General features: G+C 67.0%; 52 protein-coding genes and 3 pseudogenes. 23 read left to right on the forward strand and 32 right to left on the reverse strand.

Features of this window, described 5'->3' with window-relative positions; all coding sequences use genetic code 11:
- Positions 1-842: 842 nt before the first annotated feature.
- From LCL61_RS17730 to LCL61_RS17750, 5 genes are all read right to left on the reverse strand, one after another.
- A complete protein-coding gene (locus LCL61_RS17730) occupies positions 843-1856 on the reverse strand; it encodes an aldose 1-epimerase family protein (RefSeq protein ID WP_340687838.1) in 1014 nt (337 codons plus the stop codon).
- A 25-nt stretch (positions 1857-1881) separates the two neighbouring features.
- Complete coding sequence (locus LCL61_RS17735; RefSeq protein ID WP_340687839.1) at positions 1882-3372, reverse strand: FAD-binding oxidoreductase; 1491 nt, start codon at positions 3370-3372, stop codon at positions 1882-1884.
- 113 nt (positions 3373-3485) lie between these two features.
- Positions 3486-4520, reverse strand: coding sequence for a ketoacyl-ACP synthase III family protein (locus LCL61_RS17740; RefSeq protein WP_340687840.1), 1035 nt, complete (start codon positions 4518-4520; stop codon positions 3486-3488).
- Positions 4511-9460, reverse strand: a complete 4950-nt coding sequence (locus LCL61_RS17745) for a beta-ketoacyl synthase N-terminal-like domain-containing protein (protein WP_340687841.1) — start codon at positions 9458-9460, stop codon at positions 4511-4513. The genes LCL61_RS17740 and LCL61_RS17745 overlap by 10 nt, the downstream gene beginning before the upstream one ends.
- Positions 9461-9652: 192 nt before the next feature.
- Positions 9653-10741 (reverse strand): nucleotide disphospho-sugar-binding domain-containing protein, encoded by a 1089-nt coding sequence (locus tag LCL61_RS17750; protein ID WP_340687842.1) that lies wholly within the window; start codon positions 10739-10741, stop codon positions 9653-9655.
- Between the two features lie 205 nt (positions 10742-10946).
- Between LCL61_RS17750 and LCL61_RS17755 the strand changes: the two genes are divergently transcribed.
- Positions 10947-11804 (forward strand): alpha/beta hydrolase, encoded by an 858-nt coding sequence (locus LCL61_RS17755; protein ID WP_340687843.1) that lies wholly within the window; start codon positions 10947-10949, stop codon positions 11802-11804.
- Between the two features lie 5 nt (positions 11805-11809).
- On the opposite strand, the gene LCL61_RS17760 is transcribed toward LCL61_RS17755, so the two are convergent.
- The 6 genes from LCL61_RS17760 to LCL61_RS17785 all read right to left on the reverse strand — a co-directional run bounded on the left by LCL61_RS17760 (position 11810) and on the right by LCL61_RS17785 (position 19566).
- Positions 11810-12808 (reverse strand): helix-turn-helix transcriptional regulator, encoded by a 999-nt coding sequence (locus LCL61_RS17760; protein WP_340687844.1) that lies wholly within the window; start codon positions 12806-12808, stop codon positions 11810-11812.
- Positions 12805-13638, reverse strand: a complete 834-nt coding sequence (locus LCL61_RS17765; RefSeq protein ID WP_340687845.1) for a thiopeptide-type bacteriocin biosynthesis protein — start codon at positions 13636-13638, stop codon at positions 12805-12807. The genes LCL61_RS17760 and LCL61_RS17765 overlap by 4 nt, the downstream gene beginning before the upstream one ends.
- Positions 13635-14153 carry a hypothetical protein gene (locus LCL61_RS17770; protein ID WP_340687846.1) on the reverse strand — a complete coding sequence of 173 codons (519 nt, stop codon included), beginning with the start codon at positions 14151-14153 and terminating at the stop codon, positions 13635-13637. The genes LCL61_RS17765 and LCL61_RS17770 overlap by 4 nt, the downstream gene beginning before the upstream one ends.
- Positions 14150-15493: a hypothetical protein gene (locus LCL61_RS17775; protein WP_340687847.1), complete on the reverse strand. Its 1344-nt coding sequence runs from the start codon at positions 15491-15493 to the stop codon at positions 14150-14152. The genes LCL61_RS17770 and LCL61_RS17775 overlap by 4 nt, the downstream gene beginning before the upstream one ends.
- An 8-nt stretch (positions 15494-15501) precedes the next feature.
- Positions 15502-16854: a YcaO-like family protein gene (locus tag LCL61_RS17780; RefSeq protein ID WP_340687848.1), complete on the reverse strand. Its 1353-nt coding sequence runs from the start codon at positions 16852-16854 to the stop codon at positions 15502-15504.
- Positions 16855-17142: 288 nt separating this feature from the next.
- Positions 17143-19566, reverse strand: coding sequence for an ATP-binding protein (locus tag LCL61_RS17785; RefSeq protein ID WP_340687849.1), 2424 nt, complete (start codon positions 19564-19566; stop codon positions 17143-17145).
- 565 nt (positions 19567-20131) lie between these two features.
- Between LCL61_RS17785 and LCL61_RS17790 the strand changes: the two genes are divergently transcribed.
- Positions 20132-20278, forward strand: coding sequence for a hypothetical protein (locus tag LCL61_RS17790; RefSeq protein WP_340687850.1), 147 nt, complete (start codon positions 20132-20134; stop codon positions 20276-20278).
- Positions 20279-20438: 160 nt separating this feature from the next.
- Here LCL61_RS17790 and LCL61_RS42605 read toward each other — a convergent pair.
- Positions 20439-20558 (reverse strand): annotated as a pseudogene (locus tag LCL61_RS42605) (LuxR C-terminal-related transcriptional regulator); the annotation flags it as partial.
- Between the two features lie 33 nt (positions 20559-20591).
- Here LCL61_RS42605 and LCL61_RS17795 point away from each other — a divergent pair.
- From LCL61_RS17795 to LCL61_RS17810, 4 genes are all read left to right on the forward strand, one after another.
- Complete coding sequence (locus LCL61_RS17795) at positions 20592-20915, forward strand: hypothetical protein (protein WP_340687851.1); 324 nt, start codon at positions 20592-20594, stop codon at positions 20913-20915.
- Between the two features lie 153 nt (positions 20916-21068).
- Positions 21069-21968 carry a cation diffusion facilitator family transporter gene (locus tag LCL61_RS17800; protein WP_340687852.1) on the forward strand — a complete coding sequence of 300 codons (900 nt, stop codon included), beginning with the start codon at positions 21069-21071 and terminating at the stop codon, positions 21966-21968.
- On the forward strand, positions 21965-22390 hold the full coding sequence (locus LCL61_RS17805; protein WP_340687853.1) for an SRPBCC family protein: 426 nt from the start codon (positions 21965-21967) through the stop codon (positions 22388-22390). Before LCL61_RS17800 ends, LCL61_RS17805 begins: the two co-directional genes overlap by 4 nt.
- Positions 22391-22504: 114 nt before the next feature.
- A complete protein-coding gene (locus tag LCL61_RS17810) occupies positions 22505-22777 on the forward strand; it encodes a GlsB/YeaQ/YmgE family stress response membrane protein (protein ID WP_072030217.1) in 273 nt (90 codons plus the stop codon).
- A gap of 7 nt (positions 22778-22784) precedes the next feature.
- On the opposite strand, the pseudogene LCL61_RS17815 reads toward LCL61_RS17810, so the two are convergent.
- Positions 22785-23051: pseudogene (locus tag LCL61_RS17815) on the reverse strand (neutral zinc metallopeptidase); the annotation flags it as partial.
- Positions 23052-23127: 76 nt separating this feature from the next.
- On the opposite strand from LCL61_RS17815, the gene LCL61_RS17820 reads away from it, so the two are divergent.
- Both LCL61_RS17820 and LCL61_RS17825 read left to right on the forward strand, forming a co-directional pair.
- On the forward strand, positions 23128-23289 hold the full coding sequence (locus LCL61_RS17820; RefSeq protein WP_340687854.1) for a hypothetical protein: 162 nt from the start codon (positions 23128-23130) through the stop codon (positions 23287-23289).
- Positions 23290-23351: 62 nt separating this feature from the next.
- On the forward strand, positions 23352-23600 hold the full coding sequence (locus LCL61_RS17825; protein WP_340687855.1) for a transcriptional regulator: 249 nt from the start codon (positions 23352-23354) through the stop codon (positions 23598-23600).
- Positions 23601-23769: 169 nt separating this feature from the next.
- Here the strand turns inward: LCL61_RS17825 and fxsT are convergent, their stop codons facing one another.
- Together fxsT and LCL61_RS17835 are read right to left on the reverse strand one after the other, a co-directional pair.
- A complete protein-coding gene (gene fxsT, locus LCL61_RS17830) occupies positions 23770-26334 on the reverse strand; it encodes an FxSxx-COOH system tetratricopeptide repeat protein (protein ID WP_340687856.1) in 2565 nt (854 codons plus the stop codon).
- Positions 26335-26614: 280 nt separating this feature from the next.
- The gene (locus LCL61_RS17835; RefSeq protein ID WP_340687857.1) at positions 26615-26815 is read right to left on the reverse strand and encodes a hypothetical protein; all 201 of its coding nucleotides are present in this window, start codon (positions 26813-26815) and stop codon (positions 26615-26617) included.
- Positions 26816-27294: 479 nt separating this feature from the next.
- On the opposite strand from LCL61_RS17835, the gene LCL61_RS17840 reads away from it, so the two are divergent.
- The 5 genes from LCL61_RS17840 to LCL61_RS17860 all read left to right on the forward strand — a co-directional run bounded on the left by LCL61_RS17840 (position 27295) and on the right by LCL61_RS17860 (position 29930).
- Complete coding sequence (locus LCL61_RS17840; RefSeq protein WP_340687858.1) at positions 27295-27684, forward strand: hypothetical protein; 390 nt, start codon at positions 27295-27297, stop codon at positions 27682-27684.
- A gap of 86 nt (positions 27685-27770) precedes the next feature.
- Positions 27771-28322, forward strand: a complete 552-nt coding sequence (locus LCL61_RS17845; protein ID WP_340687859.1) for an SRPBCC family protein — start codon at positions 27771-27773, stop codon at positions 28320-28322.
- 227 nt (positions 28323-28549) lie between these two features.
- Entirely contained in the window at positions 28550-28864 is a 315-nt protein-coding gene (locus tag LCL61_RS17850; protein ID WP_340687860.1) for a DUF4440 domain-containing protein, read from the forward strand.
- 114 nt (positions 28865-28978) lie between these two features.
- Entirely contained in the window at positions 28979-29350 is a 372-nt protein-coding gene (locus LCL61_RS17855; RefSeq protein WP_340687861.1) for a potassium channel family protein, read from the forward strand.
- 16 nt (positions 29351-29366) lie between these two features.
- The gene (locus LCL61_RS17860; RefSeq protein WP_340687862.1) at positions 29367-29930 is read left to right on the forward strand and encodes an NAD-binding protein; all 564 of its coding nucleotides are present in this window, start codon (positions 29367-29369) and stop codon (positions 29928-29930) included.
- A 4-nt stretch (positions 29931-29934) separates the two neighbouring features.
- Here the strand turns inward: LCL61_RS17860 and LCL61_RS17865 are convergent, their stop codons facing one another.
- From LCL61_RS17865 to LCL61_RS17875, 3 genes are all read right to left on the reverse strand, one after another.
- Positions 29935-30150, reverse strand: coding sequence for a hypothetical protein (locus tag LCL61_RS17865; RefSeq protein WP_340687863.1), 216 nt, complete (start codon positions 30148-30150; stop codon positions 29935-29937).
- Between the two features lie 237 nt (positions 30151-30387).
- Positions 30388-31776 (reverse strand): HAMP domain-containing sensor histidine kinase, encoded by a 1389-nt coding sequence (locus LCL61_RS17870; protein WP_340687864.1) that lies wholly within the window; start codon positions 31774-31776, stop codon positions 30388-30390.
- Positions 31773-32417 carry a winged helix-turn-helix domain-containing protein gene (locus LCL61_RS17875; protein WP_425342051.1) on the reverse strand — a complete coding sequence of 215 codons (645 nt, stop codon included), beginning with the start codon at positions 32415-32417 and terminating at the stop codon, positions 31773-31775. The genes LCL61_RS17870 and LCL61_RS17875 overlap by 4 nt, the downstream gene beginning before the upstream one ends.
- Positions 32418-32576: 159 nt before the next feature.
- On the opposite strand from LCL61_RS17875, the gene LCL61_RS17880 reads away from it, so the two are divergent.
- Positions 32577-33044, forward strand: coding sequence for a hypothetical protein (locus LCL61_RS17880; protein ID WP_340687866.1), 468 nt, complete (start codon positions 32577-32579; stop codon positions 33042-33044).
- Between the two features lie 98 nt (positions 33045-33142).
- A complete protein-coding gene (locus LCL61_RS17885; RefSeq protein WP_340687867.1) occupies positions 33143-33697 on the forward strand; it encodes a hypothetical protein in 555 nt (184 codons plus the stop codon).
- Between the two features lie 258 nt (positions 33698-33955).
- On the opposite strand, the gene LCL61_RS17890 is transcribed toward LCL61_RS17885, so the two are convergent.
- Positions 33956-34636 carry a helix-turn-helix domain-containing protein gene (locus LCL61_RS17890; protein ID WP_340687868.1) on the reverse strand — a complete coding sequence of 227 codons (681 nt, stop codon included), beginning with the start codon at positions 34634-34636 and terminating at the stop codon, positions 33956-33958.
- Complete coding sequence (locus LCL61_RS17895; RefSeq protein WP_340687869.1) at positions 34636-34851, reverse strand: hypothetical protein; 216 nt, start codon at positions 34849-34851, stop codon at positions 34636-34638. Before LCL61_RS17895 ends, LCL61_RS17890 begins: the two co-directional genes overlap by 1 nt.
- 332 nt (positions 34852-35183) lie before the next feature.
- Here LCL61_RS17895 and LCL61_RS17900 point away from each other — a divergent pair, with 332 nt between their 5' ends.
- Complete coding sequence (locus LCL61_RS17900; protein WP_340687870.1) at positions 35184-35648, forward strand: SPW repeat domain-containing protein; 465 nt, start codon at positions 35184-35186, stop codon at positions 35646-35648.
- A gap of 346 nt (positions 35649-35994) precedes the next feature.
- Here LCL61_RS17900 and LCL61_RS17905 read toward each other — a convergent pair whose 3' ends face one another.
- Entirely contained in the window at positions 35995-36831 is an 837-nt protein-coding gene (locus LCL61_RS17905; protein WP_340687871.1) for a serine peptidase, read from the reverse strand.
- Complete coding sequence (locus LCL61_RS17910) at positions 36831-40160, reverse strand: AAA family ATPase (RefSeq protein WP_340687872.1); 3330 nt, start codon at positions 40158-40160, stop codon at positions 36831-36833. Before LCL61_RS17910 ends, LCL61_RS17905 begins: the two co-directional genes overlap by 1 nt.
- Positions 40161-40343: 183 nt before the next feature.
- Between LCL61_RS17910 and LCL61_RS17915 the strand changes: the two genes are divergently transcribed.
- The 6 genes and pseudogenes from LCL61_RS17915 to LCL61_RS17940 all read left to right on the forward strand — a co-directional run bounded on the left by LCL61_RS17915 (position 40344) and on the right by LCL61_RS17940 (position 44009).
- Positions 40344-40664, forward strand: a complete 321-nt coding sequence (locus LCL61_RS17915; RefSeq protein WP_340687873.1) for a hypothetical protein — start codon at positions 40344-40346, stop codon at positions 40662-40664.
- Positions 40636-41094, forward strand: a complete 459-nt coding sequence (locus LCL61_RS17920; RefSeq protein ID WP_340687874.1) for an SGNH hydrolase domain-containing protein — start codon at positions 40636-40638, stop codon at positions 41092-41094. The genes LCL61_RS17915 and LCL61_RS17920 overlap by 29 nt, the downstream gene beginning before the upstream one ends.
- Before the next feature lie 42 nt (positions 41095-41136).
- Positions 41137-41382, forward strand: a pseudogene (locus LCL61_RS17925) (hypothetical protein); the annotation flags it as partial.
- A 200-nt stretch (positions 41383-41582) separates the two neighbouring features.
- Entirely contained in the window at positions 41583-42194 is a 612-nt protein-coding gene (locus LCL61_RS17930) for a TetR/AcrR family transcriptional regulator (protein WP_340687875.1), read from the forward strand.
- A complete protein-coding gene (locus tag LCL61_RS17935) occupies positions 42191-43459 on the forward strand; it encodes a glycosyltransferase (protein WP_340687876.1) in 1269 nt (422 codons plus the stop codon). Before LCL61_RS17930 ends, LCL61_RS17935 begins: the two co-directional genes overlap by 4 nt.
- 13 nt (positions 43460-43472) lie before the next feature.
- A complete protein-coding gene (locus LCL61_RS17940; protein WP_340687877.1) occupies positions 43473-44009 on the forward strand; it encodes a DUF6653 family protein in 537 nt (178 codons plus the stop codon).
- Here LCL61_RS17940 and LCL61_RS17945 read toward each other — a convergent pair.
- The 6 genes from LCL61_RS17945 to LCL61_RS17970 form a co-directional block, all read right to left on the reverse strand.
- A complete protein-coding gene (locus tag LCL61_RS17945; RefSeq protein ID WP_340687878.1) occupies positions 43960-46401 on the reverse strand; it encodes a PEP/pyruvate-binding domain-containing protein in 2442 nt (813 codons plus the stop codon). The genes LCL61_RS17940 and LCL61_RS17945 overlap by 50 nt on opposite strands.
- Before the next feature lie 22 nt (positions 46402-46423).
- Entirely contained in the window at positions 46424-46918 is a 495-nt protein-coding gene (locus tag LCL61_RS17950) for a hypothetical protein (protein WP_340687879.1), read from the reverse strand.
- A 189-nt stretch (positions 46919-47107) separates the two neighbouring features.
- Positions 47108-47338 carry a hypothetical protein gene (locus LCL61_RS17955; protein WP_340687880.1) on the reverse strand — a complete coding sequence of 77 codons (231 nt, stop codon included), beginning with the start codon at positions 47336-47338 and terminating at the stop codon, positions 47108-47110.
- Positions 47338-48564 carry a sodium:proton antiporter gene (locus LCL61_RS17960; protein WP_340687881.1) on the reverse strand — a complete coding sequence of 409 codons (1227 nt, stop codon included), beginning with the start codon at positions 48562-48564 and terminating at the stop codon, positions 47338-47340. Before LCL61_RS17960 ends, LCL61_RS17955 begins: the two co-directional genes overlap by 1 nt.
- A gap of 123 nt (positions 48565-48687) precedes the next feature.
- Complete coding sequence (locus LCL61_RS17965; RefSeq protein ID WP_340687882.1) at positions 48688-49899, reverse strand: cation:proton antiporter; 1212 nt, start codon at positions 49897-49899, stop codon at positions 48688-48690.
- 2 nt (positions 49900-49901) lie between these two features.
- The gene (locus LCL61_RS17970; RefSeq protein WP_340687883.1) at positions 49902-50381 is read right to left on the reverse strand and encodes a cation:proton antiporter regulatory subunit; all 480 of its coding nucleotides are present in this window, start codon (positions 50379-50381) and stop codon (positions 49902-49904) included.
- A 348-nt stretch (positions 50382-50729) separates the two neighbouring features.
- On the opposite strand from LCL61_RS17970, the gene LCL61_RS17975 reads away from it, so the two are divergent.
- A complete protein-coding gene (locus LCL61_RS17975) occupies positions 50730-51242 on the forward strand; it encodes an anthrone oxygenase family protein (protein ID WP_340687884.1) in 513 nt (170 codons plus the stop codon).
- Between the two features lie 368 nt (positions 51243-51610).
- Here LCL61_RS17975 and LCL61_RS17980 read toward each other — a convergent pair whose 3' ends face one another.
- From LCL61_RS17980 to LCL61_RS17995, 4 genes are all read right to left on the reverse strand, one after another.
- Positions 51611-53008, reverse strand: a complete 1398-nt coding sequence (locus LCL61_RS17980) for an aldehyde dehydrogenase family protein (protein ID WP_340687885.1) — start codon at positions 53006-53008, stop codon at positions 51611-51613.
- Positions 53009-53100: 92 nt separating this feature from the next.
- Positions 53101-54180, reverse strand: coding sequence for a hypothetical protein (locus tag LCL61_RS17985; RefSeq protein WP_340687886.1), 1080 nt, complete (start codon positions 54178-54180; stop codon positions 53101-53103).
- 1348 nt (positions 54181-55528) lie between these two features.
- Positions 55529-55657 (reverse strand): hypothetical protein, encoded by a 129-nt coding sequence (locus tag LCL61_RS42610; protein WP_425342012.1) that lies wholly within the window; start codon positions 55655-55657, stop codon positions 55529-55531.
- A gap of 69 nt (positions 55658-55726) precedes the next feature.
- Entirely contained in the window at positions 55727-57448 is a 1722-nt protein-coding gene (locus LCL61_RS17995) for an MFS transporter (protein ID WP_340687887.1), read from the reverse strand.
- Between the last annotated feature and the right edge of the window lie 18 nt (positions 57449-57466).

Raw genomic sequence — 57466 nt, forward strand, 5'->3', positions numbered from 1 at the left:
TGAAATGCGAAAGAGATTCGGATCTGATCACTCAGTGTCACTACGTTGTGGTCATTGAACATCTCGCTGCACCGTTGGAGGGAGGAAGAATCACCTGAAAGACAGAAATTTCGGTAACTTCTGCAGGTGCTGTTTCGGCTTTGCGCGAAGTCGTGCAGGAAGGTGCATTCGCGTACTCGAACGGCAGGAAGCTGCATGGATCCGGGTCATGTGTCCATCTGGAGGTTGAATCGCTCAGGGGGCCCGGGGGAGCGGAGAGTCGATAACGCCGCCTGCCTTTCGCCGCGCCCTGGCTCGTCCGGCGCGGCCAGTTCGAGCGCCGAGCGCTCCGATTCCGGCAGCCGGTCCGACGAGCCGCACGCGTGCGCTCGTGAAGGCCTCCTTGTCTACTCTGGAGGTCAGATCCCGGCAAGGTCGCATAGCCGCTGGTCAGGTGAGCCGAGAGCGGCGATTCGGGCCCCTGGCAGCGGGAGTGGGTTCATCAACGATGCCCCTACGCTTCCCTGCTGTCCATAAGGACACCATGCGAGACAAGGTGGCCGATTTGGGTACTTTGCGCGGTTTCGCCAAGGGGGTCGTGAGTGGCAAGTCGTGTTCTAACGCTACTTACCACTCACGACCCAGCTCGCAACCTGACCCTCAAGGTAGTGAAGGGGCCCTTCACGACGCCGCCGACGTGGTTCTTGGTGTGTCTCATGGTCAAGGCGTGTCGCGAAAGCCACTTTCGCGACGTGTGATGTCCTGAAAGTGGCTTTCGCGACACGCCTGCGGCACACGAAGGCCCCTGTCCTCGGACCAGCCAAGGAAAGGGGCCTTCGCGTGTGCCGCTGCCCGAGCGTGGGTCAGAGCGAATTCGTGCGCACGCCCCAGGTGCTTCGGAAGGTCTGGCCTGGGTTGAGGACGATCAGGTTCTCGCCGCTGTTGAAGGAGTTCCCGGGGCTGGTGACCGGTTCGATGGCGATGGCCTGGCGGGCGGGCCTGCCTTCGGCGTAGTCGTCGGAATAGACCAGGAGGTACTTGTTCTTGTCGTCGGCCCAGAGCTGGATCTTGTGTCCGTCGGGTGTTTCGAGTTCGGCCAGTGTGCTTTCGGCCGAGGTGCGGATGAGGTCGGTGTAGGCGAGGTCGAGCTTCGCGGGGCCGATGAGGGTGGGGGTGCGGAAGTCGTTCGCGGTTCCGGCGACGGCCGACCGGCCGGTCGGGATGCCGTTGTCGTCGTTGATCAGGTAGGTCGACGCGGCCACGGTCAGTTTCGCGTCTTCGATCTTCGGGGCGGTTTTGAAGTACGGGTGGTACCCGCTGCCGAACGGGGCGGGCCTGTCACCGGCGTTGGTGGCGGTGAGCGTGACCCGGAGCCCGGCTTTTTCGAGCAGATACTCGGTCTGGAATTTGAGGAGGAAGGGGTAGCCGTATTGCGGGTACAGCACGGAACCGAGCCTCAGGAGGTTGCCGCTCTGCTTGACGAGCGTCCACGGCAGGAAGGCCGCGAGCCCGTGGATGGCGCAGCCGCTCCAGTGTTCGGTGATCGGGGTTTCGTAGTCGATCCCGTCGAATCTGTACTTGCCGCCGGCGATCCGGTCCGACCAGGGCAGCAGGATCTTGCCCATGTGGCTGTCGCCCATGCCGGTGTCCGGGTGGCCCGCCAGGACGGCGCGACCGCCCACGGTCCACGACCGCAACTCGGCGCCCACCTCGGCGACCACCAGGCTCTGCTTCCCGGACGTGATGCGGTACTGGCGACCGGTGGGCAGGATCGTTCCGGTCTCCGCCGCGGCGACGGCAGGTGCCCCGCCGATCGCCAGCGCGGCGGTGGTTCCGGCCGCGGCGGTGAGCGCCGCGCGACGGGAGAAGGTACCCATGGTTCTGTCACTCCGATTTCTTGGGTCAGCCGCGAAGCACTGATTGCGGGAAGTCGAATACCTTGCCCGGGTCGTAGGCCGAGACGATCCGGCGCAACCGCGTTTTGTTGGCTCCCCAGTACGAGGTGGCCCAGTCGGTCTGCATCGGGTTGATGTAGTTGACGTAGGAACCGGTGCCGATGACTCGGGTCAGAGCCTGTTGCGCCTGCGTGAGGACCTCGCCCTGGTCGGTCTCGCTCCAGCCGTAGATCTGCATCGACGCGTTGGCGCCGCGATGCGGGTACGCGGTGTCACGGGCGCCGACGCTGTCGACCTCGCCGCCGACCCCGTCGAACAGGAGCACCATGTCGCTGTGGCCGCTCAGTATCTCGACGACGCGGTCGGCATCGGCGGCTTTCAGGGTGTGCGGCACCATCCGTGACGCGGCGTGGAAGCTCTCCCGCTCGACCGTCCCACCGGGCTTGGTGTTGAGGTGGCAGGTCTTGGCTTCGTCGCAGCCGGCGTAGTGCAGCATGGCGTCGAGGTAGGACTTCCTGGTGGTGGTGCGTTCGGTGGGCGCGACGCCCACCTCCGCGATAAGCGAGGCCAGCTGGGTGTCCAACGCGGCGTCGGTGCCGATCCAGGCGCCTTCGATCGATGCGGTCGGCTGCTTGCGGGCTTCGACCGAACAAGTCGAAGTGAGTCCCTTGGGCGCGGCGGCTTGCCAGGCCGACCATGAGGCAAGGACCTTCGCGGTGTGTTCGGCAGGGAACTCGAGATTGAAGATCACTGGGGACGGTGCGGGAACCGTGCTGAAGGTGAACTCGGTGACGATGCCCGCGTGGCCACCACCGCCGCCGCGCAAGGCCCAGAACAGATCCGCGTCCCGGTGGGAGTCCACTTTGTGCACCGAACCGTCGGCGAGCACGACCGTCGCGGCCTTCAGCCTGTCGCAGGTCAGGCCGTAGGCGCGGGTGAGCGGGCCGATACCGCCGCCGAGGGTGAGGCCGGCGATGCCGACCGAGGCACAGGTTCCGCCCGGCAGCGCCCGGCCGCGCGCGGCCAGCGCGGTGTACACCTCCATGAGACGCGCGCCCGAGCCCACCACCGCGGTGCCGTCGTCGCGGACCGAGATCTTGTCGAGCGCGGTGACGTCGACGACCACACCGGAATCGGGCGTCGAGAATCCGGCGTAGTTGTGCCCGCCCGAGCGGGCCGCGAGTGGTGCCCCGCGGCCACCGGCCCGCCGTACACACTCGATGACGTCGTCGCGGTCGTCGACCAGTGCGATCGCGGCCGGTCTGCGTGCGGACAGCGCCAGGTTCCATGGTCGCGCCGCGAGTTCGTACCCGGTATCGCCGGGCCGCAGCAACCGCCCCGACATCGCCTTGCCGAGCCCGTCGAGGTCGATGCCGCCCGCACGCTCGCGGCCACCGGTCGCGAACGCGCTGCCGCCCGCACCGGTGAGCAACGCGGTACCTGTCAAAGCGGCGGTCGTGGTCAGAAACCTGCGCCTGCTGAATCCCGCTTCCGTCACGGTTCTCCCTCCGGTGCTGCGGCAGTCTGGCTGGATCAGTATTTATCCGGAAAAGGCGCTTTTCCACGCAAGAATTGACTCTTGCCGGTGATTCTGCGCAGGAGCCGGGACAGTCACACCGTCCACTCAGGAATTTCCGATACCTGTACCACCGCGGCGGAAAGAACCAGACCCGGTGCCTGGCCGAGAAGAAGCATATGGTCGCCCGGATTCAGCTCGCCCGCCGTGAGGAGGTGTTCGAGGGCAAGGAACTGGTCGGCGGCACCGCAATGGCCGATGCGCCGTCCGAACTCCCAGGTCGATTTCGTCATGTCCAAACCGAGCGGGGCCATCACCCGCTGCTCGACGACTTCCCGGGAATGCGTTTCGAAAGCGACTTTGGCCACGTCCTTGATCCCGATGCCCGCTTCCGACACCGCGGTCTCGACGAGCTCGAGCATGACCGCCGGAATCCGCCTGAGAACGCCGACCCCGCCGGGAGGGTTGGTGCGGTAGTGCTCGTAGCGCGCGGGGAAGTCCTGGGGACGGCGGGTGGTCACGGTCGGTGGGAAAAGCGGTTCCCCGCTGCGATGCAGTTCCTCGCCCTCGGGTAGACATATCGAGGTGACCGACAGCAGCCGGGCGAAGCCGGGGTTCTTCGTCAGCACCACGGCCACGGCGGCGTCACCGCCGATCATGCCCGAGGAGACCCGCCACCGGTCGATCATCGGGGTGCCGTAGTTGTCGGCCGTCACCAGAAGCGCGCTTTCCCGGTCCGGCACCGCGCGCAGGTAGCAGGTCGCGAGCTCCAGCGCGTCGAACATGCCGTTGCACCCTTGCCGGACCGACATCGCGGGCACGCGTCCGCCGACGAGGTGGCGTTGCAGGTATGCCTGCGGCGGCCAGCCGTCGGGTCCCTGATGCCAGGTGTTGGTGTAGAGCAACAGGGAGAGCTCGGTCGGCTCGACGAGGGCGCGTTTGACCGCCGACTGGGCGGCCTCCAGCGCCATGTCCGGCGCGGGGCGTTCACCCGCGACGGCCACCCCGAGGAATTCGTGCGCCTCGGCTTCCAGCGCCGGGTACAACCCTTCCGCGACGGCGCGTTCCACCGGGAACACCGGAGGGACGACCGAGCCGATCCCGCTCAGGTGGACGTCCCTCACGCGCATGGCGTTTCTCCCCTAGGGACGGCGGAAGTTGCCAGCAGCTCCGCGATGTGGTCCGCGATCGCGGACACCGTCGGCGTCTGCCACAGCAGGGTGGACGGGAGTTTGCAGCCGAACCGCTTCTCCAGGCGCCGCCGCACCATGACGGTCAGGATCGAGTCCATGCCCTGATCCGCGAGAGAGCCTGTGGGCGCGAGATCCTCGGGGGCGAGTTTCATCTCTTTCGCGATCAGCGAACGGATTTCGTCGGGAAGGGTGGCGGGCGCCTCCTGAGGATCGTCAGGTTCGCCGACGGCGGCCGTGAGTTCCGGCCGGTCGTCCCGGAACACCGGGTAGACCCCGGGCCCGCGACGGTCCGCCAGGTCCCAAGCCGCGACGACCACGGACGCGGCGAAGTCGTGCCCGGACACGACATCGAGACACACCGCGTGTTCCCCGGCCTCCGCGCGCTGGAGCACCACCGCGTCCAGCAAGGCGCAGGCCGCTCCGTCCAGCTCCGATCCGGGCTGGTTCAGCAGCTGATCGCCGGAGGAGAAGACGGTGAAGAAATCCAAGGTGCCCGGCGGGAAGAGGTCGTGAAGTGCCTGCGTGCCGCCGATACGCGACCTCCCGCCCGGAACACCGGGTTCGGTGATGCTGAGCACGCCCCGGACGGGAGGGAGCCCGGAGCTGTCCGGATCGGTCAGCCCGGCGGTGACGACGCGCACCGTGACACCCCGCGCTTCCAACGCCAGCAGAGCCTCGGCGTCCGAGGTGGACTCCCACCGGGATCGCGGATGGAACTCCTCCGGCGTAAGGAAAAGAAGGCGTTTCGCGCCCAGGTCCACCAGACGATCCGCGGCCGCGAAGCCGAGTTCGCCGAGACCACCGCTGATCAGATAAGTGCCTTCCGGACGGCACGGCGTCCCCGGACGGTCCGGCTGAGCCGCCACCCGGGACGCCCGGGCCACGAACGGACGGCCATCCCGCACCGCGATCACGGCCTCGCCCGGCGCCGCTCCGATCAGGCCGAGCACGGTCTTCGCGGTTCCCTCCGCGTCGGGATCGTCCACATCGACGACCGCGCCCCACGATTCCGGCCGGGTTCCCACAAGGGTGCGGCCGAAACCGGTGACGGCCGCGGCGGCCGGACGTTGAGGCGGCTCGACGCCCGTTCCCGTCCGCACCGCGCCCGTCGTGAGGCACCACAGTCTGCCGATCCGACCCGAGGTGATCGTGGCGAACGACCGGAGGAAGTCCTCGGCCTCGTCCGAGGTGGCTGTCGGCAGGACCAGGCAGACGTCGACGCCGGAGAGGTCGCCCCCCTCCGCGAGGTCGTCGAGCAGCCGGCATTCGCGTCCCGCCGCGCGGGCATGCGCGACCAGCCGCCCGGCCAGTTCGTCGTGCGTGCCGACGATCACCAGGGCTCGGTCCGGGGCCACCACCGGTTCGTACGGTCGCCAGACGATCTCGTGCACCAGTGCGCGGGGATCGGCGGAGACGGCGTCCTCGGCGCCGATGGTCGCGTACCGCAGGCCGCTCAACCGGGCGATCACCAGACCCTCGGGCGTCGTGACCGTGACGTCCACCGCGTCCGGAGCGTCCGCGCGCACCGCGATGTCGATCACCGCCGATTCGGGCGGCTCGCCCTGGACCGTGACCTCGTCCACCCCGACGGCCATCCGCAGCATGGGATCCCCCGGATAGGCGACCGGTGCGAGCGTCATGACCGCGTCCAGCAACGGTGCCCAGGTGGTGGACTGTCCTAACGAGACAGTTCCCCGCAGTGCGCCGCTGCCGCGCAGGAGCTCCCGCACCGTCCAGTCGAAACCCGTGGACGGCACTCCCACGGCGCTGAGCCGGTCGTGAACGAGGGTGGGAGACACCGGCTCGAGGGAAACGTCCGGTGTGTGCGGGCCGGAAAGTTCGCCCGGGCCGGCGACGGTCGCGTAGGTGTGGACGTCCCATCCCTGTCCGGAGCCGGTGCCCGCGGCGCGGGAGGCGATCCGGAGGGTGTCGCCGTCCAGGACGACCTGGATGTTCCTGAGCTCGGCGGTCATCAGCGGGCTGCGCATGACGATCTTCCGCAGCGTCGGCGGTGGGGACCCCGGTGCGGCGGCCGCGAAGAATGTCGTGAGGAACACCGCGGCGGGAACGATCTCTACGCCGTTGATGCTGTGGCTCCCCGGATAGGGTCGGTTCCCATCGTCGAGATCGCTCTGCCACATCCGGACGGCGCTGCCCGCGACCGGTGTCTCCGCGCCGAGCAGGGTGTGGTCGTCCGGGTCGTGCGTATGGGCGGAACCCTCGCCACCGAGCCGAGGCCGCCACCAGAGCGACCGGTGCCGCCACGGGTTCGCGGGGGCCGCCACCAGCTCACCCTCCGGATACAGCCGGGACCAGTCGACGTCGAGGCCGTGGCAGTACAGCGAGCCGAGCGCGGTCAGGAGGCTGCGTTCCTCGGATTGGCCGCGGCGCAGGGTTCCGCCGACGAAGACCTCTTCGATCCCATGGTGGGAAAGGGTTTCGCTGATCGAGTGCGTCACCACCGGATGCGGCGAGATCTCCAGGAAGGCCCGATGGCCGTCCTCGGCCGCCGCGGCGACGGCACTGGCGAGCCGCACCGGCTCGCGCAGGTTGACGGACCAGTAGGTCCCGTCGAACGTGGGGTGCGCGCGCGGATCGGCTAAAGCGGTGCTGTAAAGCGGAATCTCCGCCGACGCCGGACGCAGCTCGGCGACGGCTCCGGCCAGTTCCGTCGCGAGCGGGTCCATCCTGGGGCTGTGGAACGCCACGTCCGAGGCGACCCGCCGGACGACCAGCCCCGCCTCCTGGAACTCCTGGATCGCGGCCTCGACCGCACCGGGCTCACCGGAGACCACAGTGGACACCGGCGAGGACTGGATGCCCGCGACGATCCCGGGACGACCGGCGAGCCGTCGCTCCACCTCGGCGAACGGGAGGCCGACCATGGCCATCGCGCCCTTGCCCGCCTCCTGGCGCAGCACGCTCGAACGACGGCAGCTCAGCTTGGCGCCTGCATCGAGGTCGAGTGCGCCCGCGCAGACGGCGGCGGCGATCTCGCCGACCGAATGCCCGATCACCGCGGCCGGAACGAGCCCGCGATCACGCCACACCGCGGCCAAGCCGACCTGCATGGCGAAGATCATCGACTGGATGCGGCAAACGTCGTCGAGGGTGCCGTCCTCCAGAACCTGCCGCGGGGTGAACCCGAGCTCGTCCGCGAACACCGGCGCCAGCTCGTCGAGCACGGCGGCGAAGGCCGGAGAGGTCGCCAGCAGTTCGCGGCCCATACCGGCCCACTGCGAACCGTGCCCGGAGAACACCCACACCAGGCCGGTCTCGCGGTCAGGCAGGGGGCTACCGGTGACGACGGCGTCCACCGGTTCGTCCTGGACCAGATCGTACAGCCGTCCGATCAGCTCGCTACGGTTCGAAGCGGTGACGGTCGCGCGGTGCCCGAGATGAGACCGCCGCAGCGCCAGCGTGTGCGCGAGCGAGTCGAGCGAGACCTCGTCGCCCTGTTTCGACAGCCAGTCCGCGAGGTCGCCCGCCCGGCGGCCGAGCGCCTCCTCCGACGCGGCGGACAGCGCGAACAACCGTTCGCGCGGGCCGTCGGCCTGGTGGTCCGCCGGTGTGCCCGGCGCTTCCTCCAGCACGATGTGCGCGACCGTGCCGCCGTAACCGAACCCCGAAACACCCGCTCGCCGCGGCTCGTCCGCCGACGGCCACGGCACGCGTTCGGTCACGAGCCGCAGACCGTTGTCGTGCCACGGGACAGCCGGGTTCGGACCGGACGCCATCGGCGTGGCGGGGATCTCCGCCTTGCCGAGCGCGAGCACGGTCTTGATCACGCCCGCGACGCCGGCGGCGCCTTCCAGATGGCCGATGTTGGCCTTCACCGAACCGATGAAGCAGCCGTCGTCCGCGCGGTCCACGCCGTACACCGCGCTGATCGCCTCGGCCTCCAGGGGATCGCCCAGCAGGGTGCCCGTTCCGTGCGCCTCGACGAACCCGACCGTCCGCGGGTCGACACCGGCGTCCCCGCAGGCCCGCACCATGACGTGTTCCTGAGCGACCGGATTGGGCGCCATGATCCCGCTGGTGTAGCCGTCCTGGCTCACCGCGCTGCCGCGGACGAGTGCCAGCACCTGGTCTCCGTCGCGCCGGGCGTCGGAGAGACGCTTGAGGACTAGGACACCGCAGCCTTCTCCGCGTCCATACCCGTCGGCGGTGGCGTCGAACGCCTTCGACCGGCCGTCGGCCGCGAGCGCGCCCGCGAGGTTGAGAGTCACCGTTTCGCCCGGTGAGACCAGGAGGTTCACCCCCGCCACGAGCGCCAGGCCGCTTTCGGCCGAACGCAGACTCTGGCAGGCCAGGTGCAACGCGACCAAGGACGCCGAGCAAGCCGTGTCGACGACGAGGCTCGGCCCCCGGAGGTCCAGCACGTGCGACAGCCGGTTCGCCACCGCGCACCGGGCCGCTCCGATGCCGCTCCACGCGTCCATGTGCACGATGTCTTCGAGCAGAAGCCGCCGATAATCGTCGGTGCACGAACCGACGAACACGCCGGTCTCACTGCCGGCGAGGGAATACGGCGGGATCCCCGCGTGCTCCAGTGCCTGCCAGGCCACTTCGAGCAGGATCCGCTGCTGCGGATCCATGAGCTCCGCCTCGCGCGGGGTGATCCCGAAGAAATCGGCATCGAACCCGTCGATCCGGGACAGGAAGTTCCCCCTTCCGACGGTGTCGCGCAGCACCGAGGCGTGCCGATGACCCAATTCCGCGTAGGACCGCCACCGATCGGCGGGGACGTCGGAACTGGTCTCGACCCCCGCCAGCAGCAAATCCCAAAAAGCGTCCGGGCTTTCGGCTTCCCCCGGGAATCGGCAGCCGATCCCGATCACGGCGACCGGTTCGGTTCCTGGTGCGTCGACGCTCACTACACGGTCCCTTCGGGCAGCATTGTAGGACGGCATTTTCTGGTAATTGATGAAATTTATGCAGAGTTTGTGCGGGCGTGGCGGGACTGTATAGGTTTGGGACGTCAGATGTCCCAAAGATCACTCAGTCACTGACCTGCGCCGAAATCAGGGCGGCGCATGTCAGTTTGCCTTGCCTATCTTCGTGTCGGCTCAAACGGACTGCATCTCGAGTCGTCGGGCCAGCCCGATCGCCGCCTCCGCGGGGCTGGGGCGACCGGCGTTCTCCTCGGCGAGCGCGGTGGCCGCCTCCCGCCAGTGCGGTTCGGTCAGCAGCGCGTGTACCTGATCGGCCACCGTCTCGAGATCCCCGGCGACGCCGGCGCCGGTCAGCGCGAGCTGAGCGGCGTTGAACCGCTGATCGACGACCGCGGGCAGGATCACCTGCGGCACTCCGGCGGCGAGCGCGGTCATCGTCGAGCCTGCCCCGCCCTGATGGACGATGGCCTGACAGCTCGCCAGCACCACGTGCAGGGCGATCTGGCTGTCGGCCAACCGGACATGGTCAGGCGGGGTCCCGAATCGCGGGCGGGTCTTGGGGTCGATGGCGACCACGACCTCGAAACCGGACGCGGCCAGCGCCTCCGCGACACGCGGTGCGCGGAAGAGTTCGCCGCCGTCCACTTCGGACATCAGGGTCCCCCAGGTGACACACACCCGTGGCCGCGGCAATCGCGGCCACAGCCACCCCGGATGATCCGCGGGGCCGTTGTAGGGAACGAAACGGATCGGCTGACGAGGGACGTCGCCCGGTGCGGGAACCTGCATCGCCCACGGGCAGGGGTCGACGATCAGGTCCGGGGTGTCGGGAAGCCGATCGATCCCGAACCGGCGTACCAGATCTCCGGTGACGACCTCCTCGGCGACCGGCATGATCGCCGAGAAGTCGGGGCCCCACAGGTGTTTGACGGCCGGGATGCCCAGAACCCGCGCCGCGATCGGGGCGGCCAGGTTCAGCGGATCGTGCACCAGCAACTGCGGACGCCAGTCGCGGGCGAACGTGACGAGGTCGTCGACCATCATGTCCGCGCAGCCCGCGATCGCGCCATCGACCGTGACGGACTCGCCCGCTGATTCGGCTTTTCTGTTGATTCCGACGGTGAAGAGATCGACGAAATCCGGGTCGTCGCCGACCTCGACCGCTGTGAGGCCGGAGCCGGTGATGGCGGACGCCAGCGACGGATGGCCGGCGACGCGGACCTCGTGTCCGGCCGCGCGGAGACCCCACGCGAACGGAACCATCGGAAAATAGTGAGATCGCCATCCCCAAGTGCTGATCAAAACGCGCATGAAACGACCATATCAGCGAATTGATACCTCAATCGTGCAGCATCATGCACTACGTGGATGGTGCCCGTGCAAACAATTCTTTCCCATCACCGCTGCGCGAGGGTTTACCGTTTATTCGCACCACGACGAGTTCGAGACGCAGGAGGGAGCCGGCAAGGTGGAAGAGCCGTGGGATACGGAGCGGGCGGGCACGGTGGACGTTCCCGGGGCTCGGTTGAGCTATCAGGTGCGCGGAAGCGGGCCGGTGCTGCTTCTGATTCCCGGCGGACCGGCGGGCGCGTCGATGTACGACGACATCGCGCCGCTGCTCGCGAAGTACCACACCGTGATCACCTATGACCCACGCGGTCTGTCCGAGTCCACAGTGGATGACCTTGGCCGGGACATCACGGTCGAGACCCAGGCCGACGACGCGCGCCGGCTGCTGCGCACGGTCACCCACGAGCCCGCTTTCGTGTTCGCCACCAGTGGAGGCTGCGCCACCGCACTCGAATTGACCGCGACGGATCCGGAACGGGTGCGGACCCTGATCGCGCACGAACCGTCGATCGCCGAACTGCTGCCCGGTCACGAGGAGCGCCGCGCGTACAACGCCGACATCTACGAGACCGCCGGAACCGCCGGTGTGAGCGCGGCCTTGGGCAAATTCCTGCCGTCCGCGGGTTTCGACGTGCCAGAGTCCCCGGATCCGGACGAACTCGTCGCGACCGTGGCGATGCGGGACCATCTGGAGGAGTTCTTCACCCCGGCGAACCTCAAGGTCTTCTTCGGCCCCATGTGGCGCCCACTGGCCGGCTACGTCCCGGATCTGGACGCGCTGCGCGCCACCCGGGGCCGGGTGGTGGTCGGTGTCGGCACCACGTCGGAAGGCCAATTCGCGTATCGGACCGCGCTCTTGCTCGCCGGACGCCTGGGCCTGCGGCCCGTGGTGTTTCCCGGTGATCACGGCGGGATGCTGGGAATGCCCGAGGAGTTCGCCGCGTGTTTGCTGGACGTCCTCGCCTTGCCCGGCTGAAGGGCTCAGCGAGGAGCTTCGGTGCACGGGTCCAGCCAGCCGTTCCGCTCGGCCAGCACGCCGGCCTCGAGCCGGCTGCGCGCGCCCAGCGTCTTGAGGATGTCGGCGATGTGCTTACGCGTGGTCCGGAGCCCGAGACCGAGATGGCGGGCGATGTTCTCGTCCTTCTTGCCCATCGCGAGCAAGCCGACGATTTCCCGGTGTACCCCGGCGGGCGGCGGAATCCGCGCGTGCAGAGGCACCGAAAACGACCACAGGGAGTCCAACAGCGTTTTGACCACCGTGTGGGCGGCCGGATGCCGATAGACGAAGAACCGCCGTGTGGGGGAGGACGGGGCTGTGGACGGCAGCGCCAGCGCGCCGACCGAAGAGCCCACCGCTACGGCCGTGAGGGGGATCTGAGGGCAGCTCCGGACCTGGATGGCCCGGTGTTCGGCGAACGGCGGGCGAAGGGTGTTCCCGTGCGGTATCACAAGACGCGTCTGGCGGCCGGGCGGGATCAGCGCCGGACTGAGCAAGCTGCCCACCCAACAATCGGCGAAGCCCGGACCCGGACCTCCCGAACACGCCACGACGTCCTGAGGACCTGTTCGGAGATACTCGGCGAGGAACGCGTGGGCCTCGTGTTCGGTGGCGACCGGTTCGAACAAGGCGGCCTGACCGTTCCCGCGGTGCGCGCCGACACCGTGCAGAAGGGTGAAGTTCCGCCCGAGTGCGGAAATCTGGAGCAAGTGGTCGACGAGGACATGCTGCGCCCGGCGGGCGAGTGCGTCCACGGCGATGCCCGGATCGACCGCCTCCCAGCCGTTTCCGGGGGCGGGCCGGACCAGCCCCGTTTCGGCGAGCTGGGTGACGGCCTCGCTCATGTCGTCATCTCGGCCGCGTGTCGTGTCGGCCCCGAGAATGCCGGGGTTGAGCACGATCTGGTGATAGAGCCGGATCGCTTCGGGGCTCAACCCCGATGCCCCGGCGAGGGACGCTGTCGGTTCGACTTCGGTGGTCACTTTCCGCCTCCGATCATGGCCAGCCCGATCATGGCCTCCTCGGCGGGCAGATAGCCGAGCCGGTTCATGCTCATGTGCAGGTGGTGGAAGAACAGCCGCGGACGCCGCGACGGCTCGGTCGTGTGCAGGCAGCGCGCCAGCCGGTCGCTCCAGCCGCGCAAGAGGTCGAGCTCGGCCTCGGTGGGCGGATGGCCCGAGATGGTGGCGACAACGGTGTCGAGCCGCTTCTGCAGGGCCGTCTTGGACAGCCTGAGCAGACGCAGATGCTCGCCCCAGTAGCCGCGGTGGAACGGCCAGAATTCGCGGCACTCCGCTTCGGTGAGCACCGCGGTCGCGGCCTCGAGCATCAGGTGGGCGGCGAGTCCGGCGCGGGCACCGGGCTGTGGCTTGCTCGTCGCGTCGAGGTCGAGCAGCAGTTCGCTCGAGTCCTGGAAGGCGGTTTCGGCGTCGGGCAGGTGGTCACGGCCGTACTTGTCGACTTCCGGCTCGTAGACGCCGAGCCGGACACCGGGCGGCCCCGGGGTGTCGAGCGTGCCCGCTTCGGGAATGAGCCGCCGGTGCGCGGGGGATTGCGACCCGTCGGTCGCGGCGACGAGTTCACGCAGCGGGCCGCATCGCTCGTCCAGCGTGTCCAGTGCGTCCGGGTCTGCCTGCACGCGGAGTCTGATGTGGACACCGGTCGCGTCGACGTAGCGGATGAAGTACCAGCACCTCGCGTCGATTTCTCCGGCGGTCCGCTTCGCCCAGCGGCTCGCTCCCGCCGCGACGGTGTCCATCCCGGAGGCCGCGCCCGGATACAGCCGGGCGTACCACCATTCGTATCCGTTCACGCCGTGTCCCATCGCAGTGACAGTCCACAAAGGATCGCTCGCCCGGCGCCGTCGGCCGGGACCAGCGTTCTCAGCTCTCCGAACGAAATCGGGCGGCAGCGCTCGGCGCTCAGGCCGGCTCGTGTGGCGGCGTCGACCATCGCGGCACATTGCCTCCCCGCCGCCGAAAGCAGCAGCCGGTAGCCATGCCCACCGTGGACGGCGACGGCGGTTTCGATGTCGCCCAGCAGGGAGAGGACCGCCGTTCCGGGCGCGAGGTCGTGATGTCCGGGGCCGAGGTGGCCGAACGTGCCGTCCTCGTGCGCCACGGTCACGCCGTCGCACATTCCCGGGATCGAACTGGTGGAGACCACCAGCTCGATGCTCCGGCCGCACCGGGCGACGACGTCGCGCAGCGCCGGCGGCGGTGACACGGGTACGCCGGGTGGCATGGGCAGACGTGACACCGGCGCGGTCGTCCGGTTCGCCGTCCCGAACGAGACGAGCACTTCGGCCATCTCCGGTTGGATGATCATCGAACCTCCCTGATTTCCAGTACGGCGAGTATCGGCTCGCGTTCCGGGACAGCGGCGGGCAGCCAGGCGACCTGATCGTCGGACCAGCCGTCGAGTACCGCCGCCCGGTCACCGAGTGCTTCCCGGAGCACTTCGATCGCCCAGCCCGCTTCGACGAGGAGTTCATGCAGCGCCGCGTTCCCGGACCACCGCATCGCGGGTTCGACCGTTCCGGTCAGCACGACCATCGCGGGGGCGGACGAGGTGACGGTGGACAGTAGCGCCAGTTCGGGAGCGTCCCGGACGACGCCGAACACCGCCCGGGGGACGCTGGCTTCGCCCGGGGCCAGCACATGGCAGCGCAGGGACGTGACCGGGTTTTCTGCCCACACCCGTTGCACCGGCGCGCCGACGCCCACGGCCGGGACGCGGCGGGCGAGCGGCCATTCGACCGCATGGGCCTTCGGTCCCGGCGACGGCGCGACCCGGCCGAGGGTGGCCTCGTACCGGACGGCCGCGCTCGCGGGCCGGGGAGCGATCCCGCGCAGTACGGAGCAGTCCGGGCAGCCAGGCCGGGAGGCCCTGGCCACGAGCCGGGTCCGGCCGGAGGCGAAATCGATGTGCTCCGACCAAGCGACGTCGTCGTGGCGGGCGATGGCCAGCACCGGGATCCGTGCGGCGACGAACGCCGCGGCGAGCTCCCGGTACCTGCCCGGCAGGGCGGAGGGCTCATCGGTGTCTTCGGTGACGCAGCGCGGGCAAGGGGACGCGCCGGGCCGGACGACAGGCCCGATCACAAGGTCGTCGCCCGCCGCCCGGACCGGGAGGACGGCGCTACCGGCAAGCCGCCGAGCGGCCAGTTCAGCGGCGCAGCCGCCCACCACGAGAGTCCCGCTCGACGGCCGACGCGGTCCACGGGTGGCCGCCGCCTCGCGCACTTTCGCCGCGAACGCGTCCTCGCCCACCACTTCGACGGTGATCGCCGCGAAGCCGTCTCGTAGCTCTTCCCCGCTGCGCGAATCCGCGCGATGCCCGGCCACGGAAGCGAAGAAGCCGCCCTCGGTGAAGTCCGGCGCCGACGCGGTCGCGACGGATTCCACCGCGCCGTGCCTGCCGAGCAAGGAAAGCATGAGTTCGACGTCGTGTTCCAGGACACCGATCGCTTCGGAGAGCTCGCGGACGCCACGGCTGCCGTCGAGGGCTCCGAGCAGAGCGGGCAGGCAGGTCGTGGCAGACTTGCCGGACAGCCGTACCGGTGCCACCGAACCGCCGAGCACGAGCGTGTCGCCGACCACGACGGAGCGCAGACCGCGGCGACGGCGGAGAAGACGTGGCGGCGGACTGGGGGATGCGGGGTTCATGGTGTTCCTCATGCCATGGGTTGCGGGAGGGGGTTGAGCCGGTGTTCCGGCCGCACGGGGTGGTTCATCGTGGCCGGGGCCGTGGCCAGCCTCGGTGTGCCGAGCAAGCGCACCGTGGTGCCGAAGGTGATCGGCATGGCTTGGGGCACCAGCACTTTCACCACGACCGTGCCCGTCGCGCGGGCCTCGACCGGGGTGATGTCGACCGCGAGGACCTCCGCGCCGGCGTCATGGAGCCGGGAGACCACCCACGCCAGCTGCCGGACCGGATCGTCGGTGCCGGGGCCGGGGAGATCGGCGAAGGACCGGATCGGGCGCGGTCCCTCCAGCAAGAAGTCGAAGTTCTTCCTGGCGGCCAGTGCGCCGTTGACGAGCGCGCCGCCGCAGGCACCATCGAGTATCGTGTCCGCGCCGTCCGGCGGCGCGCTGGAACGCAACGCCGTCCTCAGCATGGCCAGCTCTCGGTGGATCTTGGCGGTGGCGGCCGCCGGATCCAGCCCCGCAGTGGTGGCGACCACTTGGGCGAGCAGCCGGTCGTCGTCCGCGAGTTGCAGGCCGAAGAACGCGGGAACGCCGAAGTCCGTGGTGGCGTCGAAGATCAAGGTCTCCAGGCCGGCCTCGTGGCTCCGCTCGGCATAAGGGCGCAGGGAAGGCGGAAGATCGCGGGCCGAGGCCGCGAGCCTGGGCAGACGGAGGCGGTGCAGCCAGGTCAGCATGAGGGCGTCACGTTCGATGACCTCGAGCAGGCCGCCGAGCACCGCGCGCGGGTAGTCGACGTGGGCCGCGCTGCCGCTGGAGTTTCCGAGGGTGAAGGATTCGGCGGGACCGCCGGGGGCCAGGCGCAGCCACACCATCCGGGCGGGCACATACCGCGGTCGCTCCCTGGTGAGTGACCAGGCCCTGACCCACTGGAGCCGACCCCGGTCGTCCGGCCGGGTCAACGGGAAGCGCGGCGTGGCGAACTCGGCCGCCGAGGGCCGGGGCCACTCGCTCGGGGCCACGGCATCCGGGCCGAGTTCGTCGGCGCTCGCCGTGATCAGAAGGTCTTCTCGGACGGCGAGCGCCGCATAACGCTCGAGCGACTCCGCGGCACTCAGGAGTTCGGCCCGCTCGGGATCGAGGTCGCCGCCCGCGCCGTCGAAATTCCCGTCCGTGGCCACCGATCGGTGCCAACCACTCAGCCGGGGGAAGACCTCACCGAGCTCGCCGAGGAAGCTAACCCCGATCGGGATCCGCGGCTCTCCGAGCGTGTTCCCCGTCCTGCCGACCAGACCGTACGGCGAGACCAAGGCGCGCATGGCGGCCAGCGAATCCGCCCGCCTTGCCGGCGCGTGGGTGTGGTTTCCCGTCCGTGGGGTCATCGCCCGTCCTCCGGCTCTGTTCCGGCGTCACACCATGTCCGTCAACTGTCGTCAGTACGTCTGTGAAAAGTCTGCAGACGATCAGTAAGCGCTTTCTCAACGGATGTGAAGACTATTCGTTTTGACTCACTGTCACCGCTTTGGGCTGATTGAACATCGCGCCGCCACGTTTGGTCATGAAGAAGTACCGGCAAAACCTGGAGTTCGGGGTTTTTGCCGGTACTCTTGCGGTGTTAATAATATGAATGATTATCGCGTTTTGGCTGGAAAGTAAATGCCCGTACGGTCTCAGCCTGCGCCCGCGACCGGCTGATCGGCGTTGTCGACACCGAGCAGTCCGGCGAGTTTACGGGCGGTCTCCCGGTTCGCGGGCGTCTCATAGCGGGTGCATTCGGTCAGTGCCTGGATGCGGTATTCCCTGGCGAGGCCGGGCTCGTTCCGCTGTTCGTAGATTTCCGACAGCTGCTCCAGGATGCGGACCCTGTCGTCGGACCAGCGGTTGTCGGCCAGGAGCCGGAAAGCGGACAGCAGCTGATCCGTCGCTTCGGTGAGGCGGCGAGAATTGAGCAGGGCCTGGCCACGCCGGTGCTGTACGCGGGCGACGCCGACCACCGCCCCATGCTTCCTGAACAACGCTTCGGCCTCGTCGAGAACCGGCAGGGCAGCGGACAGGTCACCGAGGGCGGCGAGAGTCTCCGCGTATCGCGTCAGCACCATGGACAGCAGTTCGTCGTTGCCCGGGGTGCTGGCCTGACCTCGGTAGTGGGCGACACACCGGCGGTGCAGCGTCACGGCTTCGTCGAATTCGCCGGTCATGTGTAGTTGCCTGCCCAGCCACGACATCGACAGATACTGACCGGTCGGGTAGTCGGCCTGCTCGAACAAGGCGACGGCGCGCCGGTTGTGACGCACCGCGTCCGCGGGCAAGGTCAGGCGTGAGTCTATCGCCGAGCGGTAGTAGTAGGCCCATGCCTCCAGGACGAGATCCCCGACCTCGGTCGCGGCGGCGACCGCGCGATCGTGCACTTCCAGCGCTTCGTAAGGCTTACCGCACAGGACGCTGAGAGCCCAGCACAGGAAGTTGGACTGTTCCGCTTCGGCCCGGCGGTCACCCAGCGCACGCGCCGCCTTCGCCCCCGCGCCGAACACCTCGCACCACAGCTCCCCGTCACCGCGCAGGTCGGAGTACCAGTGCATGGCGGCCGCCAGGTCCAGGACCCGGCGATGTTCCCCCTGTGCGACGGCGGTGCGCAGCGAGCAGCGCCAACTGGACCGTTCCGCTTCCAGCCAACTGGTCGCGGCCTGGCGGTCGTAGATGGGGTCCGGGCCGTCGACGGCCCGGACGCCCATTCGGTCGTGGTCGAAGTACAGGGCGGCCTTGGTGGCGACCTCGAGTAACCAGTGCCTTGTCCGGACCAGGGCGTCCTGTGTTGCCTCGACGTTTTCTTCGCGTTCCAGGCGCTCTCGCGCGAAGACGCGCAACAGGTCGTGGCAGGTGTACCGCCCGCAGGTCCCGCTGGCGGTGAGCAGGCTGGCGTCCGCGAGTTTCTCCAAGCTGAGCTCGGCCGTTTCCTCCGGCTGTCCCGAGACGACTGCGGCCAGCTCGATCGAGACCTCGGATCCGGGTACCAGGGCGAGGCGTCGGAACATGCTCGCGGCATCGGGATCGAGGTGGTGGTAGGAGATTTCGAAGGCCGTGCGCACCTGTAGATCCCCGGCGGTGAGCACGGACAGCCGTCGCCTCTCGTCCTCCAGCCGGTCGGCGAGGTACGAGATCGGCCACTGGGTGCGGCTGGCCAGCCGGTTGCCCGCGATGATGAGCGCGAGCGGGATGCCGCCGCAAAGGCCGGCGACCCGTCTCGCTTCCTCCAGTTCGGCGGCGACGCGGTATTGCCCGGCGACCAGGCCCAGCAGTTCGACCGCGTCGTCCGGGGTGAGGCGGTCCAGACCGATCCGGTGCCGGACGTCCAATCCGGTCAGCGTGTTACGGCTGCTGACCAGGACGAGCGTGCCGTTGCTGGTCGCCAGCAACGGCCGCACCTGTGCCTCGTCGGCGGCGTTGTCGAGCACCAGCAGCACCGTGCGGTCGCGGAGCAGCGAGCGGTAGAGCGACAGCCGGTTGTCGGGATCGTTGGGGACCACGCGCTCGTCCAAACCGAACGCGTGCAGCAGTTGCCGGACCGCCCGATCGGTGGTGAGCGGGGCGCGGTCCGTGCCGCGAAGATCCAGGTAGAGGCAGCCGTCAGCGAAGCTTTCCTTCAAGCGGTGCGCCGCCTTCACGACCAGCGCGGTCTTACCGGAGCCCGGCAGCCCGTGAACGACCGCGAGCTGCAGCCGGCAGGAGGCAACGCTTTCGAGTGCGTACCGCTCCAAGGCCTCCAGGTCGGCGTCCCGGCCGGTCAGCTCGGTCAGCTCCGGTGGCAGCGCGCAGCTGCTCGTCAGCGTGCCGGCGAGGTCGGGCTTGTCCGTATCGGACGATGTGCGCCGTCCGGCGCGACCGGCGTCCGCGAACTCCCGGTGTTCGTCGTGCGTCAGCCCGAGGCCTTCGGACAGGAGTTCCACGGTCCGGCGCTGCGGCGTGCGGACCCGGCCGCGTTCCATGTAGCTGATCGCCCGCACGCTGATCCCGGTCCGCTCGGCGAGTTCTTCCTGCGTCATCGACGAACGCAGCCGGTAGAGCCGCAGGACCTCACCGAACGCCCTCGTGCCCACGCGACCACACTCCTCCACTGTCATGCCTCGAAGAGTGGCATCGACGCTATAAGGTCCACGTCTGCATGATCCCTTGGCAGGGGTTTCGTGATACCCGTAAGGGCGATCAATGGACCCTATCGGATGTAAATTTCTGTTCTTCGGGCTGCCGTCGGGTTACGTTACGTCAAAATGGAGCCTGAATGAAATTCAGGTTTCACGATCTGGGATTTCCGTGAGGCTCGCAGCGGCTGACGTGCTTGTATCGTGTTCTTCGAATAGGTCCAATCTTGGCCTCACGTCTTGATGATCGCACTTCGAGGTCCGATCGTGGCGTCGCGAGGCAAGGTTGGCGGTCTGCCCTGTCGGCGGCCCTTACCTTCCCGCTCAGCGAGAACTCCGGAATGGTATTCACGTATCGGAGCTGCCCGAAACCCGTGCCCTTCGAAACGGTCGAATGTCGATGTCGAAATCGCGCATCACAGCGTTATCGGCTAGGGCGCGTGTACGCTGTCCCGTCGTGCGGCCAAGTAGGGTTGTGAGGTCCACAGTGGAGAGTGCGCATCGACCGAAGGAGCATCTCGTGATGGCGGTGAAGTGGTACAGGACGGTCTCCGTGCTCGCGGTCATGGCCGGCTTTCTGTTCGTGGGTGGCGAGGCGGCGGCGGAGGACCCGATCGAGCCCGGGCACAGTTACGTCGAATCAGTGCGGACCGGTGCGGGCGGCCACTGAGCGGAGGGTTCTGCCGGCTCCGTGGATCACGATCATCAGCCACGTCCCGTCGCGCAGTCCGGTTTCGATGAGGGTGGCGGCGGCCCTCACCGCGGTTGCCGGGATCGTGACGCCCGTCGAATCCTCGGTGACGCGGGACCCTGCCCGCAGTGGCGCCTTCTTCCCTCAGGTGACGGTGTGAGGTGATGTCGAGCTTGCGGAAGATGTTGCGGAGGTGGGCGTCCACCGTGCGAGGACTGAGGAGCAGGCGGGTCGCCACTTTCTTCGAGGTCGCACCGCGTTCGTAGAGTTCCTCGGTCTCGGACGTGCGGCGGTGGGCGTTCGCGTGGTCGTCTTGGCGGCGAAGGAACCGTCCGTCGCACAGATCCGCGGAAAGGGCGCGCAACGCGTCGAGATCGCTCTCGCGTCCGGTGAGGTCGTCGACGTCCGCCGGGAGGACACCGATCAGGCGGGTCTTGTGGATCCCGGGGTTCGGCCGGTCGAGGACAGCGGCGCGGCGAGCGCTGCGATCGTTCGGCGTTGCGGCCTTTTCGTGATCCCCCGCTCCATGTCGCTGATGGCGCGGACGCTCACCCCGGCCCAGGGCGGCGTTCGTCATGACCGGATCACCCCGTCCCGACCAGCGGGATCAACTTGAGCTTGATCTCAGCGCCGCGGCGGGCGGGAAGACGTTTCCGAAACCTCGGGAAAGGGCTTTAGGAAGCTCCCTTGCTAGGCCGCGCGCGAGACGGCGATGGTGCGTTCGATTCCAGAGGCTGCAGAGGAAAGTACACGGGCGGTTGTCACGGCGATGTTCGCCAACCTGGGGATCGCGGTGACGAAGTTCGTCGCATTCCTGCTCACCCAATCCTCGTCGATGCTCGCCGAATCCGTGCACTCGCTGGCCGACACCAGCAACCAGGCGTTGCTGCTGGGCGGCAAACGCGCCAAGCGGGCGGCGACACCGGAACATCCCTTCGGCTACGGACGCGAGCGCTACGTGTACGGGTTCATCGTGTCCATCGTGCTGTTCAGTCTCGGTGGCCTGTTCGCCCTGTACGAGGCGTGGCACAAGTGGGCCGATCCGCATCCGATCGAGACCTGGCAGTGGGTCCCGATCGCGGTCCTGCTGGTCGCCATGGCCATGGAGGCCTACGCACTGCGCACCGCCGTGATCGAGTCCAACCGTGTTCGCGGACGTCGCTCGTGGGCGCGGTTCATCCGCACTGCGAAGGCGCCGGAGCTGCCGGTCATCCTGCTCGAGGATCTGGGTGCGTTGCTCGGCCTCGTGTTCGCGCTGCTCGGCGTATCGATGACCCTGATCACCGGTGAAGGCCGCTGGGACGCCGCGGAAACCGCGATGATCGGCCTGCTGCTCGTCGCGATCGCCGCGATCCTCGCCGTGGAAATGAAGTCCCTCCTCATCGGCGAAAGCGCGACCCGGGAACACCGGACCGTGATCGAGACCGCGCTGCCCGGCGACGGCGTCGACTCCGTCATCCACCTGCGAACCATGCACCTCGGCCGCGAGGAACTACTCGTCGCCGCCAAGATCGCCGTGCCCTCGGCCGCGACCGGAGCGGAGGTCGCCCAGGCCATCGACGCCGCCGAACAACGCATCCGCGCAGCGGTACCGATCGCCCGCGTCATCTACCTCGAACCCGACCTGCGACGCCCGGCCGCCCCTGAGAAGCCGACAATCCAGCGATGAGCACGATCACCAAGTCCATCGAGGTCGACGCCGATGTGTCCACTGTGTACAACCACTGGACCCGGTTCGCCGACCTCCCCCGCTACGTGGTCGGACTCGAGCGGGTCCAACAGCACGATGACACCCACACCCGCTGGACCATCGGCATCGGCGGCCTGAAAAGAACATTCGACGCCGCCATCACCGACCAGCGAACCGACCACCTGATCGCCTGGGAATCCCGGACCGGACCGAGTCACTCCGGCTCCCTTACCCTGCACCGGATCGACGACACCCACACCCGGATCACCATCGACATGAACATCACCCCGGCGGGACTCGTCGAGAACGCCGCCGACAAACTCGGCTTCCTCGACCGCCACGTCCACATCGCCCTGGACCGCTTCAAACACTTCATCGAGAACATCCAGACCGGGAACTGAGGCCGCGACGACCCTGAACCGTCCTGAGATTCCCCCGGCTGGATGCCGTTGGCGCCCTCGTGGTCTTCTCCGTAAGGTTAGCCCTGTCCGCCCGATCGATCATGAGGTGAAGCGATGTTCTGGACCATTCTGGGTTGGATTCTGTTCGGTCTGATCGCCGGTTTCATCGCGCGAGCCCTGGTACCGGGCAAGGACGACATCGGCGTGCTGCGGACGATCGTGCTGGGCATCGTCGGCTCCGTCGTGGGTGGCCTGCTGTTCGGCTTGCTCACCGTCGGCCTCCGCGGCTTCCAACCCGCCGGGTGGATCGGATCGGTCATCGGCGCGATCATCGTCCTGGTCATCTACAACAAGGTCACGGGCCGCAAGAGCCGACCACGCGCCTGACCCAGGCTCAGCCGAGGTCGCGGGTGCCGAAGGTGTCACAGCGCGCCGGGTCGCCGGCCGTGGTGCCGGTGGTGAACCACTTCTTGCGCTGTTTCGAGCTGCCGTGGCTGAACTTCGACTGGTCCACCCGGCCACCGCCCAGCTTGCGCTGGAGGTAGTCGTCGCCGATGCGGGCGGCGGTGTCCAGGGCACGGTCGATGTCGTTTTGGGTGATCTCGGTGACCAGCTGCCTGCCGTTCTCGGCCGGAGTGGTCTTCGCGTGGTTGGCCCAGACCGCGACGGGTTTGGGCGAGGCCGAGGAGTTGTACTGGTACGAGAACGGCCACGACGACAGCTCGCGGCCCGGTCTCATGGACGTCGACGCGCTCCCGTTGCCTTCGGGCACCACCGCCTACCTGTGTGGCCCCTTGCCGTTCATGCACGGGATCCGCGCCGGACTGATCCGGCGCGGCCTGCCCGCCGAGCGCGTTCACCACGAGGTGTTCGGCCCCGGAATGCTCGACCGGGGCTGACGCTCGTGTGAAGGTGGCGCCAAGCGTGACCCGATCTTCGAGACTGGGCCGCGCTTGGCGCTGTGCGCGCTGCTGCAAGGCGCCGACTGGGTCGAGTTCGCCACCCCGCGACCTCATCGGCGCCCTGTGACTCCGCGGTCTCGAAGCACGGCCGGACCCTCGAGTACGCAGGCAATCTCGAGATCCGCAAAGGGGCGGTCGGGCGGCGGCCTAGGACGTGGCTGCGGCTCTCGCTGGTCGGACGCGACGCGTTACGTGATCACCTCACCTGGTTGACCAACCTGAGCCACACCATCGACCAACCGCTGTAGCGAACTGGCGGTCGGGCCTCGCGAACGCCTGCCAGTCTCTGCCTCGACGCTTGCTCGCGGTTTGTGCACGTCGTCGACGGGAAAACCGGATGGATCAAAGGCACGTCCTTCAATCTGTGATGATCGGCCGCCGCCTTTCGGGTATGGGAACCGTTGGAGGCTCGACCTGTCAGAGGCTTCCGCAGCATTGGCGGATGACGTCTGCGGTCAGCGGCCCGCCCGGTCGGTGCATTACCACCTCGCGCAGGTCGGTGGAGCGCGCCATCTCTTGAAGTTCCGCCGGGAAGGTTTCGGAGCACCACAACGGTTCGATGATCCCGCGGACGCGAGTTGGGTCTCTTTGCAGTGCATCAGCGATGGCGGGCCAACGGTGTCGCAGGATCGTCCAGAGGGCAAGGGAGTCGATGTCGACCGCGACGCCTTCCAATGTCCGGACGGCTCGCAGGATCGTGTAGTTGTTGAGGAAGAGTTTGATGCTCCGGGGGTTTGGCGGCAGCAGCGGAGCGAACTTGCGGAGGATGTGCTCGCGTTGGGTACGGACGGCTTTGCCCGACAACGCTTGGGTGGCGTCGACGGCCACGGCGTCGCGGAGTTCAGGGCTCATTGTCGCGAGAGTGCCGACGACGGCTTGTTCGTCGCTGCCGGCGTCGCTGATGCGGTCCTTCGCTTCTTCGACGTCACGCCATCTCACAGCTTCGGGTTTTCCAGGCGTCAGGAGCCTGCCGAGAAACCGTTGTTGTGCGGTGGCGCTCAACGCGGGCATCGGCACTGTGAGCTGGAAGAGCTTGTCCAGAAACTGATAGCCGAGTGGATCGGTCGCACCGTACTCGGCGTCATAGGCTCGGCGCAGCCACGTACCGTCGGCGGCGATGACGAAGTACGCTGCGGACGGCTGCGTCCCAGTCGGGTCGTGCATTCGTGGCGCATCCCGGACCAGGGTCTGAATCGCTTCCAGCAGTTCGACCACCTGGGCATCTTTGCAGCGGTCGAGGTCGTCTATCAGGAACACCACTGGTTTGCGTGATCGGCGTAGAAGCCAGTCGAAGTGTTCGGCGACTCTGCCCATCGGATTGGTATCCGACTGCTCGAACAGCCGGGCACCGCGAACCGACCCCCATAGCAGCATTCGTGCGGCGAACCTGGTTCCTGCCCACAGGAAGCCGATCGCGGTGATTACCGGTGCGGTGACCTTGAGAACCTCCGAGAGCTGTCCCGCTCCGCCGATTCCCGCCCTGACGGTCACCGCCAAACCGCCGGCGGTGACCACGAGCATGATCAACGCCAGTAGATAGGGTGAACCTGACCGGCGGGCCCGCTCCACTGTTTCTGCGAGGCGGAAGTCAACTCGTCGTGCCCATTTCCTGTCCGTCACCACATGTCTGCGTAGCGTCGTCAGAAGCGACCACCACGGTGGTGACAACCGTGACTGTTGCCAGGCGTCGTGCCGGACGACCAGGTATCCACCTTCGGTCAGCCTTCGGCCGAGAAAGTTCAGCAGGGTGCTCTTGCCTGAACCCCAGGCGCCGTCCAGGTGGATCAGCAGTGATGATCTCGGTTCTCGCGCCCGGGTCTCGTCCAACCGACGAACGAGGACGGCGGCCAGCGCGTCCCGTTTGAGCAGGTCGACCTGGGCCGGGGTGTCGGTGGACCACTCGACTTCGACCGCGACCCGGTCTTCCAGCGCGTCGGCCATCCGGCCGAACTGATCGGCGGTGTCTTCGTCGAGACGCCGTTGCACGGCCTCACGGACCAGCCGGTGCATTTGCAGGGTCCCGTTGCGGTGGTCGATCTTGAGCATCGAGTACCGGTTGATTTCGCGCAAGGCGCGGCCCTGGGCGATCGGGTCGGTGAGCACACGTTCGAGAGCGGGAGGGACCTCGATGGTCGGCACGAGCTTGAGATCCGCTCGGCTGACCCGCGTGGCCTCGAAGAACGACAGCAGCCCCAGTAGTGCGGCGGCGCCGGGATGCCTGTCGGCCAGGGTCTGCAATGGAATGCTCCAGATCGCGGAGAGATCGGCATCGGGACTTCCCTCGGCCGATAGCAGCCCTTGGACCGCGTTCTCGAACATGCGCAGGTACATGTCGGGGGTGTCACCGGTGACCGCCATCCACGCCGCCGCTTGCTCCACCGCCAACGGCAGATCACCCACTGCCGCAGCGACCCGGTCGGCCTCATCGTCAGTCAGAGCGGGATGTCGCTTGGTGATAAGCCGCACGCTCTCCTGTCTCGTGAAGACATCGACCGGAAAGTCGGTGGCTGGCGGGTCCGGATTCCGCGAGGTGACCAAGAATCTGCCTCTGGACCCGCCTGGGATGTAGGGGGAGAGGTCAGCGAAGCTCGACGCACCGTCGAAAACCAGGAGCCATCGGTGCACCGGCGTACCGGTTGACAGGGCATTGACCGCCGACTCGGCATCACTGCCCACCGCCAGTGTGCGGGCCAGTTCGGCGAATGCTGCTCGCAGCGAAACGGTATCCGACGCCGAGATCCACCAGACAAGTTCATGGTCGTGAGAGTGGCGGTAGACGTACTCGAGAACGAGCTGCGTCTTGCCGATCCCGCCCATGCCGGTCACGTAGAGCCCACGTCGTGTTCCGAGGGACAACAGGGCTTCCATGCGGTCCAACTCTGCCTCGCGCCCTACGAAGAACCGATTCCTGGCCGGGGCTCCGTTCCAGAAGCGTGGCAGGTTGAACTGCGATCCGGCCGTGCCGTCATCCTTCGCCGTCACAGCCCGCCCAGCTGATCCGGCAACAGAGCTTCAGGAAGGCCTCGGGAACGCCACGACGACTCCATCAGCCTCACATCGGCTGCCTCTCCCCACTGCATTCGGCACACCTCACCACTCGAACTTCCGGACCGACTCTCCAAGAGTCGACGATGCAGGCGGGAACATTACTGTCTAGGCCCGAGGGGCTGGAGCTCCGAAGCCGTGGGCATGACGAGATCGTGCGTCGCCTTATCTCCCCGATCTCTCGGCCTAGCTCCGGATCCTGAGGATGTCTTTGGGATCAGGAGTCGTCATCCGACGTCATTCTCAGGAGGTGTGTGCCTAATTCGCGGCGCGCGAGGTCGATCATCGCGTCACGGTGGGCCTGCATCTCTGCCTCGTCCTCGTTGGCTGCCGCTACGTTCCAGCACCTGAGTAGCTCGCAGGCCTGCGAGCTGCCGTAGATCTCCAACCCGATCACCGCGTCCATCTCTGCCTGCACGCGCTCCCTTTGGGCCATCGTTGGTTCAGCTCGGCCAGCTTGTCCAGCTCGCCTTCGCGCTCGTATCGCTTGCGCCGTAGACCTAGTTCCGCCACGAGCAAGGCGGTGACGTACGCGTCTCGACGCTGGTGTGTCAATCGATCGCGCGTGGTCGCCTCCTCGGCGTGACGGGCCATCCGCTCCACCTGCGCTCGGCCTTGTTTGCCAGAGAGCCAGGTGAAGAACACGCCGGTCACGGCGGTCAGCCCAGCAGTAACAGGTGCTACCCACTCCCACGCCATCCTCGAATCCTGCCGTCCGGCGAACTGTTTTGGTAGCCCTTCGGCAGGGCCGCTCCAGTTGAATGCGACAGCCGAGCGGTGAGGTGTCATCTACTGGGTCCCCGGCCTTCAGCGCTTCTTCTCCTTGGTGTAACGGAGGCCTGTTCCCCATGGACGCTGTTGCAGACGCAATAGTGTCCATGGTGGTTGAAGTTGTGCGTGGACGTCCGTTGCCTGCTCCGGTACGGCACCGTTCTGGAAGCCGTCGGCGCCGATGCCGATTCAGATGTGGTCATGGTCATCGCGGGACTTGGGCCCTGCTTCGGACTGGTATCGCAACATCCAGGGCAGAATTCCCGAGAGGTTATTGTCGGCCGTCGGCGTTTCAGGCTGGCGCACCGGCTGCTGACCGAGACCGAGGCCATCGCGATTATGGCCGGCTACGAGCGGCGAAACCGGATGCTGCTCCCTGTCCTTCGTCCGCTGCTGAGTAAGTTGCTCGGCTGGACTTACGACGGTAGCGACGTCGCACGACGTCGCTTGGTGAGGCGGCTTCCGATCGTCGCGTTCCGGCCACGGACCGGCATCGGTGAGACGAGCGGCCATTAGGTCGCCGCTCGCAACCGCTGATCAGGGGACAGTTGTCGTCGGCCACATGAAGTCTTTGGGCGTGCCCAATCGGACGCTTGTCCATAATGGACTTAGAGAGTCCATGTGTCTCAATCGGCTTACCGCCAGGCGCGACCTGTGGCACGATCCGGGGTCGTCATCACAGTCACCTTTTCCTGGAGGGTCCTGCAGTGCGGTCGTACGACGTTTTGGCCGAATCGACGGCACCGCCTGCGGTCGTGTGGGCATTGCTGCTGGATCCGCGGACGTGGCCAGCCTGGTCGGGCGCCGGTGAGCTGGACGTCGGCCGCTCGGCCGGCCTCTCGCCGGATGGACGTGACGAAGTGGGTGCCATCCGTGCCTTCCGGGCGGGCCGGGCTGTCACCCGGGAACGGGTAGCGGGCCTTACTCCCGGGAAGCGGTTCGCCTACGAGACCGTGAAAAGCCCGCAATTGGCGGATCACCAGGCGACGATCGACCTCCACGAGATCCCCGGTGGAGGTACAAGAATTCGTTGGCAGGGAACGTATTCAGCCCGCGGGATAGGGCTCCGTTCCTCGGAAAGGCAAGTGCAGCGCACGATGGCGAGAACAGCTCGGCGGCTCGCTGAGTACGCGGCCGGTCAAAACGTAAGGTGATTGTCAGGTTCGGTCGCGTCGACGTGCGGGATACTGATCGCCGTCCGGTGCAAGCCGGAGGACGGTGACGCGACAGCCCGACAGCGCGGGCTACGACAGATCGGCGAGGCCCAGGCATGAATCGTGAAATGGTCAGACGATGAGCACGGGCACGGAGGGTTCCTGCGTGAAGTCGTGAAGCGATAGCCGTGGACGCGTTGGCGGGCCTGGAGCGAGGTGCCTGGCGCGTGCTCACCGACGAACCAGCCTCCGCACGGTCGTTCTACGAGACTGTGCTCCATGACCGTGTCGTGGTACTCCTGATCGACAGAAAACCGATCCAGGAACGCGAAGCCGCTCTGTCAGCCTTGTGCGGGGCGACCTGGACGGCGTATAGCCTTGCCGATCTGAGCGCGGCAAGGCTCAGCCGCGTGGTTGGCGCGGTCAACTACCGGGTCGCCGCAACCAAAGACGGGGTTCCCTATTCGGCCCGGGTAAGCAGCGTCTACGTTCGTCGTGACGATGGCTGGAAGCTGACCTTTCATCAGCATGTCAGCTGGTAAGTGCTCGCCGACGGACTGGAGACGGAGTTGCCGTCCGTATTGTCGAGGTTGCTGTCTCGCTGGGTTTTGGGGCGAGGGTGGACGTTTCCGGTCGCGGTCGTCATTTTCGTCTTCGTGACGAGCTGGCCGTTGATGCTGCTGGCGGAACCGGTGGGAAGCGAACTGGTCCTGCCGGGAAACTACTGGTGGTACTTCGTCGTCACGGCCACGACGGTGGGGTACGGAGACTTCTCACCGGAGACCACCGCGGATCATTTCGTCGGTGCCTACGTCATCGTGGGTGGGATCGTGACGATCACCACGGTGTTCACAAGGCTCGCCTCGAAGATCGAATTGGCGAAGGGACGGCGAATGCAGGGGTTGGATGTCGTACGTGCGGAAGGACATACGGTTCTGATCGGCTACACGCCCGGCCGGACCGAGCGGCTCGTCAGGCAGTTGTTCGCCGGGAGGATCGGCCTGCTTGACCTTGTGCGCGACCGATGACACACCGCTTCACCCGATGCCCGCACAGCCGGTGGATTTCGTCCGTGGCGAGCCGACCGCAGTCGAGGTGCTGACCAGGGCCGGCGTGGAAAGAGCCGGCACAGTTCTCGTCGACATGCGTGACGACAACGAGGCGCTTGCCGTCGCGGTGACCGTGAACCATGTGAACCGATCGGCGCATGTGGTGGTCACTCTGCGGGACATGGAGAAAGCCGAACTCGTGCACTACGTCGATCCGCGGATCAAATGCGTTCAGTGGCACACACCGCGCATGGTCACCGAGGAACTCACGTCGCCCGGCATCACCGAGGTCTACTCGGAACTGATGACGTCCGGCGGAGCCAGCACTTACTCCGCGACCCTGCCCAGTTCACTCGGGCGATTGAGCACCGAGAAATGCAAGGTCGCGCTGGGCCGGGCCTTCGGTGCGACGGTCCTTGTTGCGCGAGACGGTGAGGACCTGATCGTCAATCCGTCCTGGGAAGGTGAGCTTCCTGTCGGCTCGGTCCTCTACTACGTTGGGCCACGGCGACTCGAGGACGCGGAAATCGAAGCTGTCCTGCGGGAATGCGCACCGTAGGACGTCATTGAGTTCCGAGTGCACGGAGCACGCGAAATCGCGCGAGCCGGTGCAGCATTTCGCCCATGGCGTCGGGCCTGATTTGACCGTCGAGTTCGGCGTGGGCGGCGCACACGATGTCGTTGACGGCGGCTTCGGACAAGGAGGGGGCGAACTCGCGGGAAAGCCATTGTCGGACTTCGTCGGTGATGTCGTCGGTATGGTGATCGTGGACGGTCATGTCCCTCTCCTCCTGTTCGACGACATCCTCATTGTGTCGGCGACACGGGGGACTGCACCTGACGAGTGCCTGACGATTGAGCGGGACTCGGCGGCGACGTGGGTGGAACCGAACGGCTTGAGACCGTCGGCGTGGTGCTGGGCGCGAGTGTGGTGATCGGCTCGGGTTCGTCCTGGTCTGTCACACCGCAGCCGCCGAGTAAGAGGGCGAGCGTGACGAGGATGATCACGCGTTGCTTCATGTGGCTGCCTCCGGGAGTTCGACGACGAATCGGGCGCCGCCGCCGGGCCGGTCTTCGACCCAGACGGTGCCGCCGTGGCGGTGGACGTGGTCTGCGACGATGGCCAGCCCCAGTCCACTGCCTGTATCGCGGTCACGGCGACCGGCGTGCAGGCCGCGGGCGAAGCGTTCGAAGATGCGTTCCCGGAGAGCGGGTGGAACGCCGCTGCCAGCGTCGTCGACTTCTATCCTCGCATTGACGCCGCTTCGCCGCAGAGCCACGGCGACGGCGCCGCCACCGTAGCGGTCGGCGTTATCGAGCAGGTTGGTGACGACCCGGTCGATGCGGCGGCGGTCGGCGGAGACGAGTGGCGTGTCCGGATCGCTGTCGAGAATGGACGCGGAAGTCCCTCTGCTGTCGAGGATGTTGCGCAGGAGGTCGTCGAGGTCCACCAGTTCGGCGGTCTCGGTGATGTCGTCCTGGTCGGCGCGGGAGATCTCGAGCAGATCGACGACCATGCCTTGGAAGCGGTGCAGTTCCGCGTCGAGCAGTCCCAGTGCTTTGCGAGCGGTCGGGTCCATCGTGTCCTGGCGGCGGGTCATGACCTGGGTGACGTTGACCATGGTGGTGAGGGGGGAGCGGAGTTCGTGGCTGACGTCCGCGGCGAAGCGTTTGTCACGGCGGACTCGTTGTTCGAGTTGTTCGGTCGTGGTGTTGAAGCTCGTGGCGAGCGGGGCGAGGTCCGGGTCGTCTTGATGCGGGAGCCGGGTCGTCAGATCCCCGCGTGCCACCCGGGCTGCGGCGCCGCGAAGTGCGGTGAGAGGACGCAGCGCTCGTTTGGTGGTCCAGGCACCGAGCAACACTCCGAACAGTGAGGCCACGACGGTGCCCGCGGTGAGCAGGATGCTGAGGTATCGGAAGGTCCGGTCCAATTCGAGCAGCGGATACAGTTCGACGTAGACGCTCCCGCCGCTGCCTACCGGGGTGGCGATGGCGAGCACGGGGATACCGTCGGCGGTGAACCGTTGCCGTGCGGCGACGCCGTCACGCGCGCTCGTCACCAGGGCGGCCGGAATTATGCCGGGCTCGATCTGCCGTCCGCTGGTGAGCCAGCCGTCGGGCCGGGACAGGAGGATCGACGAGTCCGGGCCACTGGCGAGCCCGGTCAGCAGTTCGGTGAGGTTGTCGGAGTGCTCGGCCAGCGCTTTGTCGACGAGGCCGACGTTGACCTCCGACTGCCGCAAGGTGCTCTGTTCGCGCTGGTCGAGCATGTAGCCGGTGGTCAGGTTCCAGGTCGCGACCCCGAGCACGGTCATGACCACCGCCAAGCCGAGGCCGAACGCGCCTGCCACGCGCCAGCGCAGGGAAAGCCGACGCAACGCCGCCCCGAACCCCGCGCGGGTCATGATCCCGGACTGATTTGATAGCCGCGTCCGCGCACGGTCAGCACCAGACTCGGATTGTCGGGATCGGACTCGACCTTGCGGCGTAACCGTCTGATGTGGACATCCAGGAGCCGGGTGTCACCGAAGTAGTCGTGACCCCACACCCGCTGGAGCAGCTGTTCCCTGGTGACGACCCTGCCCTCAGCGGTGGCCAGTTCGGCGAGAAGACGGAATTCGGTGCGGGTCAGATGCACGCGGCGGCCGTCACGATGCACGCTTTCCTCGTCGGGCTGGATTTCCAGGCCGCCCACGGTGATCCGGGCCGGGGGAGGTGGTGCGGTGCGGCGGAGCAGGGCGCGGATTCTGGCCGCGAGTTCACCGGCGACCAGCGGTTTGGTGACGTAGTCGTCCGCGCCGGCTTCGAGGCCTGCGATGACGTCCTGGGTGTCCGTGCGGGCGGTGATCACGATGATCGGCAGTGCACCTTGTTCGCGCACGGATCGGCAGACGGTGAGTCCGTCGATGCCCGGCAGCATGAGATCGAGCAGGACGACGTCGAATCGGCCGTCCGCGAGCAGTTCGAGCCCGTCTTCGCCGGTTTCCGCACAGTCGACGGCGAAGCCCTCGTCGGCCAGCGCGAGGCTCAATGCCTCGCTGATCATCACGTCGTCCTCGACGAGAAGAACACGAGTGGGCACAGTCGGTATCTCCTTCCGGCCGCCAGGCTAACAGTCTTCGATCGTAAGGCAGTCGTCAGTTTCAGGGTCCCCGATTCGTGTCAGGGTGGAAACACGCTCACTGAAACACGGGAGGAAACGCCCATGACCGCCGACGTGCTCGCAGCACAAGCCGACACCGCCTCGCGGGTGGAACTTCACCCCAGGGTGCGACGGCTGCGCGACGACGCGGACCGGGCCTGGGCCATCGCGGACGGACATCGAACGTTGGCAGCGGAGATCGAAGCGAGCGGAGAGCCGGAGGCGTTCACGCGGGCCAAGTCCCAGCGGCTGCTCGGCGAAGTCGCCGCGCACCACGGATTCGCCTATCACGAACTCGCCAACGCCGCCGAAGCCCGCGCCGGAGCGCAAATCCATCCGCGTGAGTCTCCACAATGGAACCTTCTGATCGATCGTTCGTTCACCGCGATCCGTCGCGCCGAAGCACATCACGAACGTGCCGCGGCGTTCTCGGCCAGAACAGCCGGTGACGAGGCTGCTGCTCGACGACATGAGCTCGCCGCCAGAGAGGCGGACAGGCGTGCGGTGAAGTCGCTCACGGAAGCAGGCTGATCGCTGAACGGTGCGATCGTAAGGATTTCGTCAGGTCGGTTCTGCCAGTTCCATGACACGCTCGGCGTGCGTTCCTTATCCGATTAACGAGGACGGTGATGGGTCTCTCAGTCAGCCTGCGTAGCAGAGCTCTGACCGAACTGTCGTACCTGGGCAGGGGGAAGCCGTCGGTGGCAGCCGGTGGAGCGGTTGTCCCCGCAGGCACTGTCGACAGCGGGTTCCAGCGTGCCAAGCGCTTGCGAGCCGAGGCCGCTCGGGTGCGCTCGGCGGCAGGTGAGCACTTGGAGCGCGCAGCGGAGTCGATGGCAGCTGGCGATCCGTCTCTAGCACAGAGACACAGAGCTCTCGGTGAAGTGGCTGCCTGTCATTACAGAGCCTACGACGAGCTGGCCGCCGCGTCGGAACATCGGAGCAGAGCCAAGCGGTTCCCGCGCGGCATGAAGGCGCGTGAGATCGAGATTCACCGGGCCTACGCGGCGATCCGGCGCGCCGAGGGCCACCGGGAGCGAGGAGAAGAGCTCCGTCGCCGCGACGACGCCTTCGCGGCGTTGCGTCACCGGGAACTCGCAGGGGAGGCCGAGGAGAAGGCGAGGATCGCCGACCTCCGCGCGTTCGAACTCATGGAAAACGGATCGAACGAAGGTTCACCATGAAGACCGGAACTCAGTCACGTCCGATTTTCGGCAGGCCTGATCCGTTCTGCCTGTTCGCCGTGGTCCCCGCCTTCTTGGTGGCGGTTCTCATGCTTGTGCTGGATCTGTGGGTGCTCGCGAGCGCAGGCTTCGCGTTCGCCGCTTTGATCCTGTTGTTCGATTCTTGGGTGAACCGCCCGGAGCCCGCCCCAGAGCCGAAACGTCGTGTACGTCGACGAGAAACCTTTCAGCGACCTACACGGCACAATGTTGTTCGTTCTATGAGAACGGCATCGGTGCACCGCTACCGGTAGGACTGTTCTCGGCGAAGCGGCTGGTGCCGAGCCATGTGATGGCCTGGCGTACGGAGTTCCGTGGGCCGGTGATGACGATCGCCTTGTCCCGCAGGGCGTCCAGCCAGTCCTCGTGGCCGAGCCAGACCCTGGCGAGGGCGCCGACCGTGCACTCGATCCGCATCGCTTGCGGACGCTTCGGATCGTGAACGGTTGCCGCGGTTACCGTCCTGGACAGCACGAGCCACCACCAGCGCGGCCCGGGAGATTCGGTGAACCGGAAGTGAATCGACACGGCCTCGCGTGGAAGCAGGTAACGGTCGATGCCGCGGGCGACGTCACGGAGAACGAGGGCAGGGTCGAGATCGCCGTGTCGCGGTGGCGGGAGGTGCCGTGCGCCCCAGCGGCCGAGCGGTTCGACGACTTCGGCCAGCGCCTGGCCTGCTTCGGTCAACTCGGCCCGGCGGGGGCGAAGCACCACGAGACCCGTGGCCTCGAGCTTGCGCAGCCGTTTGGTCAGCAGGCCGGTCGACATACCCGGAACGCCGGCCGCGATGTCCGTGATCGCGGTGCTGCCGTTCAGCAGCTCGCGGATGATCAACAGCGTCCAGGGTTCGCCGACCACCTCGGCCGCCAGCGCGATCGGGCAGTGTTGCTCATAGCGCATCACAACACCTGCACGACTCGGGCGATGCGGTCGCGTGCGAGACGGTGCAGCATCTCGCCGATCGCCTCGGGCACGATCTGGTCCTTGAGGTCGCGGTGGGTGGCGCGGACGATGGCGCCCACCGCCGAGGGTGACAGCTTCGTCGAGAACTCGTTGGCCAGCCAGACGGTCACGTCCTCGACGACGTCCTGCGCCTTCGGTGTCTCCACGCTCATCGCTCTCCTGTTGTGCCTCGATTCTCCGGCTATTCTTCCGGCTCAGCGCCCAGGTGAACCTGACGACTGTCTGACGATTGCGGTGGGCCGTGGTCGACGATGTCGGGAGGAGTGCCGCTCGTGGCAGGCGCAGTTCCGTCTCACCACAAGCGGTGAGGAGCGTACAAACGACCACGTCATGGCCAAGGTCCATTTGGCCCTGGCTTCAGCGTCATGTGAAGGTGGATCGCAAGGGAGTTGTCAGGTCAGGGCGTTCGGGCAGCCATCACACTGGGGTGGAAGGTCCCCGCCGGAATGGGCGGGGATGCCGGACGACAGGATTTTCCAACGGTATGAAATCGCGCTCGCCCGAAGCGAATACAACTGACCGGAACAGTGCCGAGGCGGGCGAAGCGAGCCGATTGGCTCCTGCTGTCGCGGGAGCGTGTACGTTCCTTGCCGGGGTCTGGCTGACACTTTCGCCCTTTGTGCTCGATCATGAGTACACGGGGACCGGATTCGACGGGCTCTGGAACGACGCGCTGGTGGGCATCGCGCTGATAGTGACCGGCTCCGCGCGGCTGGTGGAACCCCTTGCGGCTTCACGCTGGTCGTCATTGCCGCCTGCTCTCGGGCTGTGGCTCATCGCGGCACCTTTCGTCCTGGGCTACAACGACGGAACGCCGGCGCCTGGGGCGACGACGAGTGACCTCGCGGTCGGTGTCTTCTTGCTGCTCGTCTGGCTCGTCATCTCCGGTTCTCGAGAAGAGGATCGGGCGGACGGTGACATTGAGGGCTTCGAGCGAAGTAGAGAGTGAGACTGTGCAGCCGACCGGCGGCCGGAGTGCTCGATCGAGAGGACCAGTGGATAGGACGGGTGTTCGTCGGCCACGGCCGGTGTTGTGCGGGCGAGCCAGGCCGAGTCAGACCAAGCGGAAAGGCCTAGTTTGTCAGGACCCGCGGGCGATGTCGTCATTTCGCGAACGCTGTCGTATGGACGTCGTAAACGACACCGCGGTGAGATCTCTGCGCGTCTTCGGCTTGCCGCTCGGTTCAGGTGCGCAGGCCCTGCAGCACGATCGCGAGACCGAGTCGGAATTCCGTGTCGGGCGTGACGCCGGTAGGCCGAGGGTTGGCGGTGAACCGTAGCCCGTGCGCAGGCTGTCAGCCATTACGTCGTGAGTACTCCGTCAATACCGATGCCACGCGTGCGCAGGACAGGTAGTTCGACACGAGGTGGAAGTCAAAGGCATGGGCGACGCTGTGCTCGTCGACGTCCACGTCCGCGAAACGCCGGGAAACGCCGAAGGGCGGTACAGCCACCAGATCGCCTGGATCGGCGAGGTTCACCCACCGGGCCACGCCAGGTGGTCGCGCTCCGCGACCGTCCGCCGGCGGCGGGCACAGCCGAGGGAAGACCGCATGCGGTAAGGCCAGGGGTGAACCGAGGGTGATGAGCAGGTCGACCGGAACGTCCTGACATTCCCACAGCGCTTCGTAGGCGACGACCGACCCGAGCGAATGTGCGATGACCACTTTTGCGTGCCTGGAACGAAGAGTGTGGACCACGCGTTCCCGGGCAGCTGTTCGTGCCGAGTCGTCGTCGGGGTTCAGGTAGGCCGCGACTTCCCGGAAGAAGGTCGCAACGAACATATTGACCAGGCGTGGGGAGAGCCCGCGTCGTTCCGCAACCCAGGACAGAACTTGACGTAGTGGCCAGGTACCCCAGCCCTGACGGCCTTGGATGGGGAGATCGAGGCTTTCGAGCCAAGCCCGCAGCATCTGCTCGGCTTCCGGGGGAAGGTTGTCGAGGTCGTCGCCGCCCTGCCTGCCCGGTGCTCGCAGCTGGTCGGCGTAGTAGGCGACATCGATGGATTGGATGGCCGGAAAGCCGGTTGAGAGGTGCCGTCGCCAGACGGTGGAGAGCTGCAGAGCGGCGTGCTCCACCGTCTCACCGGGCCGGTGATTTCCGACGCCATGTACGCCGATGATCTGGAGCATCAACGCCCTTTCGCGATGTGATCGAGGGTCAGGACATCCTGGCCTGTGCAGACCACGAGGCCGTTGTCCGGAGTGATGTCGAGGGCCCATACCGGCGCAGGCATCGTCAGAACCTCGCTGCATTGGCCGGTACCGAGGTCCCATACCCGGACTGCCCGGTCGAACCCGCCGCTGATGGCGGTCGGCCGTTCGTCGATCTCGGTGCATACGACAGCCGCGATCCAGTCACTGTGTCCCGCCAGTGGCTCAGCGATGGGTCGGCCGCTCCTGAGATTCCAAAGCCGGATCAGGTAGTCGTCCCCGCCGGTCACCGCGACCGGATCGCCGTCCAGCATGGTGCAGGCGACCGCGTAAACCCGGTCACGGTGATCCCGCGACGGTGGATGCACAAGCGTCCCGTCGGTCAGATCCCAAACTCTTACGGCGTGATCGTTGCTCACCGTGACGGCGACAGGGCGTCCGTCGATGCTCGTCGAAGCGATCGCCCGGCTCCACCGGTGATCGATCGCAGGGGCGTCCAGGACAGCGCCGGTGGCGGGGTCCCAGAACCGTACGCATTCGTCTCCGCACACGATCATGGCTGTCCGGCCGCCCACTTCGGAGCAGGTGATCGCGTTGATCCACCCGATGGCCAGGTCGGTGCTACCGACCAGCGCTCCTGTCCTGGTGTCCCAAGCCCGAACGGATCCGTCCGCACCGCCGGTCACGGCCAACCGCATGCCGTCGACGTCCGCGAGCGCGACGGAGGAGACGACGCCGGATGCCCCCGCGAACGGCTTGCCGATTCGCTCTCCGGTGCTCAAGTCGAATTGCCACGCATGGCCGTTACTTCCCGCGGCGACCACGATCCCGGCGCTTTCGCTGCCGGAAGAGGTCACCGCGGTGGCCCAGCTTCTTTCGTCGTCGAAGGGCAGGGTGGACGCCCAACGAGGGATCCAGCCACCGGACTGGATGTCCGAGGCGATCCGGCGTCCCAGCTCCGCGTCACCATGACGAGCGGCTTCGACTGCGAGGACCCAGCGGCGGACTGCCAGGGGCTCGTTCCCGAACGCCCAGCGTCGGAGTGCTTGCAAATACATGTCGCCGCGCAACCGGGCGGCTGTGTCCTGCGCGCGGTAAAGCTCGGGCACAAGACTTCGGCCGTCGGCATGGAGGAGGAATTCGATGTCGAGAAGCAGCTCGTCGACGCGGCCGGCTTCGATGGCGTGGTGGATCACGTGGCGCAGAAGATAGGGTGGGACCGAGGACCAGCTGCCCCAGCGGCCCGCCCGCACAGCTCCGAGCAGCCGGTCGAAGACGGCGCCGGAGCCTGCCCGGATGTCTTCTGCTCCGTCGGCCTCCGCCGTGCTGCCGGACATCGGGCGCAAGCGGAGGTAGTCGGCGAGACTCTGGTGCAGCAGGCGGTAGAGCGTCGTGCCGTCCTGTTCGACCGTCGTCCGCAGATAGAACCTGACAGCGTCAAGGAGAGCGCGGACCCGGTCCTCGGTGGCTGTAGCGCAGAATCCTTCGGCGAGGAAGCCGATGACCTCGGCGGGAGCACCTTCACCGACTGTGTGCGCCACCGCGGCCAGCGTCGCGCGGAGCTCGGCGCGATCAGGCCGCGCGCCCAGTTCCAGTTCCAGGACTTCAGGCAGACTGCGTGGCGCCGTCGCACCCAGTTTTTCGGCCTCGACGAGGGAAGTCACCGGCGCTAGATGGCCGAGGTACCCCACGAACATCCCTGCGACGAGAAAGGCGCCCCATGCGGACTGGTTCGACCTCCTTCGGAGCCCGACGAGACGAGTGGCCATGGTGGTGGCGAGGTGTTCCCGTACAGGCCGCTGATCGGCCGAGTCGTAGCCCGGCATGTCCGCGAGCCGGGTTCGGAGGTACTCCTGGAGGTCGTAGCGGAGTTCGACGCGAGAGACGGTGTCCAGGTCCGTCAGCCCGTGGTCCTCAGCGGCGATCTTCCGGAGCAGCTGGAACTCCTGCCAGGGCCGGAAGCCGACCAGCAGCCTGCAGACAGGGGTGTCATCGAGGTGCCGTGCACCGACGAGAGGCATGAGGAAGTCCCTGATCATCCGGTTCGGGTCCAAGGCCTCGTCGACGGCATCGACGACGATGACCGGCGTGACCGCGAGGCCTGCCAGCTCTGTGATCAGCCCCGCGACAGAGCGGCTTTGGCTCGGGCGAGGCAGGCCGAACTGCCTGACCAGCGAGTCGACCAGCTCGGGGACCCGGCGTTGGCGTGCGTGAACCGCTCCGAGATAAGGGTTGCGTGACGGGCAACCTGCCGCTTCCAGGCGGGCTCGTACGTGCGGTACCGCAGCCGCGAGGACCGGATGCGCGGCGCAGACCAGCGCTCCGAGCAAGGCGGACTTGCCGACCCCTGGGCTTCCGGTCACGACGCGGAGGCCGCTGCCGGGGTCGGCACCGTCCATCCAGCGGGCCAGGTCTCGCAGCTGCCGGCGGCGGCCGGCGAAATGCGAACCGACCCGGCCGAGGAAGTGCTCCGCGTCGAAGACGTCGTCGAGTTCGTCGAGGAAGCTTCGCAGCGGTGACTCGATGGCTTGGCGTGCCAGGCGCTGAGGGTCGTCGACAAAGCGGGGGTTGGGAAAGAACGGTAGCTCGGGAACATCCTGTGCGGGATCGAGCGGCGTAGCGTGTACCCGCTGAGGCAGACCCGGCATCGCCTCGACTCGTTCAGCGATCCTCCTCGCGAACGCCGGGAACGAAACGTATCTCCTGCTCGGGTCGGTACCGAGGCCGTCCACGGCCAGCTGTTTCAGTACTTCGGCCACCGACCGGCTGAACCGCCCGTCGAAGGCGTCTTCGTCCGGCCCGGCCCCCGCGATCACCCAAGCCCTGGCGTCACGTCCAGCCCGTGCGACAAGCCACGGCAGGCGGGCCGCACGGCCCGCTCGGCAGAGGTCGAGAAGGAACAGCGCCGGTGCGCGACGTTGCTGTGCGGTCGAAATCCACTCGCTGACGTTGGTACCCAGACCAGGGCGGCCGTTGGCCGGGACCACATCGAGGCGCTGATCGTCGTCACCGATGTCGCCATGAGAGACGACGTGGACGACGAGACACGCTTCTCCATCCTCGAGCTCACGATCGATCGCGCCGACCAAATCGCGGCGATCGGGATTGTGAAGAGTTGTTGCTTCGTACTGCAAGTTCGTCAAAGCATGGCTGACGGACTCGGTCACCTCGTTGGCGAAATCGAGTGGAGGCCACCCCGAGTCGTCGAGTGCTGGTTCTTCGCCTGCAGGAACCTGCGTGGAGAATTCCCCGACCCCGATGAGCAGCGCTCGTTGCGCGCCTGCCCGTCCAGGCAGTTCTGGCGTCATGCCGAGACCCGTTCTCCCTCTGTAGTTCTGACCGGGCAACGTTACGCAAGCGTGCGGTGACATCTGAATACGGGTGCTGCAGGGAACCGCATTCTGACATCTCGATCGCGCCAGGTTCGCCAGCGCACTGCGAGATCGTTCTCGAATAGTCGACTTCAATGCAGATTTCGAAGACAGCCGGTAGTGAAACGATCATTTCGCGTACGTGGCTGGAGTCGGCCGACCACGGTAGCGGCCGTTGTCCGGTCTCCTGCGTGGACACCACAGTGGCGACTTCGAGAGAATCCCTTCGTCCAATGGCAACGAAGGTGTTACGCGCTCTACCTCTGGCACTGGCCGGTCCTGGTCTACTACCTCGTCGCGCGTGACGGGGAAGAGGTCGGGCTGCGCGGTGGCGCGGTGATCATCGCACTGGCGTTCGTCCTCGCCGTGCTGACCCATCACCTGGTCGAGAAGCCGGTTCGGTGTCCTGGCGATGGCCATGGTGCTCGCGGCGTGCGGTGACAATCCCGATCACCCCGGTGCCGTCGCGCGGACGACCGGGTTCACCTACTGGGGCTCGGCGGACGTGAAACCAGTGCCGTCGTTCGTCGCGGTGTCCGAAGACTGGGCGGGGATCGACCCGGCCCGGTGCGGAACCTCGCCGCGCAACGCCGATCTCGAAGTCTGTACGTCGCAGACCACGGGGCATCCCACTCGCCGGATCGTGGTCGCCGGCGACTCGCACGCCGGGCAGTTCCTCGGCGCCCTCCTCCCCATCGCCGAGAAGAAGAACTGGGAGGTCACGTCCATCCTCCGCGGCGGCTGCCCGTTCTCCACCGACTCCGACGCCGTACCGGGCGACCAGTCCTGCATCGACTGGAACACCGCCGTGGTGGACGAAATCGTCACCACCCGTCCCGACACGGTGATGAAGATCGGCACCGGGAACTAAAACCTGGCGTCGAGGAACGGGCCCGCCCGGGTACATCGCCCAATGGCGAAAGGTCGAGGAGGCTGGAATCCCGGTGCTGGCGGTGCGAGACAATCCCGCTTCGGCCAAGCTCCCGCCACCTGTGCCGAGATCCGCGGCATCGCGGCGCCCGAACGCGCCACACCGCGGTCGGAGCTCTACGCTGAGCGGCCGCCATACGAAGCGCTCTCGGATCTGCCGCCGAACGTGCGGTTCCTCGACTTCAGCGACTACTTCTGCACGGCCGAGGTCTGCCCGCCGGTGATCGGCAACGTGCTCGTCTACCTCGACGACAACCACGTAGCGGTACCAACATGTCGACGATGTCGGCCATCGCGGACAAGGCGATCACCGAGGCGCTCGGCTGGGCCGACGATCACGCGGAGGAACCGCGGCCCGGCGGCTGACTTCAGGATCGGCAGAACTCAGCTCACCTTGACGAGACTGAACGAGTGTTCAATACTTTGAACATGCGTTTAACCTCTGATCTGACCGCGCGGGCCCGGATCCGCGACGCCGCGTTGGCCAGATTCGGCGCCGACGGCATCGCGGGGACCTCGGTGCGGGCGGTGGCCGCGGATGTGGGGGTGTCGCCGGGGCTGGTGCTGCACCATTTCGGCTCGAAGGACGGGTTGCGGCAGGCGTGTGACGACCACGTGCTCGATGCGATCCGCTCCGGTGGCGAGGCGGGGACCGACGCGCTGGGAGAGGTGTTGCAGGCCGCCACGCCGGTGCGGCGGTATCTGGCCCGGGCCTTCCTGGACGGGTCGAGTGGCGCGTCCGCCCTGTTCACCGAGATCGTGGATCGCACCGAGGCATGGCTGGCCGACGGTGAGCGCGAAGGGTGGGTGCGCTCCTCGGACGACTCCCGGGCGCGCGCCGTCGTGTATGTGTCGTGGCTGCTGGCGCCCCTCGTACTCGGCGATCACGTCGGACGGCTGCTTGGCGGGGATCCGGCGGAGACCGCGACCGCGGTCCGGGGAGCCAAGGCGGGGCTGGAGATTCTGACCAACGGCCTGTTCGCCGATGACCGGTGGCTGTCCGCCTACGCCGCCATCAACGGCGAGGAGCGAGCGAAGTGAGGGCGTTGCTGGTCACCCACGGCACACGGGGCGACGTGCAACCGATGCTCGCCCTCGCGGTCGCCCTGCGCGCTCGCGGGCACGAGGCGTTGCTGGCCGCGCCGGACTCGTTCGCCGACGCGGCGGGGGAGTACGACGTCGAGTTCGCTTCGTTGGGTGAGGGGCCGAACCGGCTGATGAACGACCCGGTGGTGCAAGAGGCCATCGAGGGAGGCTATCGCGGAGTGCGGGGCAAGATCACCGCGGTGCGGACCGCTCAACGGGTCAAGCCGCTGATGGCGGAGGTCTTGCACAACATCGGTGTGGTCGCGAAAACGTCCCGCGCGGACATCGTCGTGCACACGACCGGGGTACCCGCTCACCACGCCGCCGAGATGCTGGGCGTGCCCGCGGTCGTCGTCGCGCTGCAACCCGGTTGGATTCCCACCGGCGACTTCCCCTGCCCGATGATGCCCTTGCCCCGCCTGCCGAGGAGTCTGAACCGCGCCACGTATCTCGCCGTGGGCGCCATACTGCGGATGTACGCCGGTATCACCACTACGTGGCGTACCACCGAACTCGGATTGCCGCGCCGCCGGGGAAGCCACGACATCCTGCACGACGCGCAAGGCAAGGACCGTCCGGTCCTGCAAGCCTTCAGCCGTCAGATCACCGTCTCCGCTCGCGATTGGCCGGATTCGGTGCACACCACCGGCTTCTGGTACCTCCCAGCGGTGACAGGCTGGGAGCCGGACGCGGAGTTGCGTGCCTTCCTCGACGCCGGTTCCGCTCCGGTCTACATCGGATTCGGCAGCATGGCAGGCCGGGACGCGCGCCGCACCCGCGCGGTGGTCGAGGAAGCGGTCCGCCGGGCGGGTGTCCGCGCGGTGCTCGCCACCGGCTGGGGCGGCATTTCCGCGGACGCCGGCACCGGCGATCTGTTCGTGATCGACCATGCACCGCACGAGTGGCTGTTCCCGCGGATGAGCGCGGTCGTGCATCACGGTGGCGGCGGCACGACCGGCGCCGCGCTGGCGGCGGGCGTACCGCAGGTGGTGTGTCCGTTCGTCGCCGACCAGCCGTACTGGGCGGGCCGCATGCACGCTGTCGGCGTCGCGCCGGCCCCGATCCGCCAGCAAAGCCTCACGGCCGACCGGCTGGCCGAGGCACTGCGACAGGCCACCAGTGACGCCGGAATGCGCGAGCGGGCCGCCCGGCTCGGCCGCGAGATCCAGGCCGAGAACGGTGTAGCCGTCGCAGCAGACTTTCTGGAAACCCTGACCTGACAAGGAAATCACGATGGAAATCACCGAAGCGGTCGCGAAGACCTTCCGGATGGACGATGAAGCGTGGCGCCGTCATGCGAACCCCTGGAGCGTGTGGACCCGCTTCGCGGCCATTCCGCTGATGCTCATCGCGGTCTGGAGCAGGACCTGGATCGGCTGGTGGTGCCTGGTGCCGGTCGCGGCCGTGGTCGTGTGGCTGTTCCTCAATCCGTCGGCGTTCCCGCCGGTCGAGCCGCGCAGCTGGGCCGCCCGCGGGATCTACGGCGAACGCGTTTGGGCACAGGACAAAGCGTCGGTCCCGCCGGACCACGGCCGGGTACTGCGTGTCCTGGTCGTACTCGGCCTCGCCGGATTCGGCCTGATCACCTGGGGCCTGGTGATGCTGGACTTCTGGCCGACCCTCTTCGGAGCGGTCGTCGTCATCATGGCCCAGCTGTGGCGCATCGACAGGTTCGGCTGGCTTTGGGAACGCGCCGAGGAACAGGCGACCGCGAAAGATGTCAGTCGTCATCCATTATCCGCACCGTGCCCGCGGTGCCGTCGATGGTGATCAGCTGGCCGGTGGTGATCTCGTGGGTGGCGTTGCGGACGCAGATGACGGCCGGGATGCCGTACTCCCTGGCGACCGTGGGGCCGTGCGCGACCGGTGAGCCGGTTTCGGTGACCAGGCCCGCCGTGGTCAGGAACAGCGGGGTCCATCCGGGATCGGTGGTCGGCGCCACGAGGATTTCGCCGGGCTCGATGTAGGCACCTGCCGGATCCCGGATCACCCGGGCCTTCCCGGTCGCCTGGCCCGCCGCACCGGCCATCCCGGTCAGCACGCCGTCTTCGACTGGTCCTGGCGGGGCAAGTGCTTCCACGTCGGTTCCGTCAGAGAGCAGGGCGCCCGGGACGGTGTGCCGCCGTAGCTCTCGGCGGTGGTCCGCGCGGCGTGAGGCGATCAGTCGACGGTGGTCGGTGGCGTCGTGAACGGCCGCGCGCGCTTCGTCGAGTGTGAGGAACATGATGTCGTCGCGGCTCTCCAGCAGGCCGCGCGACACGAGATCATCACCGATGAGGAGGAGTTGGCGCCGGGAGGCTTGGATAGCGGGCAGCCACGCGAATTTCCCGATCTCGCGCAGGCCGGTGAGCTTACGCGACCGGCGCATGAGGAAGGTCGCGATCCGCCCGCGGACCGGCCGCCGGCGCCGAGCCCGGTGGGACAGCGTCTCGATCATCGCTTCGGCCTTGTGCGCGGCTTGGCGGAAACGCCGGTCCGGGGCAAGCTCGGGGTCGTCGACCCGGAGGTAGTTGGCGATCGTGGCGAACAACGGCGCCGGATCCTCGTCCCAGCGGGGCATGCCGACATCGATCTCGGCGGCCGCGCGCATGCCGTACCTGTCGATGAACCCGGCCATCCCGATGTCGGGGAGCCGCCCGGTGCGATACCGCGCCGCCAGTTCGTCAGGTGGGATGCTGAGGAAGATCTCACGGTGCTTTCGCGCGTTCACGGCGAGGTTCCAGAGGAGCAGGTCCATCTCGGTGGTCACGTTGTGAGGCATGCCGCCCAGGACGATGTCGAGTTCCTCGTTGGAGGCGATGCCTTTCAGCAGCCCGGAGGGCGCCGCGCCGAGGAGGATCCCGGCCATCAAGGGACCCATGAGCCCCAACATGCCGTGGCTCATGATCGCCCGATGTGAGTCCTCGATGACCCACCTCAGGCGTTCCGCTGTGGTGGCCGAGTTCGAGGGCGGTACGGTCAGGCGCCGGATCTCCTCGACCGCGCGGTACGAGCGGATACGGGCCGCGTCCGGGCGGGCGAGGCTCGAGGCGATTCCGGCGATCATGCTCGGTGCCAGCAACGCCGTGGCCCTGAGGATGTTGCCCAGCCGGAACGGAAGACCGCGCCGCGGGGCGAAGCGGGGATCGGTCATCATGTGCTCGACGGCGCCTTGCACTCGCGGCCCGTACACCTGCAGGGACGTCGACAAGCGTTTGCGCATGGCCTTGTGCCGGACGAAGTCGGTCAGGTCGAAATAGAGCCGTCCGCCGATGGGAACCAGGCGAGGCAGAGGATCCCGCGGATCGCCGTGGACCCCGTGTGCGTGGAACCACAGCGCCGATCCGGCCTTGAGCAGGGAGACCCCCATCGGCGTGCACGGGCGGAGCATTCCCTGGATGTGGCCGAACTCGAGGTAAAGCCGGGCCTCGCCGGTGTCCGGTGGCGACGGGAACAGGGTGGTGATCGGCCGTGACTGCAGCAACCACAGCACACCGTCGGAATCGATCGCCCACTCGATGTCCTGTGGAGAGCCGAAATGCTGTTGCAGGCGCAGGCCGGCGTCCCGGAGTTGCTCGAGCTCCCGTGTGCCGAGACATCCTTCGGGCAGCCGTGGCACGGTTCGCGCGTGGTGGTCGAGAACATAGTGATCGGGCACGACAGTGCCGTCGACGATCGCCGTGCCCAAGCCGGGAGCGGCGTCGATGATCATCTCGGTGCGGCAACCGGTGATCGGGTTGGCGGTGAACAGAACACCTGCCGCTACGGGGTCGATCATCCGCTGGATCACCACCGCCATGGCGGCGTCGTCGATACCGGCGGAGGCGCGGTAGGCCACGGCCCGGTCGGAATGCAGGGAATCCCAGCACTTGTGGATGGCATCGACGAGCGACGCGGACCCGTTGATGCCGAGATAGGTGTCCTGTTGACCGGCGAAGCTGGCGTCCGGCAGATCTTCGGCAGTGGCGCTGGAACGCACCGCGACCGGGCCGCTACCAAGCCGCTCGTATGCGCCGATCACCACCTTCTCGGGGAGGTCTCGCGACGAGTACGCCTCGACGGTCAAACAGAAGCCGTCCGGGACACGCTCACCAGCGTTGATCATCTCACCGAGGCCGGCGGCCTTCCCGCCCACCAGGTCGATCATCGAAGCATCGATCTCGGACAGACGGATCAGCTTCATCTCTCGTCCTCCTGTGGTGGGCTCAGGTGATTCGTCGGCTGGTTCGATATGCCATCGCGGCGAGGAGCACCAGCGATCCGATGCCGAACGGGATCGTGTGTTCAGCGTTGCCGAGGAACAGGGTTCCGGCGACGGCAAGGAGAAGCCCGACGCAGTACCGCGCCGCTAGGGCTGCCGTACTTTTCTTTGCCGGTGCGGTATCGAGATACCGCCGGTAGAGCGCGGTCCAGACTTCCAGTCGATCCAGCTGACGGGCCAAGTCCCGGCCCGTGGCGGTGAGTCCATGGCGGACCGATGGCGAAGGGCGGTTGTCCCAGCTGCCGGAATGGCCATGTCGGTGGGCCACACCGGCCGCGGCAAGGACTCGCAGCGCCGAGGTGACTGCCTGCCGGCTGACTCGCAGCTGCCGGTGGAGATCCTCGAGCGAGCACGGGGCTTCGGCCAGGATGTCCAGGATTTCGACCACGTGGGGTTGACTGACCAGCCGGGCCAGCTCTGCGGTGGTGTGATCGGGCACTGGCCGTAGCTTCCCTTCCCGCGTCGGGATGGTTGGGCCTACACGATAGGCGTGACATGCATGCCGCATTGTCGACTTTGACGTTTTCTCTACGGGGTTGGACCGGCCGGGTGAAGCCGGTTCACCCGGTCTTCCGGTGCCGTCTCGCCTTCCGCAGGAGTATTGAGCGAGCCGCGTCATCCGTCGGGATCATCGCGGGGGGTCCGCACGCTTACCCGTCAGGGCGAGCCATGACAAGCTGAAGACTGTGATCGCCAGGCCCAACGTGTCGGTCCACTGTCCTGTGAATTCACTGTCGACCCAGACGAGAACCCAGCCGAGCACCGCGGGAAGCTGCAGGTACCAGTAACGCCGCGGAATGCCGCCGAGCAGCACCATGAACAGCACCGCGAACACCAGGGCGGGGTTGACGGTGCCCATCAGGAACTTTCTTTCTGTGCCTGGGCTTCAGGGCGTCCTGTCGGCAGGTTATCGGGTGGTTCGATTCTGAGTGCCTTGGCGACGGGGACGTCGGTGGAGGAGTGCAGGACGATCGACAAGGCGATCGTGATGGCGACGAGGTCGAAGACGTGTTCCCCGGCGGGAATCCCGGCCTGGAGCGCGAGCAGGCCGTAGACGACGGACGCGAAACCCTTCGGCCCGAACCAGGCGGCGACTGATCGTTCCCGGGCGGGCACTGGAGTTCGGATCAGGGAGAACATCATCGCAGCGGGCCGGATCAGCACGATGGCGATGACCGCAACGGCCCAGTCGCCGAAGCTGAGATGTGACAGCCGCTCGGGGGTGATGAGCGCGCCGAACACGAGCAGGGCTGCGAACTTCGTCGTTTCCGAAAGCAGGTCACCGAAGTGTTCGAAGTGCTCCGCCGAGACGCGGTCCATTGTGGCCAGAGTGACGCCGGCCGCGAACGCGGCGAGATAGGGGTTGGCGTGGGTGAGATGACAGGTCGCGTAGAGGATGACCGCGACCGCCAATGGTCCCAGTGCTTGGAGGCGTGGTTCAGCGGTCAGGATCTTCAGCCGCCAGGCGAGCGAGATGGCCGCGGGAATGGCGACACCGAGAACGAGACCGGCGACGAGTTCGATCGCGATTCCGCCGAAATCGGTGTCCCGGTTCGCGGCGGTGGCCAAGAAGATCAGCACGAACGGCAGGGCAAGACCGTCGTTGAGCCCGGATTCGACGTTGAGAAGCCTGCGCAGGCGCAGTGGCACGTCGGTCCGGCCGACGATGGCCGATGCGAAGACCGGGTCGGTCGGGGACAGAATGGCACCGATCAGGAACGAGGTGGTCCAGTCCAGGCCGGTGAGGTAGTGGGTGGGCACGGCGATTCCGACCATGGTCAAGGGCATCGCCAACCCGAGTGCGCGGCCGGAGAGCCGCCATCCCTCCTTCAAGGAGGGCAGACTGGCGCGCTGGCCGTCGGTGAACAGCACGGTGAAGAGGGCCAAGTCGGCGAGTCCGGTCACGAAGGCGCCGTTGGACGGGATGTCGACCAGCCCGAAGCCGCCTTGCCCGATCAGTGCACCGGCGACCAGGAACAACAATGCGGTGGAAAGCACGGTGCGGGCCGCGAGCCCGGACAACGACACGCTGATCAACAGCACCAGACCGAACGCCAAAGCGAGCGCCATCACAACCCCGTCCACGTCGAATGACCCACCCGTCATGGATGGGTCGTGCCGACCAGACTTCCCGGCGCTCCGCGCGTAAAGATGCCGTATGGCAGCCGTAGATGCAAACCAGCGACCGGGCGGTTCGGGAGGCGGGTGTCAGGTGCGAGGTGCTGGAGGCAGCGGCGGCGGGTCTTCGTCGGCGACGTGCTTGTGCTGGCGCTCGACGATCGTTCGCGGGGTTCGTGACCGCGGCCAACGGGTGAGCACGGGGCCGATGGTGGCGAGAATGAGGACGTAGGCGGTCACGATCGGGCCGAGGGTGGCGCTTGCCGCGCCCGCGAGGCTGACGATCACGATCGAGAACTCGCCGCGAGGGACCAGGATGGTGCCTGCCCTCGTCCGTCCTCGGGATCCGGCGCCGTCGCGTCGCGCGGCGAGCCATCCTGTCGCGAACTTGGTCGCGATACCGGCGGCGGCGAGTGCCATTGCGGTGGGGAGCACGGGCAGCAGATCGGTGGGGCTCACGGCGAATCCGATGGCCAAGAAGAAGGCGGCGGCGAACAGGTCTCTCAAGGGTGAGAGCACTGTCCGCGTGCGTTCTGCGGCTTCCCCGGTGAGAGTCAGGCCGATCAGGAACGCGCCTACTGCGGCTGACACATCCACCAGTTCCGCCAGCGCGGCGGCCACCAGTGTCACACCGAGGACGCGCAGCATCAGCTGCTCCGCGTCAGGGTGAGCGAGCCAGCGGTTGACGTGATGACTCCACCGATGCGACGCGGTGAACGCGGCGGCGAGGCAGGCGACCGCGATCAGCACCCCGGCGACCGCCTGTCGCCAGGAGCCGCCCGACGCGAGGACAGCCAGGATCGGCAGGTAGAGCGCCATGGCGAAGTCCTCGATCACGAGGATGGACAGCACGGCGGGCGTCTCGCGGTTCCCGAGCCTGCGCAGATCGCCCAGTAACCGGGCGATGATGCCTGATGACGAGATCCAGGTGGCGCCGCCGAGGGCGAGCACGCCCAGCCAGTTCAGCCCGAGCAGCCAACCTGCGAGCACTCCCGGGGCTGCGTTGAGCAGTAGGTCGGCGACGGCGGATGGGAAGTGTCGGCGGAGACTGTGCTGTAGTTCGGAGGTGTCGAATTCCAGGCCGAGCGTCAGCAAAAGCAGCACGACACCGATGGACGCTCCGGTCTGGACGAACTCGCCCGCGGCAGGGATGGGCGCGATGCCGCCTTCGCCGAGGCTGAGCCCGGCCAGTAGGTACAGGGGGATCGGCGAGAGCGAAAGTCGCCTGGCGACGGCGCCGAGCATGCTGAGCGCGAGCAGGACGATACCGAGCTCGAGTAGCAACGCGAGCGACGTGTGCACGGTCAGCCCTCGATGATCGTGCGCACGCCGTTGATCCCTTCGTGTGTTCCGATCACCACGAGAACGTCACCTGCTCGCAGAAGTTCGTCAGGAGTGGGGGAGGCGATGACGCTGTCAGCACGGACGATGGCGACGATGGAGGCACCGGTGCGGGTTCGTGCCCTGGTGTGACCGAGTGGCCGTCCGGCGTGCTCGGAAGTCGCGGGTACGGCGACCTGGCCGGCACTGAGTCCCGGTACCTCTTTGGTCAGGTCGGCGAATCGCTCCGCAATCCTCGGTGCGCCGAGGATCTCCGCGACGGTGTCCGCCTCGACGGCGGTGAGCCGGAAGAGAAGGTCACCTTCGTCCGGATCGGTGGAGGAGTAACCGATCACTTCGAATTCTCCCGATCGGCGGGCGACGATGCCAATCCGGTCGCCTTGGGCGTTGGTGAACTCGTAGCGCAGGCCCACACCGGGCAGCAGAACCTCGTTGACGTCCATCCCCTCATCATCGCAGCTCGCGAGTCCCAGACAATTCAGTCGCCACTCATCGTCACGAAGCAGGGTCACTGGTATCGCCGGATCGAGCGGAGTGCATTTTCCCCAGGCAATACGGACGAGGGATTCGCAGCGGCGATGTTCAGCCTGCTCACCATCCCGGTCGGCCCTGCTCGTCTTGGCCGCGCTGATGGCGCTGGGCGTCCTGGGCTATCACCGCAGAGACCTCAACACCTGACCGTTGCCTACGTCGAGATGCGTACGCGGTGAGAGCCCTCATACGGATGTGCGTAGCCGGGGAGGGAAATAACGTCGACGCGGTAGAAGTTCCTTCTGTCCAAGGAGAAGCACGTGCGAAACGACGGCATTTCCCTTGCCGTTTCGGGCGCCTACGTCTGGATTGCCATGGTGGCTTTCGGGGGTATCGCGGTCGAGACCGTAGTCATCTATCCGAACGTCTTCCACGACGCGCCCGCCTCGCTGGCCAAGGCCATGGAGTTCTTCGTGGTCACCGGTCCCGCCGACCTGTTTCCGCCGATGGGTGCGGTCACCGTGCTCGCCGCCGCGGCGACTCTCCTGTCGTTGAGGCGGGCACGGGAGGCCCGATGGTGGATCACGGGGAGCCTGGGCACCCTGCTGGTCGGCGAATTCCTGTTCTCCGTGCTCTATTTCTGGCCGCGCAACGACCTCATGTTCGAGGAGGGGATCGCCGAGCATTCCGTGGAGTTCCTGCGGCGGACCGCGCTCGAGTTCGAGGTCGGTCATTGGTTCCGGCTCGCGTTCAGCGCTGTCACCGCGACGCTGGCCTTCATCGGGTTCCTGCGCTACCACCGAGCACGTGCGTTGTCCGGAGGTTCGGCATGAAAGGCGGGGCCCGCTCCTCACTCGGCGTCTCGTGGCCGGTGATCTTCCTCCTCGCGGCCCTTGGTGTGCCCAGAGTCGTCGCGCACGACCTCGGGCTCGTTGGCCCGGTGGGCAACGCGCTGCTGGTGTTCACACCGGTCGCTGTCTGGCTCGCTGTCGTGCGGATGTCGCCGAAGGACTGGGGAATGCTGAGGCACGGCGCCGATAGAACCGGACGTGCGCCGGCGCCGGAACCATGTTCACCGGTGCGCTTTGCCAGAACGGCGCCCGTGCAGCGGGCACGGCCTGTAAGCCGTTCAACGAGGAGTGTGTAGAACGCTCACGGGCCGCTGAGAAGCGGCCCGTGAGGACGGCTCGGAGCGCAGGGTTCAGTACGGGAACTGTCGTCGTCCGCGGTGGACAGAAATCCACTTGAGGGTGGTGAACTCGTCAAGGCTGCGGTCACCATTGAGGCGCCCGAACCCGGACTGCTTCTCGCCGCCGAAGGGGACGATCGGCTCGTCGTGGATGGTCGTATCGTTGATGTGGACCATGCCGGTGTGGAGCCGCTTCGCGATCTCGACGCCGTGTTCGAGGCCGCGAGTGTGGACCGCACCGCTCAGGCCGAAGTCGGTGTCGTTGGCGATGTCGACCGCCTCGTCCTCGGTATCGAACGGGATCAGGCACGCCACCGGACCGAACATCTCCTGCTGCATCACCGACATCGCGGTTGTCACGTCCGTCAGCACTGTGGGGCCGAACAGGTTCCCGTTGACCTCGCCGCGTAGCGCGACCGTCGCACCCTCCGCGATGCCCTGCTCGACCAGCGCGGCGAGTGCGGCGGTTTGCCGCTGGTTGATCAGCGGTCCGACGATCGTCTCCGAGTCACGAGGATCGCCGACCTGCAGCGACTTCGCCTTCGCCACGAACTTCGCCGCGAACTCCTCATACACGTCCCGGTGGACGAGGATCCGGTTCGCCGACATGCAGATCTGACCCTGGTGGGTGAAGCGGGAAAAGGCCGCCGCGTCGACCGCGAGGTCGATATCGGCGTCCGCCAGCACGATCATCGCGCTGTTTCCGCCCAGCTCCAGCAGCGGTTTCTTGAAGTGCCGCACCGCGACCTCGGCGACGTGCCTGCCGACGGCCGACGACCCGGTGAACGAGATGACCCTCGGTGCGGGGTGTTCGAGGAACGCGTCGCCGATCGCCGGGATCTCGGTCACGACGACGTTGAGCAGACCCGCGGGCAGGCCGGCCGCCTCGAAGATCTCGCCGATGAGCGTGCCGCCAGTGATGGGCGAGTCCTCGTGCGGTTTGAGGACAACGCCGTTGCCGGCGCCGAGCGCGGGCGCCACCGACTTCATCGACAGGAAGAACGGGAAGTTGAAGGGGCTGATGACACCGACGACGCCCACCGGTTCGCGGTAGACGCGGTTCTCCTTGTCGTCTATCGGGGACGGCAGGATGCGGCCTTCCATGCGCAGCGGGAAGGTCGCCGCCTCCTTGAGCATGTTCAGCACCAGGCCGATCTCGAACATGGCCTTGAGCCGGGTACCGCCGAGCTCGTCGACGATGATCTCCACGATCGCGTGCTCGTGCTCCTCGACGTACCGGACCGCTCGCTCGAACACCGTCCGCTTGGCATAGGGGTTGACCTGATCCCATTCGAGCCTGGCACGCGCCGCCGCCCGGTACGCGTCGTCGATGTCGTCGACTCCCGCGATCCGGAACTCGGCGACGGTGGTGCCGTCATACGGGTTCCGGTCGACGAGGACCTTGTTCATCGAGCCGTCACGCCACTCACCTGCGATGAATTGGTGGCGCCTGGGCGAACCTGCGACAGGTGATGTCGTCGGTGTCTTCGCTGTGCCGTTCATTAGCGTCTCCCTGTATCGGTGCCTGGCTGAGCGAGGTTGATGCGGGACGCGGCGCCGTGAGCGGGCGGCGTGGGCGACGCGGCCTGGGCGGCCCGCTGTGCCGGGGGCTGAGCGAGGTGTGCGGCGACCGCGTCGGCACCGTGGAGCCGTTCGAGCGCCGCACGGCCGCGCTCGGTCGCGGTCGGCTGCAGCTCCGGGATCTGGGGGTTGTCGATGAGCACCGTCGGCTGGGAACGGAATTCGTAGGCGCGGATGGACTTGTCGGCGCTCAGATTCTGCACGGTGTGCGCGTACTTCCGTCCCCTCTTTATGGGCAGGAGATCGCCGCGGTACTGCACGGCATCGTGCTCGAGGTGCTCGCCGTGCAGGGTGAGCGCCCCTTCCTTTCCGCAGTCGACGACCAGCACGATCACATCGGTCCGGGGGTGCATGTGCGCCTTGGCGAGGAACCAGGCAGGAACCTCAAGCCCTCCCACGGAAATGCCCACCCCGGAGGGATTGGCCTCGTGGCGTCCGTCGACCAGAGGCCGGATTCGGTGTCCCTGGGGAGTCAGGACCGGGTCGACGGAGTCGAACGGGACAACAGTGCAGCGACCGCTCACGGAGCGTGTTCGAGATGGGTTCTTCAGGCGGGCAGCCGCGTGGCGCTGTGCCACGTCTCGCAGGTCGGACCGGACGACAGTGTCGGCGAACACGCGCTCGTCCGAACGCACCACGTAGCCGGTGGCGCCGCGGTCGAACCCGGTGCTGACCGCGTAGGGCGTGCCACGGCGGATGGTCAGCAGGTCGCCCTGCTCCTGGACCGCGAGATATCGCAGGTCATCGCCGTAGAAGACCCACACGGGGGCGCCCTCGGTGAACAGCAGCACAGTGTCGGTGTTGGGATGTTCCTGCGGGTCGCTGAGGAAACCGGCCGACAGCTCCAGTCCGCCGGCGGACAACGCGAAACCGGGAACGTTGCCGGTGGCGGTGCCGTTGACCAGCTCTCTGGCTTGCCCCCACCCCGGTGCGCGGCACGGATCGACGGATGTGAACGAGATCGGGCTCAACTGCGTGCTGATGGGGTGGGTCGAGGTCACGGTCGGCTCCTTTCACGAGCCTTGCCCTGGAGGATGGAGCGCGCGACGTGACCGGTGCTGTGGTGCTCCTGCCGAACGTTGGCGTTCTCAGGAACTGTCTTCGATATCGGCCAAGTGGTCCTGGCGCGCCTCGTCGTGGGAGGTAAGACGCCTGGTCAGGATAGTGATCATGGAGCTGTCGACAATGTCGCGGAGTGTTCGGGGGAGACGTTCTTAGCCGGACGTAGCAGAGGGCTTGTGTGATCCGGGGCGCATGGGTAAAGAGCCGGCGATGCCGTCCCTCGTCGACACGGGCTCGTGCCGGCGGCACTTTCAGGTGCCCTGCGTCCCGGGTCGGCGAACACGCGCCGAGCTTCAACTGGTCGGCGGTCGCGTTGCTGGTCGATCCAGCCGCCGGCGCCGTTGATGGTGTCCTTGGCGAATACTGGACCGTTGGTACCGATGAACGTGACACGTCCGGTTGTGCCGGTGTCGGTGACCGTGTGCAGTCGCCCTGCTGGAGCGGCAAGTAAGTGCGAATATTCGGTAACGACCTTCCCAAGTTGCAGAAATATTGCCGGTGTGACGGAGGATGACTGGGTAGCCGAGCGGTCGCGGGAGTTCGCGTCGCTGTGTGGTAGGCGCGTCGAGTCGTGGACTGTCGCGACGGGCGGTGGCCCCGAGTTCGCAGATCCGTGGGCGCACTGTTTACAGATGCTCGGCTTGCAAGTACGGCTGGACGATGACGCCGTGTGGAGTGTCAATACTTGCGAAGGCGGCACCGCGTCCGGGCTGTGGGCTGTCCCGGAAGCAAGGTTTCGGGACAAGGGGCTGTGGGGCGGAATCCACCGATGGAGAGCGTTGGCCGAGTTGCCGCTTGGACAGGTCAAGCATGTGGCTGTCTTCGCTGACGAGGGCGTTCTGGCCCAGGTGAATCTGGAAATCGGCGAACGGCCTCTGCTGCTGATCGCAGACGCACTCGATGAGACGGGCGCGAAAGAACACCTTATTCCACGCGCTGGACGATTCGGTATTGGTAGTCACCGATTCCGCCGCTGTCGAGCTTGCCCGAGGTCCACGTCGCGGCGGGGACTCACACGAATTGGCGACTGGTCGCTCGCCGTTGAATCGTGATAGCGGCTAAAGGTTGTCCCGTAATGAGCAAATGCGTTGGTGGTATAGGTGATGGCGCCGCGGGGCGGCCGGTCACTCCGTGCTGGCCAGGTTGCGCATGAGGGCGATGCCGCGGGTGGCGTGCGTGGCGCCGGTGTTGAGGTCCTCTTTCCCCCGCGGCAACGGCGGTTGTCCGTCACGGGGTCGTGGTAGGGCATGATCATCTCGGGGTTGCCCTGGTAGCCGCCGTCGGTCATCACATGGGCGCCCGGCATTGCTCGTCGGAGTCGGAGTCGGAGTCGGAGTCGGTGCGGCTGCCGGGCGTGGGTCCCCCGACCGCGGCGACCAGGCGGGTGTCGGCGTCGATGACGACCTGGATGTTCACCGACTACCGACAATTCCCGGACGAGGAAGTGGTGACCCGGCGTCGGAGAAATCGATTCGGGGCGCGAGGTCAGGCAACTCGTTCGCCGTACCCTGCACGCGTTTCGAGGTTCTTGCTGCCGCGCATGAAGACGAAGGCAGTGAGAACTGCTACCAGTGACGCTCCGGCCCACATCGCGGACTGCCAACCCGCGACGAAGGATTCCCGCGCGGCTCGGGCCACGGGCTGCTCCCGTTCGCCGGCGCTTGCGATTGCCTGGGCGATGCCTTTTCGAGCGGCTTCGGCGGTCGCGGTGGGAATACCGTCGAGTCTGGAGTCGATGTTGCTGCGGTAGCCCGCTGATAGCAGCGCTCCGAGCAGCGCGATTCCCACTGCGGCACCGATCTCTCGCGCGATGTCGTTGAGCGCGGAGGCCACGCCTTGATGGTCCTGCGGCAAAGCACCGGTGATGGACTCTGTTGCGAGCGGCATGGACACACCCATTCCGCTGCCCGCGGCGATCATCCCGGGCAGGACTGCGAGGTAGCCGGAATCGGCGGAGACGGAGGTCGCGAGTAGAACCAGGCCCGCCCCGGTCAGGATCAGTCCGGTTGTCATGGTGGCGCGCGATCCGATCCGCTCGGCCAAGCGCGTGGACAAGCCGGAAGCGATCGCCATCAGGCCGGCCATGGGGAGGAGTGCCACCGCAGAGAGCACCCCCGACCAGTCCAAGACGTTTTGGAAGAACGGGTAGAGGAGCACGGCGGACCCGGCGTGAACCGCGAAGACCGCCACGAGTGCGACGGACCCGCTTGCCAGGCCACCGTTTCTGAACAGGCGCATGTCCAAAAGCGGAGCCGGGTGGCGGAGATCCCAAGCCACGAAACCGACGGTGCCGAGGATTCCACAGGCCAGGCTGATGGTGGTGCCGACTGCCCACCAGCCCCGCTCTGGGCCTTCGTGCAGGAACAGGGTGATCCCGACCACCCCCAGTACCGATGTCAGGGATCCGATCAGGTCGAAGGGACGTTTCGAAGGCGCACGGGAGCTGGGCACCGAGTGCCACGCCGTGGCGAACGCGAATAGCACCAGAACGAGGGGAAGCACGAACAGGAAGCGCCAGCTCGCCGCGTCGACGAGGACACCGGAAAGGAGCATGCCGAGCACCGCTCCGACCCCGGCGACCCCAGTCCAAACCCCGATGGCACGGACTCGCTCCTGCGCGGGGAAGGTCGAGGTGATGACGGCCAAGGTGACCGGCATGATCATCGCCGCGCCCACCCCGCCGAGCAATCGCGCCGCGAGCATGAGCCCGGCGGACGGGGCGAGACCGGCCCCCGCGCTCGCGACGGCGAAGACAGCGAGGCCGACGAGAAGCACGGGCTTGCGGCCCTGTCTGTCGCCGACTGCGCCGAGCGGCAGTAGTAGCGCGGCCAGGGTGAGGACGTAGCCGTTCATGATCCAGAGGACTGTGCCTTGTGATGCGTCGAAGTCGGATGCGAGGTCCGGCTGAGCGACGTTCAGCCCCGTGACGGAGGCGACGACAGCGAGCAAAGCGGCGCACATCGCGACCAGGATCGAGCGCCGTTGCCGCGGATCGGAGACCAGGGCTTCGGCAGTCGTGCTTGATCCGGATCGCCTCGGGTGTGGCCGGTTTGCGGTCAAGCTGTCCTCCGGGGATGAGAGTGTCGGCTCGCTATGCGACTGGCCGTAGGTCAGCTTGCGCAGGTGCTCCGTTCGAGGTCTCGCTGCTTCGGATGGCACCACCCTCGCCGAAGCCTCGATCACGCCGAAATCTCCGCCGGTCGGCACCTCGCTCCACGGCGAGCC

It is taken from the genome of Amycolatopsis coloradensis, assembly GCF_037997115.1.
Classification (GTDB): Bacteria; Actinomycetota; Actinomycetes; order Mycobacteriales; family Pseudonocardiaceae; genus Amycolatopsis; species Amycolatopsis coloradensis_A.

Excerpts from the sequence above, each read along its gene's own strand:
- LCL61_RS17780 (WP_340687848.1), bottom strand. The coding sequence starts at position 16,854 with ATGACCCCACGGACGGGAAACCACACCCACGCGCCGGCAAGGCGGGCG.
- LCL61_RS17865 (WP_340687863.1), bottom strand. The coding sequence starts at position 30,150 with ATGACCGTCCACGATCACCATACCGACGACATCACCGACGAAGTCCGA.
- LCL61_RS17940 (WP_340687877.1), top strand. The coding sequence starts at position 43,473 with ATGGAAATCACCGAAGCGGTCGCGAAGACCTTCCGGATGGACGATGAA.
- LCL61_RS17790 (WP_340687850.1), top strand. The coding sequence starts at position 20,132 with ATGGCGGTGAAGTGGTACAGGACGGTCTCCGTGCTCGCGGTCATGGCC.
- LCL61_RS17910 (WP_340687872.1), bottom strand. The coding sequence starts at position 40,160 with ATGACGCCAGAACTGCCTGGACGGGCAGGCGCGCAACGAGCGCTGCTC.
- LCL61_RS17800 (WP_340687852.1), top strand. The coding sequence starts at position 21,069 with ATGTTCGCCAACCTGGGGATCGCGGTGACGAAGTTCGTCGCATTCCTG.
- LCL61_RS17740 (WP_340687840.1), bottom strand. The coding sequence starts at position 4,520 with ATGCGCGTGAGGGACGTCCACCTGAGCGGGATCGGCTCGGTCGTCCCT.
- LCL61_RS17845 (WP_340687859.1), top strand. The coding sequence starts at position 27,771 with ATGGACTTAGAGAGTCCATGTGTCTCAATCGGCTTACCGCCAGGCGCG.
- LCL61_RS17900 (WP_340687870.1), top strand. The coding sequence starts at position 35,184 with ATGAAATCGCGCTCGCCCGAAGCGAATACAACTGACCGGAACAGTGCC.
- LCL61_RS17805 (WP_340687853.1), top strand. The coding sequence starts at position 21,965 with ATGAGCACGATCACCAAGTCCATCGAGGTCGACGCCGATGTGTCCACT.
- LCL61_RS17870 (WP_340687864.1), bottom strand. The coding sequence starts at position 31,776 with ATGACCCGCGCGGGGTTCGGGGCGGCGTTGCGTCGGCTTTCCCTGCGC.
- LCL61_RS17730 (WP_340687838.1), bottom strand. The coding sequence starts at position 1,856 with ATGGGTACCTTCTCCCGTCGCGCGGCGCTCACCGCCGCGGCCGGAACC.
- LCL61_RS17945 (WP_340687878.1), bottom strand. The coding sequence starts at position 46,401 with ATGAAGCTGATCCGTCTGTCCGAGATCGATGCTTCGATGATCGACCTG.
- LCL61_RS17970 (WP_340687883.1), bottom strand. The coding sequence starts at position 50,381 with ATGGACGTCAACGAGGTTCTGCTGCCCGGTGTGGGCCTGCGCTACGAG.
- LCL61_RS17895 (WP_340687869.1), bottom strand. The coding sequence starts at position 34,851 with ATGAGCGTGGAGACACCGAAGGCGCAGGACGTCGTCGAGGACGTGACC.
- LCL61_RS17880 (WP_340687866.1), top strand. The coding sequence starts at position 32,577 with ATGACCGCCGACGTGCTCGCAGCACAAGCCGACACCGCCTCGCGGGTG.
- LCL61_RS17770 (WP_340687846.1), bottom strand. The coding sequence starts at position 14,153 with ATGATCATCCAACCGGAGATGGCCGAAGTGCTCGTCTCGTTCGGGACG.
- LCL61_RS17775 (WP_340687847.1), bottom strand. The coding sequence starts at position 15,493 with ATGAACCCCGCATCCCCCAGTCCGCCGCCACGTCTTCTCCGCCGTCGC.
- LCL61_RS17750 (WP_340687842.1), bottom strand. The coding sequence starts at position 10,741 with ATGGTTCCGTTCGCGTGGGGTCTCCGCGCGGCCGGACACGAGGTCCGC.
- LCL61_RS17905 (WP_340687871.1), bottom strand. The coding sequence starts at position 36,831 with ATGCTCCAGATCATCGGCGTACATGGCGTCGGAAATCACCGGCCCGGT.
- LCL61_RS17980 (WP_340687885.1), bottom strand. The coding sequence starts at position 53,008 with ATGAACAAGGTCCTCGTCGACCGGAACCCGTATGACGGCACCACCGTC.
- LCL61_RS17860 (WP_340687862.1), top strand. The coding sequence starts at position 29,367 with ATGCCCGCACAGCCGGTGGATTTCGTCCGTGGCGAGCCGACCGCAGTC.
- LCL61_RS17955 (WP_340687880.1), bottom strand. The coding sequence starts at position 47,338 with ATGGGCACCGTCAACCCCGCCCTGGTGTTCGCGGTGCTGTTCATGGTG.
- LCL61_RS17930 (WP_340687875.1), top strand. The coding sequence starts at position 41,583 with ATGCGTTTAACCTCTGATCTGACCGCGCGGGCCCGGATCCGCGACGCC.
- LCL61_RS17920 (WP_340687874.1), top strand. The coding sequence starts at position 40,636 with ATGGCCATGGTGCTCGCGGCGTGCGGTGACAATCCCGATCACCCCGGT.
- LCL61_RS17890 (WP_340687868.1), bottom strand. The coding sequence starts at position 34,636 with ATGCGCTATGAGCAACACTGCCCGATCGCGCTGGCGGCCGAGGTGGTC.
- LCL61_RS17810 (WP_072030217.1), top strand. The coding sequence starts at position 22,505 with ATGTTCTGGACCATTCTGGGTTGGATTCTGTTCGGTCTGATCGCCGGT.
- LCL61_RS17875 (WP_425342051.1), bottom strand. The coding sequence starts at position 32,417 with ATGATCAGCGAGGCATTGAGCCTCGCGCTGGCCGACGAGGGCTTCGCC.
- LCL61_RS17820 (WP_340687854.1), top strand. The coding sequence starts at position 23,128 with ATGGACGTCGACGCGCTCCCGTTGCCTTCGGGCACCACCGCCTACCTG.
- LCL61_RS17885 (WP_340687867.1), top strand. The coding sequence starts at position 33,143 with ATGGGTCTCTCAGTCAGCCTGCGTAGCAGAGCTCTGACCGAACTGTCG.